Raw genomic sequence first — 55628 nt, forward strand, 5'->3', positions numbered from 1 at the left:
TCCGCCATCCCGAGGCGCGCTTCCACGCTCCCGTGGCGCAGCTGGCGCAGGCCTTCTTCGCGGTCGAGATGCAGGCCTTCGACATGGTGAATCTACAGAACTGAAACGAATTTGTAGTTGTGCTAAGGTTGAGCAAGTAGTATTAATCGTGCAATAGACAGTCTGAGGAGACCGGAATGTCCATCGATACCAAAGCTACACGCCGCACATTCTTTGCGGGCCTGGGCGCAGTGGCCGCCGCGGGTGTCGCCGCAAAGCTGGCCAGCAAACCTGCCGACGCTCCGGCCGAGGAAGCCAAACCCGCCGATCCGGGCGGTTCGGGCTACCGCCTCAGTGAACACATCAAAAAATACTACCGCACCGCCAAACTCTGAGCTGGGAGGGCACTCACATGCTGCTGACACGTAAAGGGCCTGCGGGCCCCCGTTCGTCCGGCCGTTTCGCCGCGAGCCTGAGCGACAGCCTGTCGCGCGCATTGCCGACGATGGACCGCCGCGCTTTCCTGAAACGATCCGGTATCGGCGTGGGCGCGGGCCTGGCGATATCGCAGGCGCCGCTGCTGCGCAAGGCCCGCGCGGCCGATGCCCCGGCGGACGGCGCGAAGGCGAAGCATGAGGTGAAGCGCACGGTATGCAGCCACTGTTCCGTGGGCTGCGCGGTGGACGCGATCGTGGAGAACGGCGTGTGGGTGCGGCAGGAGCCGGTGTTCGATTCGCCCATCAATCTTGGCGCCCACTGCGCGAAGGGTGCTGCGCTGCGCGAGCATGGCCATGGCGACTTCCGCCTGAAGTATCCGATGAAGCTGGTGAACGGCAAGTACCAGCGCATCAGCTGGGACACGGCCCTGCAGGAGATCTCGGAGCGCCTGCTCGCCACCCGCAAGCAGAGCGGGCCGGATTCCGTGTTCTGGGTGGGCTCCTCCAAGCACAATAACGAGCAGTCCGCGCTGCTGCGCAAGTTCGTTTCCTTCTTCGGCACCAACAACTGCGACCACCAGGCGCGCATCTGCCACTCCACCACGGTGGCCGGTGTGGCGAATACCTGGGGTTACGGCGCCATGACGAACAGCTACAACGACATGCAGTTCGCCAAGGCCGTCATGTACATCGGCTCGAACGCCGCCGAGGCGCACCCGGTCTCCATGCTGCACATGCTGCACGCGAAGGAAACAGGCACGAAAATGATCGTGGTCGATCCGCGCTTCACGCGTACGGCGGCGAAGGCGGACCAGTATGTGCGCATCCGTTCCGGTTCGGACATCCCCTACCTCTACGGCATGCTGTACCACATCTTCAAGAACGGCTGGGAGGACAAGAAGTACATCAACGACCGCGTCTTCGGCATGGACAAGGTGCGCGAAGAGGTCATGAAATGGACGCCGGACAAGGTGGAGGAAGCCTGCGGCGTGCCCGAGGCCGAGGTCTACCGCGCCGCCGAAACCATGGCGATGAACCGCCCCTCCTCGGTGGTGTGGTGCATGGGCCAGACCCAGCACACCATCGGCAACGCCATGGTGCGCGCCTCCTGCATCCTGCAGCTCGCGCTGGGCAATGTGGGCGTTTCCGGCGGCGGCACCAATATCTTCCGTGGCCACGACAATGTGCAGGGCGCCACCGACGTGGGCCCGAACCCGGATTCGCTGCCCGGCTACTACGGCCTGGCGCCGGGCGCCTGGAAGCACTGGTGCGCCGTCTGGGGCGTGGATTACGAATGGGTGAAGAGCCAGTTCGCCTCGCAGGCCATGATGGAAAAGTCCGGCACCACCGTGTCGCGCTGGATCGACGCCGTGCTGGAAAAGAATGAGCTCATCGACCAGGACAACAACGTGCGGGCCATGGTGTTCTGGGGCCACGCCCCGAACTCGCAGACGCGCGGCCTGGAAATGAAGAAGGCGCTCGACAAGCTCGATACCCTGGTCGTGATCGACCCCTATCCCTCGGCCACCGCCGCCATGGCGGCCATGAAGGTGGACGGACAGGAGATCAACCCGAACCGCGCCGTCTACCTGCTGCCAGCGGCCACGCAGTTCGAGACTTCCGGTTCCGTGACTGCCTCCAACCGTTCGCTCCAGTGGCGCGAAAAGGTGATCGAGCCGCTCTTCGAATCGCGCACCGACCACATGATCATGTACCAGCTGGCCGAAAAGCTGGGTTTCGGCAAGCAGCTGGTGGCGAAGATCAAGCTGGTGCCGGGCAAGGGCGGCATGATGGAGCCCGAGCCGGAGGACATGCTACGCGAGATCAACCGCGGCTGCTGGACCATCGGCTACACCGGCCAGTCGCCGGAGCGCCTGAAGGCGCACATGCGCAATATGCACATGTTCGACGTGAAGACCCTGCGCGCCAAAGGCGGCAAGGACCCGGTCACAGGGTACGACCTCACGGGCGACTATTTCGGGCTGCCATGGCCATGCTACGGCACGCCGGAACTGAAGCATCCCGGTTCGGCCAACCTGTACGACAACAGCCGCCACGTGATGGACGGCGGCGGCAACTTCCGCGCCAACTTCGGTGTGGAGAAGGACGGCATCAATCTCCTGGCCGAAGACGGCTCGCATTCCGTGGGCGCGGACATCACAACAGGCTACCCGGAGTTCGACCATGTGCTGCTGAAGAAGCTGGGCTGGTGGGACGACCTGACCGACGCCGAGAAGGCGGCAGCCGAAGGCAAGAACTGGAAGACCGATCTTTCGGGCGGCATCCAGCGGGTGTGCCTGAAGGTACACGGCGTGCATCCCTTCGGCAACGCGAAGGCGCGCGCCGTGGTGTGGAACTTCCCCGACCCCGTGCCGCTGCACCGCGAGCCTCTGTTCGGCACGCGCCCTGACCTGGTGGCCAAGTATCCCACCCACGACGACAAGAAGGCCTTCTGGCGCATGCCAACGCTGTACAAGACGCTGCAGCAGAAGAATGTCGAGGCGGGCCTGGACAAGAAGTTCCCCATCATCCTCACCTCCGGCCGCCTTGTGGAGTACGAGGGCGGCGGCGAGGAAACGCGCTCGAATCCCTGGCTGGCCGAACTGCAGCAGGAGAACTTCGTGGAGATCAATCCGAAGGCCGCCAACGACCGCGGCATCCGCAACGGCGAATACGTGATCGTGTCCACGCCCACCGGCGCCCGGCTCAAGGTGCGCGCCCTGGTGACGCAGCGCGTGGGGCCGGATACCGCCTTCATTCCCTTCCACTTCTCCGGCTGGTGGCAGGGCAAGGACATGCTGGAGTACTACCCCGAAGGCGCCGCGCCCATCGTGCGCGGCGAAGCCGTCAACACGGCCACCACCTACGGCTACGACTCCGTCACCATGATGCAGGAAACGAAAACGACGATCTGCAATATCGAACGCTTCACCGCCTGAAGGGGACGCCATGGCACGCATGAAATTCATCTGCGACACAGAGCGCTGCATCGAATGTAACAGCTGCGCCACCGCCTGCAAGAACGAGAACGAAGTTCCCTGGGGCGTGAACCGGCGGCGCGTGGTCACCATCAACGACGGCATGGTGGGCCAGGAGAAATCGGTCTCGGTGGCCTGCATGCACTGTTCGGACGCGCCCTGCATGGCCGTGTGCCCGGTGGACTGCTTCTACCGCACGGACGAAGGCGTGGTCCTGCACAACAAGGACACCTGCATCGGCTGCGGCTACTGCTCCTATGCCTGCCCCTTCGGTGCGCCGCAGTTCCCCTCCAACGGCACCTTCGGCCTGCGCGGCAAGATGGACAAGTGCACCTTCTGCGCCGGCGGTCCCGAGGAAAACGGCTCGCAGGCCGAGTTCGAGAAATATGGGCGCAACCGCCTGTCCGAAGGCAAGCTGCCTGCCTGCGCCGAAATGTGTTCGACCAAGGCGCTGCTGGGCGGCGATGGCGACGTGGTGGCGGATATCTTCCGCACCCGCGTCATCACGCGCGGCAAGGGCAGCGAAGTGTGGGGCTGGGGCACGGCCTACGGCAAGTCGCCGAACCCCGAGGCACGGGCGCCGGAAGGGAAGAAATCATGAGCCGCGTCGCGGCGATGGCCGCCTTGCTGGCGCTGGCCGCCTGCGGCGAGATCGACCAGTCCAAGACCGGCTCCAGCGTGGACCGCGCGGATGTTCCTGCCTACAAGGGCGCAGCCAATGCCAATGTGGCCAAGGGCTGGGCGCCGGGAGACCAGACGGCATGGAACAAGCAGATCCGCGAACGCGGGCAGCTGCAGAACGAATACAACCGCACCCGATAGGCAGGGAGGGGACATCATGAAACGATGGCTTGCCATGCTGGCGCTGGCGCTCGCCGCGGTGGGAACGGGCGGCAGCGCATGCGCACAGGACAAGGCGGCTCCGGCGGCCGAAGCGACAGCGAAGAGCGGCCCGATCACGAAGGAGCCCCAGCCCGACTACGGATCGCCCGCGCCGCAGAAGCCGCTGACGGGCGCGCCCGCGCAGCCGCAGCCTGTGGGCGACGCGCCGGCCGCGAAGCCGGGGCCGGGCGCGGAAGCGGGCAGCCCGATGGTGGCCGCCCCGCGCGTGGAGTCCGTCGATATCCTGAAGCAGAACCAGGCCGAGCGCACGCGCGACCAGCCCGGCAACCTTGCGCCCACCTGGCGCCAGGTGAAGCAGGGCACGCCCAACTACGCCAGCCTGCCTTACCGCGAGGCGAGTGTGCTGATCCAGCCCAAGGCGCAATTCCCGGGGCAGGACAGGGCAGTAACGGCGGGCGAAGCCTGGCGCCAGTACCGCAATGGACCCATGACGCAGATCGGCGGCTGGATCCTCATCGTGACCTTGCTGGTCCTGGCCGCCATGTACTTCCTCAAGGGGCCGATCATGCTCAAGCACCCGCGCACGGGCCGCCTGATCGAGCGCTTCACGCCCACGGAACGCGTGGTGCACTGGACGGTGGCCATCAGCTTCGTGATCCTCATGGTGTCCGGTTTGACCATGATGTTCGGGAAGCATGTGCTGATGCCGGTGTTTGGCCACGCGCTGTTCGGCTACCTGACCTATGCGCTGAAGACCCTGCACAACTTCGTGGGACCGCTGTTCGCCGTGTCGCTGATCGTCATGTTCATCACCTATGTGCGCGACAACTTCCCCATCGTGGCCGATATCAGGTGGCTGTTCACCCTGGGCGGCGCCATCGGCAAGGGCCATCCGCACGCGGGACGCTTCAACGCGGGCGAGAAGCTGTGGTTCTGGGGCGGGGTGACGGTGCTGGGCGCGATCGTGAGCGCCTCCGGCTTTGTGCTCGACCACATCGTGCCGGGCCTGGATTACACCCGCGCGCTGATGCAGACAACGAACATCATCCATATCGTGGCTGCCGTGCTGGTGATGGCGGCGGCGCTGGGCCATATCTATCTCGGTACAATAGGCATGGAAGGCGCCTACCGCGCCATGCGCGACGGCTATGTCGACGACGAATGGGCCGTCGAGCACCACGATCTGTGGTATGACGATATCCAGCACGGCAGGGTGCCGCGCGTGCGGACGCAGGAGGGCGCGGCCACTGTCGCCGCCACTGCGCCGAAAACCGTGTGAGGAGAGAGCGATGAAGAAAATATTGTGCGCAGCACTGGCGCTGGCCGCGGCAGCCGGTCTGGCTCACGCGAAGCTCCCGCCGCTGAGCGAGGAAGCGAAGGCCGCCGCCGCTGCCGCCAAGGACAAGCAGGCCTGGATCGACAAGGTCATGGCCTACAAGCTATGCCTTGCGCAGGACCGCGTGGCGGCCTTCTATTTCAGGCAGCATGCCGCCGCGCCCAAGCCTGCTGTGGCGGTGCCGGCGTGCGCCGACCCCGGACCGTATGTGGCGCAGCTGGCCGCTGCCAAGGAAGTGGGCATTGCCGACTCCAAGCCGAGCCCCGAGGCGGGCGCCCGCCAGCCGCCGCCGATCAAGAAATAAGATGCCTTACCGTCCCGAGCTTTCCAACGCCAGCGCCGTCCTCACACGCGAAGTGGAGGTGCTGGACGAGCGCGGCCGCGCCTCCATCATCTCGATTCCTGCCGAACGGCCGCTCACCGTCTATGTGGACAAGCGCGAACTCGTCACGCTCATGACCCTGGGCGCCGCGCCCGAGGCGCTTACCCTGGGCTATCTGCGCAACCAGCGCCTGGTGCGCTCGCTGGACGACATCGTGTCCGTGCACGTGGACTGGGAAGTCGACGCCGTTGCCGTGAAAACGCGCCATGGCATTGCCGATGTGGAGGAACGCACGGCGAAGAAGGTGGTCACCACGGGCTGCGGCCAGGGCTCCGTGTTCGGCGGCCTGATGGACGACATCTCGCAGATCAGCCTGCCCGCAGCCGCGCGCCTGCACCAGGGCACGCTGTACGGCATTGTCGATACCATCCGCACCCGCCAGTCCATCTACAAGCAGGCGGGATCGGTGCATGGCTGCGCCCTGTTCTCGGCGGCGGGCGAGCTGCTCTACTTCATCGAGGACGTGGGCCGCCACAATGCCGTGGACGCCATTGCAGGACTGATGTGGCTGGATGGGATGGGCGGCGCGGACAAGATCTTCTACACCACGGGACGGCTCACGTCCGAGATGGTGATCAAGGGCGCCCAGATGGGCATCCCCTTCCTGCTGTCCCGCTCCGGCACCACCCAGATGGGGCATATGGTGGCCGAACAGGTGGGCATGACCCTGCTGGCCCGCTGCACGGGCAAGCATTTCCTTCTGCTGACAGGCAAGGAAAGGCTGGTCTTCGAGCCCGGCCTGGCCGAAGTGCTGCGCTACGCCTGAAAAAAACCCGCCGTGAGGCGGGCTGGAATGTGGGGGTATGCCTGGTTAGCCCAGCTTGTTATTCGATTTGCGGCGGGCGGTAAAGGCCAGCAGGCCGACGCCGATGCCCAGCATCGCATAGGTAGCCGGTTCCGGAACAGCAACCACCTGCAGGTTCAGAGTGCCTGCATAGGCGCCGCCCATGTCCGGAATCGCGGTGTTACCAGTCACCATGAAACCGTAGTTGCCCGACATCAGGGCATCGTTTGGATAGAACTCGATGGCATCACCATTGCTGAAAGTGGTGCTCAGCATGGTATGGCTGCTGTCCGCTTCGACGCGGAAGAAGCTGATTTCCGTAATGGCATAGTTGGACAGGCGGGCCGAATCGATGAACGTTTTGCCCACAACAGCCGTGCCGCTGGCCCAGCCCATGCTTGCAGCGTCAACCGAGAACAGATATTCGTCCTCGAAATTGTCGCCCGGCGTGGCGTGAGTCATGCCGAAGACGGCATTGCCCATTGCATCAAACGACAAGGTCGTCTGTGCGCTGGCGCCCGTGCTGGCCAGCAGGCCGGCGGTGAGAAGGAGTGAACCGGCTACCTTGCTTAATAACATTTTCTTCATTTGAATACCCCTTGAACTCGTTTGTGTTACAGAAAGTAGTAGCAAGCGTTGGCACGCAACTGCAATCCGCTCTCTCCAAAGCGGTCTATTGGTAAATGCTTATTTGCAATTTTGCCAACGTTATTAATCTTATCTCGGCCGAAGGCAAAAATACTTCATTAATGAAGCGTATCGCTAGCGAAAAGCTACTCAGCAGACCCACCTGTTCAAAACGTCTCAAACGTCAAGCCGAATCTTTTTTGGCCTTTATTTCCGGCGCTCTACAATTGGCAAAAAATGGGGCAGATATAATCGCTCCATGGATATCAATTCGGACGACCTGAAGATCTTCGTTGCGGTAGTCGACAGCGGCACCTTGAGTGCAGCGTCGGTGCACCTGGGACAGACGACTTCGGGCGTCAGCCGCGCCCTGTCGCGGCTGGAGGAAAAACTGCAGGCAACCCTGCTGACGCGGACCACGCGCCGTATGGAGCTGACCGAGGAAGGACGGCTGTTCCTGGACAAGGCGCGCGCCATCCTGGCGTCGATGGAAGAGATGGAGGAATGCATCCGCATCCGGCGCCAGCAGCCTGCGGGCAGGCTGGCCGTGGATGCCGCCTCGCCCTTCATGCTGCATTGCGTGGTGCCGCACGTGGCCGAATTCCGCGCGCTGTTTCCCGAGATCCGCCTCGAGCTGCGCAGCAACGACCAGATCGCCGACCTGATCGAGCACCGCACCGATATCGCCATCCGCATCGGCGCGCTGAGCGACTCGACCTTGCACGCGCGGCCGCTCAGTTCCAGTCCCCTGCACATTCTGGCCAGTCCGGACTATATCGCCCGCCATGGCCTGCCCGCGGCGCCCGAAGACCTGGCGAACCATACGCTGCTTGGCTTCGTGCAGTACGAGCTGGGCAACCAATGGCCGCTGCGCCACGCGGGCGGCAACAGTTATGCGGTAACGCCGGCCCTGTCCGCATCGAGCGGCGAGACCTTGCGCCAGCTTGCACTGGAAGGCCAGGGCATTGTGTGCCTCGCCGATTTCATGACCCGCGGCGACATCGCCAGCAGCCGCCTGGTGCCGCTGCTGCAGGACTTCACTACGGGCTTCCGCCAGCCAATCCACGCCGTCTACTACCGCAACACGCAGCTTGCCCAGCGCATCAGCTGCTTCCTCGATTTCCTGCAACGAAAGCTGTAGGCGGCTTCCGACATCCACACCAGCCGTAGCGGCGGGCACTTTGTACGATACCGCACGGTGCTTGTCACAGTGCTGTCATACACTGGCCTTGCGTGATTGATGCGCAATGCAGCGAATCTAAGAAGAAGCGAAGCAGGTCCGCTCGTCCGCAGGCTAGTCCGGTCGCCTCAAGTACCGGCACCAGATTACGCGAGCCAGTACCGCGCGCTTTACGACACTGGCGAAGTTGGATTGCATTCGGAGGTCACCATGACGACACAGGCAAATCATCCATCCAAATACGTAGTGCGCGAGTACCTGGAACGCCGTTCCCAGGAAGTGAAGCCGCCGCCGACGCCCGAGGAGATCAGGCGCCAGCTTGGCTGGGGGCTCATGATGTTCGACCAGAAGATCAGCAACGGCAGGTCCTGAGAGGAGAAATCAAATGACCAAACGCATCGGCAACAAGGACGTGGCGCAGCACCGCAGCAAGGATGAGAAGAAACGCATCAAGGCCGCCAACAAGGCCATGGAAGCGGTGAAGCAGGCTGCGGCGCGGGCAAAATACCGCAACGAACAGAAAGGCCGCCCGGGCATCGCCGCCCAGGCTTGAACACGCTGCACCCGCCAGGAAGCTCATTCCTTTTGTGGAATGGGCTTTTTTGCTATTGACCGGCCGCTTCGCGCCGTTCGCTGAAATCCTCGCCATTCACCGCCTCCCAGCCGCCATTCACCGAAAACCGGTTTTCCGGCCCGCCGAAGCCGCGTATTGTCTCGACATGCATTCAATACGGGGAGCAGCACAATGAAAAACGGAGCACAAATGTTGCGCAAGCAGCTGATCTGGGGAGTCCTGATCGTCTGCGCAGGCGTCTTCTTCCTGCTGAATCGCGAGGACCTGCTGGACATGGCCCAGCTGTGGCGCTACTGGCCATTCATCGTCATCGCCTTCGGCATCAACAATCTTATTCCGCCCACAACGGGCAAGCAGGTCATGGACGGCGCCTGGCAGATTCTCTTCGCCTTGTGGTTCCTGGCCTCTTTCGAGAACTGGTGGGGCCTGACCTTCCGCAACAGCTGGCCGATCCTCATCATCGTGGCTGGCGCCGGCATGGTGCTGCAGCCGGTTGTGATCAAATACGTGGATTCGAACAAGGAGAAAGCAGAATGAGGACCCGTCGCGAACGAAGCCCGGCAGGGCAGATACTGGTAGGCCTGGCCGTCATCGGCATCGGCTTCGTCTTCCTGCTCGATAACCTGGGCTGGATTGACGTCGATGTCAGCTTCCAGTTCTGGCCCGTGATCCTGATGATGGCGGGCGTGCTGAAGATCATGCAGTCGCGCAGCACCAACGGCAGCATCCTTGGCGGCTTCCTGCTGCTGTTTGGCGCGCTGCTGCTCCTGAAGGGCATGGGCGTGCTGTATATCAGCTGGCGCGTGGTTGCGCCGCTGGCGATGATCGGCGTGGGCCTGATGGTGGTATTCCGTTCCAGCAAACGCGGACAGGGAATCGATGCCTCGGGCGTCAGCCTGGGCAAGGACGGCGAAGGCGATACCGTCAGCGCAATGGCTATCCTGGGCGCTTGCCAGCGCCGGTCAAGGACCGCAAACTTCCGCGGCGGCGAAGTGACAGCCATGATGGGCGGCTGCGAGATCGACCTGCGCGAATGCTCCATGTCGGGCGAGGCTGTGGTCAATGTCTTCGCCATGATGGGCGGTATCACGATCAAGGTGCCGATCGACTGGCAGGTGGAAATGGAAGGCGTGCCTATCCTGGGCGGCTTCGAGGACAAGACGGTGGTGGCGAAGGACGGCGGCAAGCGCCTGGTGGTGCGCGGCTACGCCATCATGGGCGGCCTGGAAATCCGCAACTGATGTGGCTTCTGCTCACAAGGCGGGGACTGTGGCTGTACCTTGCGGTATGGTCGCTGCTGGCGCCCGCGCTCGGCAAGATCGTGGCGCTGCTCGCGCCTTCGCCGGTGCCGAACGCCATGCTGTTCGCGGTGCCCGGCACCATGCTGTACGCGGTGGCGGCGGGCTTCTCCACCTATTATCTTTGCCGGGCCAACCCGCTGGGCGGCAGCAAGCATCCAGCCCTTGTGCTGCTCTCGCTGTGCGCATCGGCGGCGCTGATCAGCCTTCTGTGGATCGGCGCACTGCAGCTGTGGAACGGCCTCTGTCTCAGCTTCGGCCAAAGCTGGACCGGCATCGCCATCAGCCCCCAGCTGAGCGCGCTGCTGTTCACACTGGGCCTGCTGGTGTATGGATTGCTGGCGGCGATGAACTACCTGCTGGTGGAGTTTGCCCGTGCGCGAAATGCAGAAAAGCGCGAGCTGGAAATGAAACTCATGGCGCAGGACGCCGAGCTGCGTATGCTGCGCACTCAGATCGACCCGCACTTCCTGTTCAACAGCCTGAATTCCATCAGTGCGCTGACCTCGCAGAACCCCAAGGGCGCACGCGAAATGACGCTGCAGCTTGCGAGCTTCTTCCGCCAGAGCCTGGGCATGGAATCGCACCGCAAGGTCACGCTGGAGCAGGAAATGGCGCTCGTGCGGGCCTTCCTCGGCATCGAGAAGGTGCGCTTCGGCGAAAGGCTGGTGGCGGAGGAAGCCATCGAGAAGGGCGCGCTGGAATGCCTGGTGCCGCCCATGATCATCCAGCCGCTGGTGGAAAACGCCGTCAAGCACGGCATCAGCCAGCTGCCGGAAGGTGGACTGCTGATGGTGGCCGCGTGGCGGACGGGCAGTGTGCTGCGCATCGCCATCACGAACGCCATCGATCCGGACATGCAGGCGGCGGGCGGCACGGGCATAGGCCTCAAGAACGTGAGGCAAAGGCTGGCGGCCGCCTATGAAGAGCAGGCCGGAGTGCATTGGGAAAGGGAGGGCAGCCTGTTCAAGGTCGAACTGAAGCTGCCTGCCGAGACAGAACAAGGACAATAAATGCGGATCATCATCGTCGACGACGAAATGCTGGCGCGCGGCGTGGTGCGCGAATACCTCGAAGCCCATGGGGACGTCGAGATCGTGGCCGAATGCGCGAACGGCTTCGAAGCAGTGAAGGCGATCACCGAGCTGGAGCCGGACCTCGCCTTCCTCGATATCCAGATGCCCAAGCTGGATGGCTTCGAGGTGGCCGAGCTGGTAGGCGGGAAGACGCGCTTCATCTTCGCCACCGCCTTCGACCAGTACGCCATCAAGGCCTTCGAGTACCACGCCCTGGACTACCTGCTCAAGCCCTTCAGCCAGCAGCGCTTCGACCAGGCGCTGGCCCATGTGCGCGCGCAGCTGGGAGCAGGGTCTCCGGTGCAGCGCACGGAGATCGACGCCGTGGTGCGCGACGTGAAGGCAAAGCCGCTGGGGCGGGTGCTGATACGCGACGGCGCGAAGGTGCATGTCATCCCCAGCGAAAAGATCGACTACATCGAAGCGCAGGACGACTACGTGCAGGTCCACAGCGAAGGCAAGGCCTATCTGAAAAACCAGCGCCTGAGCGAGCTCGAAGAGCAGCTCGAAGCGGGCAAGTTCGTGCGCATCCACCGCTCCTACCTGGTCAACATCGAAAGCGTCAGCAGAATAGAGCAGGCCAGCAAGGACAGCCACGCCGCCGTGCTGAAGGACGGCGCACGCCTCCCCATCAGCCGCAGCGGCTACCAGAAAATCCGCACCCTCATCCAATAGCTCAGCTGCCGGGGAGGCGCCACCAGGATGGGAGGAGGGCGCGGATGTCGGGGCGCTGGAAGCGGTCGTCGATCAGGTGGACCGTGCCGCGGTCCGTTGTCGTGCGGATGACGCGGCCCGCTGCCTGCACTACCTTCTGCAGTCCGGGATAGAGATAGGTGTAGTCGTAGCCCGCCCCGAAAATGGCTTCCATGCGTTCGCGGATCTGCTCGTTTACCGGATTGAGCTGGGGCAGCCCCAAGGTCGCGATGAAGGCGCCGATCAGCCGGGCGCCGGGCAAGTCGATGCCTTCGCCGAATGAGCCGCCCAGCACCGCGAAGCCGATGCCTTCGCCGCCTTCCGTGAACCGCGCCAGGAAGGCGTCGCGCTCCGCTTCGTCCATGCGCCGGCTCTGCCGCCACACGGGAACGCCGGGATGCTGCTGCTCGAAGAGCGCCGCAGCCTTGTCCATGTAGTCGAAACTGCTGAAGAAGGCGAGGTAGTTGCCCGGCCTGCGTTCGTACTGTTCGCCCATCAGCCGCGCTATCGGCGCCAGCGAGCGTTCGCGGTGCTGGTAGCGGGTGGAGATGTGGCCTGCAATGTGCACGTCAAGCTGCCCGGCCTCGAAGGGCGACTCCACGTCGATCCAGGCCGTGTTCTCCGGCATGCCAAGCGTATCGCTGTAGTAGTTCCAGGGACTGAGCGTGGCCGAGAACAGGGCTGCCGCATGCGCGGCTTCGAAGCGTGGCTTGAGGAAGGGCGCGGGAACGATGTTGCGGATGCAGAGCACCGAGCTGGCGCGCGTGCCGCTGCCGCTTTTCGTGATGTCGAACAGGGAGTGCTGGCCGAAGCTTTCGGCCAGCCGCCCGAAGTGCAGGGCTTCGAAGTAGAAGTTCAGGACGTCCGCATCGAACCACTGCGGATACTCGGCCATGTAGTCGCCGATGTCCGTGGCCGCCGTCTGCAGGGCGCCCATGAATTTTTCCGGGAGCTCGGCGTAGCCCCGGTATTCCGCGTCCTGTTCCTTTTCCAGCGCATTCCACTGGCGGTGCACGCGGTCGAGCGTCTTGCGCAGCGCTTCGGGCGCGCTTTTACGCAGGATGCGCAGGCCGGTGTGTTCGAGTTCGGCGCTGTACATCTTGCGCGCGCGCGACACCATATTGTGCGCTTCGTCCACCAGCACGGCCGTCTTCCAGCCGTTCAGCTGCGTGAGGCTGAAGAGCATGGCGCTGATGTCGAAGTAGTAGTTGTAGTCGCCCACGATCACGTCCGCCCAGCGCGCGAGTTCGCTCTGCAGGTAGTAGGGGCAGACCTGGTGGCCCAGCGCGGTTTCGCGCACCGCTGCCCGGTCGAGCATGGACCGCTGCAGGGCTGCGCTGCGCGCCGCTGGCAGGCGGTCGTAGAAGCCCGCCGCCAAGGGGCAGGATTCGCCATGGCAGGCCTTGTCCGGATGTTCGCAGCTCTTGTCGCGCGCCGTGAGTTCGAGCACGCGCAGCGGCAGCAGCGGCGCGCTGCGCTGGATGGCTTCCGCCGCATCGAGGGCCATGCGGCGTCCCGAGGTCTTCGCCGCGAGGAAGAAGATCTTGTCCAGGCCATGCTCCGCACTTGCCTTCAGCAGTGGGAACAGGCTGCCGATGCTTTTGCCGATGCCCGTGGGCGCCTGGGCCAGCAGGGTACACCCGCGCGCGCTGGCCTTGTACATGGCTTCCGCCAGCTGCCGCTGGCCGGGACGGAAATCGGCATGCGGGAAGCGCATCGCCTTGAGCTCTTCGTTGCGCGCCTCACGGTGGGCGATCTCCTGTTCGGCCCAGGCAAGGAAACGCCCACACTGTTCTTCGTAGAAGGCGCGCAGCTCGCCAGCCTTGGCGTCCTCGGTGATGAACGTTTCTTTCTGGCTGCCGATGTCGAAGTAGACCAGGGCGAGCTTCACGCTTTCCAGGCCGCGCGCAGCGCACAGCAGGTGGCCGTAGACCTTGAGCTGGGCCCAGTGCAGGTGCCGGTGGTTGGCGGGCATCTTCGCGAGATCGCCGCGGTAGGTCTTGATCTCTTCCAGCTGATTGCGGCGCGGGTCGTATCCGTCCGCCCGTCCGCGCACGTGCAGGGGACCAAACTCACCATGGAGGCTGATCTCGCGCTCGTAGCCCTCGTCCCTGCGCGATGCAACGAGGGCATGGCCTGCAATGCCCTCCTGCGCTGTCGGCGAGGGCGTGAAGCGCAGATCGAGGTCGCCCGCCTTGGCGGTGAACTCGCACAGGGCGCGCACGGCGATGGTGTAGCTCATGCCCACTGCAGGTAGCACACGGAAATGGGCATCTCGTGCTGGGCGCAGTAATCGATCCAGCGCAGCTGGTTGTCCTGCAGCCGGTCGCCCGGGCCCTTCACTTCGATCATGTTGTAGCGCTGTTCGCCCGGCCAGAACTGGATCAGGTCAGGGAAGCCGCTGCGGTTGGCCTTCACGTCCGCCAGGATGCGCTCGAACCACTTCTTCATGTGCAGCGCCGGAATGCAGGACAGCGAGAGCTCCAGCAATGCTTCGTCCATCACGCCCCAGTACACGAATGGCGACTGGATACCCTGCTTGAGCGCGAGGTTGCGGCGTATCGTTTCGCGGTAGCGGCCATCCTCCAGCTGGGCGAAGCAGGCGGCGAACTGGCTGGCGCGGCGGCGGTGGAAATCGGCGCTGTGCAGGTCGGCCGGGCCGTGGTGATAGGGATGGAAGAAGGCGCCCGGCACGGCGGCAAACACGGCGTCCCAGCACAGCAGGCCGAAAAGGGAGTTGATCAGGGTGTTCTCGACATAGAACACGGGCGCCTCCTCGCGCCAGAGATGGTCGCGCACCACGCCTTCCACCCACCATTCGGTTTCGGGCATGGGCAGGCTGAGGTCCAGCCGCGCCACCGGCGTGGGCTTGCGGGCCGCCGCGCGCACGTGGCCCAGCTTGCGCCGCAGCCGGGGCTCCATGCGCAGCAGGTGCTGGCGTTCGGCCTCGCTTTCGGGCGCTTCCTGCGCCTTGCGCAGCCATTCGTAGGCGAGGCCGATCTGCTCGTCCTTCTCCAGCACGCGGATGGCGCGCGAGCGGGCGCCGGGATAGCAGCAGTCGCGGTAGACCTTGAAGGCGCCGTCCCAGTCGCGCAGTTTTTCCAGCTGCTGGCCCATCTGGAACAGGAGCTTGTGGCGCCGGCTGGCAAGCCACTCGTTGTCCGGACTGGGCGGCGGCAGGCTCGCGAGCACGGCCAGGGGATCCTCGCCCTCGTGGAAGCGCTCGCGGCAGGCGTGCAGTTCGAGATAATCGTCGATGTCCCGGCGGCTGCGGAAACCGCGCGCCGAGGGCGGGAACTCCACCTTCTCGTAGCGGTAGACGCCCAGGTCGGACAGCACGAATTCGGACCAATCCTGATGGTAGTTGCCGAAGAAGATAAGGCGCAGCCTGTCGCACAGGGCCTTGGCGCGCACGTGATAGACATGGTCGCCGGAATCGGCATACCAGGCGGAGAAGCGGTGGCTGCCTTCGTGCCGCTCGCGCAGGGCTTCCAGCTGTTCGGCCTTGCGCGCCGCCTTTTCGTGGGCCGCCAGCTGGAACAGCTTGCCGATTTCGGGCTTTTGCAGCAGGTCGAAGAGCTCGTCCAGCGTCAGGACGGGATCGTGCTCGATCCAGCCTTCCAGGGACAAGGGCTGGGCCGCGTCGTGGGTGCAGCCGATTTCGGCGTAGGTGAGCTTGCTGGCACGGAAGAGCACGCCCTTGCGCATCACCATGCGCACGAAGAGGGCGCGGGCGGGCTGGGGCAGCAGGGGGAAGCGCTCGATGAAGCCGCGTTCCTCCTCGTTGAGCAGATCGCTGTAGCGCTCGCCGATCCACTGGAGCACCTGGTGGAAGTTGTCCAGGTAATAAAACGCGTTTTCCAGTACTTTATTCATTGCGGGGCAGGCGGCGATACAAAAACTGTATTTTTATACAGTGTATCGCGTCTGCCCCGTCTTGCCCAGCAAATTTACGGGGCGGGCGGCGCCTGTCCGGCCATGGCGGCGGCCTTGGCCACCTGGGCCTCGAAGTTCGCCACGGCCTGGCGGGTGGCCGCAGTCACCTGTTCATAGCCCTTGTAGGCGTTGTCGATGGCCGTTTTCACGATCTGCACGGCGTTGTCCGAGCCGGGCGGCACGTGCTGGGTCACGTCGTAGATCAGGGCGCTGAGGTTGGATTTGGCCTCTTTCATGTGGGCATCGGCCGCGTCGTGGAACTCGCGCTGCAGGTCGGCGAGGATCTGGCCCAGCTGCTGGTTGTACTGCGCCGTGCCGCTCAGGTGGGGCTGCAGCTTGCTGGCCGCCGCTTCCATGGCCGCCTTGGGGCTGCCCGCCTGGCCCATCTCGCGGCCCGCGGCCAGGCTGTTCTCCATGCCGGAGCGGGCGGTCGCGATGTTCAGCGCCACCACCTGCTCCAGGCTCTGCACGGCCCGGTTGGTGAGGGTATTGAAGGTGTCGAGCTGGAACTCGAACAAGGTCTTGGTTGCGGCGGCGAACTGCTCGGGATTCTGGAACATATCTCCTCCTTGCGTTGTTGTTATCGGCCCAGGAGCCGGCGGGGTATCAACTCCGTGCAGCGGCTGTCCCGGAAGGGGCCGCTGAATTTCTCCCAGCCTTTCCCCAAGGGGTACTGGGAGCAGACCTTGCTGCCGTCCACCGTACTTTGCCATAGAAACCATGGCGCGGGGGCCGCGCTGGCGGCCACGGCGATCAGGCACAGGACAAGGATGGACAGTTTTTTCATCGTGGTGCGGTCCTCGGCAGGATGAGGGTGAAGCGGGCGCCCTTGCCGGGCTCGCTGGCCGCTTCGACCCGCCCGCCCAGCACACCCGTCACAATATTGTGCAGGATGTAAAGGCCAAGCCCGGAGCTGCCCGCGCCCAGCCTGGTGGTAAAGAAGGGATCATACACCCTGCCCAGATGCTCGGGCGGAATGCCGGCGCCGTTGTCTTCCACCCAGAGCGCCGCTTCGTCCTTGCCGTGTGGCGCGGCGCCGACGGTCACAATGCCGTGCTGCCGTCCGGCCAGGCCGTGCAGGATGCTGTTCTCGAACAGGCTCTCGAGGGCGTGGGCCAGCGGGGCGGGGTAGCTGTCCATGGCCAGGCCTGCCGTCAGCTCGCGCCGGATGACGGGGCGGGGCGGGGGCAGGGCGGCTTCCATGGAGGCGAGCTGCTGGGTCACCAGTTCGTCCAGCAGGAAGTGCTGGCGCTGGGCCGCGTCCGCGTCGGCGGCGATCTGGCGGAAGCTGTCGATCAGGCGTGCGGCGCGCTCCAGGTTGCGCAGCACCACGCTGTCCGCCTCCCGCGCCGCCGAGAGGTAGGCTTCCAGCTCCGAGCGGCGCAGCCCCGCCTCCAGCTGGCCGGACAGGGCTTCGCGCCGCTCCGCCATGGCGCCCGCCGCCACCAGGCTGTTGCCGATGGGCGTATTCAGCTCGTGGGCCACGCCCGCGACCAGGGCGCCGAGGGCGGACAGCTTGCCGCGCCTTACCAGCTCGTCCTGGGTCGCGCTCAGGTTCTCCAGGGTGGCGGACAGTTCCTCGCTGCCCAATTCCGCACGCTCCTTGGCCTGGCGCAGCTCCGTGGTACGGGCCTGCACCAGCTCCTCCAGGTGCAGGCGGTGGCGCTGCAGCTCAGCCTCGCGCTGGGCGCGTTCGATGGCGATGCCCGCCAGGTGGGTGGCCATGCCGGTCAGGCGTTCGTCCGCGGGGCGCGGCGTGCGCACCTCGCGGTAGTACATGGCGATGCAGCCCAGGACCGTGTCGGCATCGAGCATGATGGGCATGGCCCAGCAGGCGCGCAGGCCGTAGGCGAGGGCCATGGCGCGCTGCGCCTTCCAGGGAGAGTCGCGCTCGATGTCCGGCACCACCACCGGCGCGCGGCGGTGGACGGCGGCGCCGCAGGCGCCTTCCTCGGTGCCCACGGCCTGGCCTTCGAGGGTCAGTACATAGTCGCGCGGCAGGCTGGGCGCCGCGGCCGGGTGCAGGGTCTTTCCATCGGCGTCCAGCAGCATCACGGCGCACAGCAGGCCATCGGACTGGCTTTCCATCAGCCGCACCAGGCGGGCCAGGATGGAGGCCTGCGGCGCACCGCGCGCGATCATCTCCAGCAGCTGGTTCTGGCCGGTGCGCAGGGCTTCGGCCAGGCGTTCGCCCGTTACGTCCACGAGCCGCATGTGGAGCAGGCGCAGGCCGTTCTTTTCCAGCAGCACGGTACGCATCTCGCAGTCGATCCGGCGCCCGCCCGCGTGCTGGAAGGACATGGGGAAGACCCGGATTTCGCCCGCCATGACCTTGCCGATCAGCTCCTGCACGGCATCGGCGGAAGCCCTGCCGTCCGGCTGTATTGGCGGGCAAAGCTCGGTGAGGCGCATGCGCATCAGCTCCCCGGCACTGCGGCCGAACAGGCGTTCCGCGTTGCGGTTCACGTCGATGGGCAGGCCGCGGTCGGCGTCGAAGAGCATGATGGCGTCCGGGGAGCCTGCCAGGAGGGTGTGGTAATTGACTTCGAGGGCCGCCGCATCCCCGGCGCCGGGCAGCACGGGCCAGGCGTTGCAGGCTGTGAGTTCGACCATGATCTTTTCGGCCGCATCCTGGGGCGAGAAGGGCTTGCGCAGGTAGCCCGCGGCGCCGGCCTGCAGCGCAGTCGCCTGTTCTTCGTCCGAGGGGCGGGAAGACATTACCATCACCGGCACGGGCTTGTCCGGTCCGGCGTTGGCCAGGCGGGGAATCAGCTCCATGCTCGCGCTGCCCGCCAGGGCCGCATCCAGCAGCACCAGGGCCACATCGCTCCTGGCCACGGCGCCCAGGGCCTCGTCCCCGCGCGCCGTCAGCTGCACGGCGAAAGGCTGGGTCGCCAGAGCCGCGCCGAGGGCCGCCGGATCGAAGTCGGGTCCGCTGACGATCAGGATGGTCTGCATGGGCCCCAGTGTAGCCCAAAGCGGCTGCTCCGCGCGCATTCTACGGCTCAGCCCGTTGTCCAAAAGAAAAACGCCGCAAGCTCTTGCAAGCTTGCGGCGTTTTCCGCGTGTCCGGTAGAGTGGTGCCCACGGAGGGACTCGAACCCCCACACCTCGCGGCACATGGACCTGAACCATGCGCGTCTACCAATTCCGCCACGTGGGCACTGAGTACTCATTTGTGCGTCGAAAACAGCGCTGGTGCCCACGGAGGGACTCGAACCCCCACACCTCGCGGCACATGGACCTGAACCATGCGCGTCTACCAATTCCGCCACGTGGGCGCTGTTTTCTTGCCTCGATTGCTGTGTTCTGCAACCGAGGCACGCATCTTAAAGCAGGGAAGCGGATCGGTCAATGGTCAATTTGTGCTTTTGCGAAAGATTGCACTCTTTTGCGCCGCGCGGCCCAGGATCAGCAGGCCGGACGCCAGCATCGCCAGCATGGAGGGCTCGGGAATCGGCGGGGGCAACGACGAGGCGAGATCCCAGCCGATGGCGTCCAGTGCCGTGAGGTCGTTGAGCGCGATGACGCACAGCTCGCCTGGATCCTGCGTCGGGTCCATCAGGCCAAGGCCGAGATCGTCCTTCCAGTGGCTGGCCTGCTTATGGTCGCCGTAGATCCGGCCGGTGGCGAATTCCGGGCCAACAGTGACACCGCCATCGAGGGAGAAATATTTGACGCGTTCATCGGCGGTCCAGTCGATCACGTGCGAGGGGGTGCTCAGCGCCGAGTAGCGGAATAGGTCGAGACCGGTGACTTCGACAAAAAAATCATCGGGATTGGCGCCCCCGGCAGGGGGCTGCGGCGACAGGAGATCGAGGACGTCCACGCCACTGCGGAAGCCCAGGGCATGTCCGATTTCGTGCGCCGCCAAGCCGACCAGGTCGATCTTGCCGGGATCGATGCCATCGTTGGGGTTGAAGTCGTACTGGACGACACGCTCGTCGCTGTTGAACTGGATAAAGGCATCGCAGGGCCCGCTGCAGACATCCAGGGTGGCGGGCGCATTCGACAGGCCAATAGCCTTGGCCTCGGCATGGGCAATGCGCAGGAGGGCGTTGTTGTAGTTGTCGTTGTTGTCGAGATAGGGCATCGGGCTGCCGTCCCCGAAAGGGCTGTTACTGGTGCGGTTGATCAGCATGTTGACGTAGTCGCCGCGTGGCAGGTGGGCCACGGCCGTAGCGTCCGTGGCGGAGCTGGCATCCTTTATCAGCGCCTCACGGACATCGCTGTAGGCGTAGAGTTGATCGGAAATCTGGGTCCTGCCGATGCTGACCGGCCCAAGCGGACTCAAACCTAAGGTCAGGTAGACGGTCACGTCGTCCCGCAGCAGGGCGGACCAGCGGGCGCCTGCCGCGCGAAAGGCATCCTGGGCCTCCAGCGGGGTCTGGTCAAGGAAGGTGAAATTGAAAGTCGTCTCGGCGAAGCTGCTGCTGGCCGCGACGGCCAGCGCGGCAGCGGTGAACAGGCGTTTCATGGCGGATCTCCAGAGAGTCGTTGCCGAAAGGGGAATGGAAGGAAAGCGGCCCCGCCTTGCGGCATTGGGGCCGGGGTGCTCGACTAATTGCCGCTTTTCCGGAACGGAGCGCTGCCCCGCGCTGCGCGGCCGCCCAGCAGGAGCAGGCCGAAGATCATCATCATGAGCACGCTGGGCTCGGGGATCGGCACGAGGTTCCAGCCCATCGCGTCGATGGCCATGAGGTCGTTGGCGGTGATGTGCAGGAGCTCGCCCTGGCCAGCCGTGGGGTCCATGAGGCCGATATTCAGGCTGTCCTTCCAGTGGCTGGCCTGGTCGCCGTCGCCGAAGGTGAGGCCGGTGGCAAACTGCGGCCCCACGGTGGCGCCGCCATCCACGGAGAAGTATTTGCTGCGCGCGTCGGCCGTCCAGTCGATCACTCCCTGGGCCGTGCTCTGGGCCGAGTAGCGGAACATGTCCAGGCCCGACACATAGGTGAATTCGAAATCGGGGAAGGGGCCGCCATTGGGCGGGGCGTTGAAATCGAGCACGTCCACGCCGCTGATGAAGCCCAGGGTGTGGCCGATTTCATGCGCTGCCACGCCCACGAAGTCGAAGGCGTTGCCCGCGATGCCGTCGTTGGGGTTGAAGTCGAAGGTGAAGTTGCTGCTGAACTGGATGAAGCCGTCGCAGTTGCCGATGCAGCCCTGCACCGTCTGCGGCGCGACCGCCAGGCCCAGGGCCTTCGCTTCCGCCGTGGTGATCGACAGGGTGCTGTTGTTGGCATTGCCGTTGTTGTCGACATAGGGTGTGGCGCTGCCCGCGCCGTTCGGGTTGTTGCTGGTGCGGTTGATCAGCATGCCGAAGCTGTTGCCGCCGGGCAGATGGGCGACGGCCGAGGTGTCCAGGCCGGAGGTGATGTCGGCCGTGAGCGCCGTTCGGAAATTGGTGTAACTGTAAAATTGTTCGGCAGAGGCGGCCTGGCCCAGGATGCCCGGGCCGAGAGGATTGAAGCCCACCGTGAGATTGATGGTCACATTGTCCGTCAGCAGGGACGACCAGCGCGCGCCCGCGTCGATAAAGCCTTGCTGGGCCTGCGCGGAGGTGCCGGGGACGAAGGTGAAGTTGAAGGTGGGGTTGGCGAAGCTGCTGCTGGCCGCGGCGGCAAGCGCGGCGGCGGCGATCAGGCGTTTCATGGTCGGAGCTCCCAGGTTGTTGGTGCAGGGGGAGGGGACGCAAGAAGCGTGCTGAGCGTAGAGAGCAGGGGGCGGGGACATCCCCGCCGCAGGCGCCTGTCAGATTTGCCGACACAATGAAAAAACGCCGCAGGCCTTTCGGACTGCGGCGTTCTTTGCGGATTCTGTAGAGTGGTGCCCACGGAGGGACTCGAACCCCCACACCTCGCGGCACATGGACCTGAACCATGCGCGTCTACCAATTCCGCCACGTGGGCACGGATACTGCATGCAACATCTGCTATTATACGGCCTTGGAGAGTTTTGCGCCAGATGAACTTTCATTCCACGCTGCACATCCACTCACCGTCCCGCATTGCTGCGAGAGACCGAGATTATAGAGCAATCTTTTCGGATGTCAAATCCCCCGGCCGCACGCTTGCGTGTTGGGCAAAGAGCCCATGCTCCGGTACACTATGGCTGTCGGTACGAAGCCTTCCCTTAACAATAATAAGACCACAGAACTTTTGAACGCTACCCACACCATTCCCAGCCGCGAGGATATTCTCGGCATCTTCCGCAGCGCCAAGGCGCCGCTCGACCTGCGCGCCCTTGCCCTGGCCCTGAAAGTCAAACCCGATGCGCACGCCGTGCTCACGCGCCGCCTGAACGCCATGGAGCGCGACGGCCAGATCCGCTCGGACACCAACGGCTTCTACGTGCTGGCCGACCATTCCGAATTCATCGCCGGGCGCGTGAGCGCCCACCGCGACGGCTTCGGCTTCGTCATTCCCGACGAACCGGGCGACGATCTTTTCCTCTCCGAGCGCGAGATGCAGAAGGTGCTTCACGGCGACAAGGTGCTGGCGAAGATCGTCGGCCACGACCGCCGCGGACGCCCCGAAGGCACCATCGTCGAGGTGGTAGAACGGGGCAACACCCATATCATCGGCCGCCTGCTGAAGGACAACGGCGTCTGGATCGTGGCGCCCGAGGACAAGCGCATCGGCCAGGACATCCTGGTGAGCGGCGCCGTGGGCAAGGCCAAGAGCGGCCAGATCGTCAGCGTCGAACTCACGGAGCAGCCGGGCCGCTTCAAGCAGCCCGTGGGCCGCATCGTTGAAGTGCTGGGCGACATGGACGATCCCGGCATGGAGATCGAGATCGCCGTGCGCAAGTTCGGCGTGCCCCATGTGTTTTCCGATGCCGCCCTGAAGCAGGCCGCCAGACTGCCTGACGTGGTGCGCCAGTCCGACTGGGGCGATCGTGTCGACCTGCGCGACGTGCCGCTTGTGACCATCGACGGCGAGGACGCGCGCGACTTCGACGATGCCGTGTACTGCGAGCCGATCAAGGTGGGCCGCAGCAAGGCCTACCGCCTGATCGTGGCCATTGCGGACGTAAGCAACTACGTCAAGCCGAACGACGCCCTGGATGCGGATGCGCTGGAGCGCAGCACCTCGGTGTATTTCCCGCGCCGCGTGATTCCCATGCTGCCCGAGAAGCTGTCCAACGGCCTGTGCTCGCTGAACCCGCAGGTGGACCGCCTGACCCTCGTCTGCGACGCGGTGATCACGGCCAAGGGCGAGATCAAGGCCTACCAGTTCTATCCGGCCGTGATTCACTCGGCCGCGCGCCTGACCTACACGGAGGTGGCGGCCATCCTGGGCAACACGAAGGGCCCGGAGGCGGCGCGCCGCCCCGCCATCGTGCCGCACCTGCAGAACCTGTACGAGGTCTATCACGCCCTGCTCAAGGCGCGCCTTGAGCGCGGCGCCATCGACTTCGAAACGACGGAGACCTACATCGTCTGCAACCCGGCGGGCAAGATCGAGAAGATCATCCCGCGCACCCGCAACGACGCGCACAAGCTGATCGAGGAGTGCATGCTGGCGGCGAACGTGTGCGCGGCGGACCTGCTGCTGCGCCACAAGCACCCCGGCACCTACCGCATCCACGCCGGTCCCACCAAGGAGAAGCTCACCCAGGTGCGCGACTTCCTGAAGCAGGTGGGCCTGTCCCTGGGCGGCGGCGACAATCCGGTGGCGCGCGATTACGCGGAGCTGATGAAGAAGATCAAGGACCGCCCGGACGCGAACCTGCTCCAGACCATGCTGCTGCGCTCCATGCAGCAGGCGGTCTACAGCCCGGACAACATCGGCCACTTCGGCCTGGCCTATGAGGCCTACGCCCACTTCACGAGCCCGATCCGCCGCTATCCGGACCTGCTGACCCACCGCGCCATCAAGGCCATCCTCGCTGGCAAGAAGTACGAGCCGAAGGTGGAGGACAAGAGCGTCCTGAATACCACCATTTCGACGGCGATGCGCCGCCAGCAGCTGAAGGACAAGCAGGAAGGCAAGGAGCGCAAGCCGGCCGGCGACCTCACGGTGTGGGATGCGCTGGGCGTGCACTGCTCGGCCAACGAGCGCCGCGCCGACGAGGCATCGCGCGACGTCGAGGCATGGCTGAAGTGCTACTTCATGCAGGACAAGCTGGGCGAGGAGTTCACCGGCATCATCACCGGCGTGACCACCTTCGGCATCTTCGTGCAGCTGGACCAGCTCTTCGTGGAAGGCCTGGTGCACATCACGGACCTGGGCGGCGACTACTTCCAGTACGACGAAGCGCGCCATGAGCTGCGCGGCGAACGCACCGGCAAGCGCTACCAGCTCACCGGCCGCGTGACCGTGCAGGTGGTGCGCGTGGACCTGGAGTCGCGCAAGATCGACCTGCGCCTGGCCGACAGCGAAACCGCGCAGTTCTCCGCGCCGAAGAAGAACCGCAAGGCGCGCGACGACGACTTCGGCGACGAAGAAGACCTGCAGCCGCAAGGCCGCGCGCGCAAGGCCGCGAAGTCTGCCGGCCCCACCATCACGCCGCGCGCTTCCGGCAACGGCAAGACGGGCGTGGGCGCGGACGGCAACTACAGCTATCCCGGCGCGCGCGCCAAGGCGGCGCCCGCCAAGCGCAGCAAGGCCAAGACGGCTGCGGCGCCTGCCCGCGCGGCGAAGTCCGGCAGCAAGAGCAAGAAGAAACGATAATCCCGCGCGCCGCGGCTCGCCGCCGCGGCGCCATCCTCACGGGGCGCAAGACCCCGCATTTTCAGTAGATACGCTATGTCCAAGAACAGAATGATTTTCGGCTTCCACGCTGTCACCTCGCGCCTGCGCCACGAAGCCTCGTCGGTGGAAGAGATCTTCGTCGACGCCACCCGCGACGACCGCCGCATGAAGGACCTGATCGCCAATGCGAAAGCGGCCGGTGTGCGCGTGATGCCGGTCGATTCGGCCCGCCTCGACAAGATCGTGGGCACCCGCCGCCACCAGGGCGTGATCGCTTTCGCCTCCCAGCTGGCGCTGGCGCGCAACCTGGACGAGCTGCTGGATGCCATCGATGGCCCGCCGCTGCTGCTGGTGCTGGACGGGATCACCGATCCGCACAACCTCGGCGCCTGCCTGCGCGTGGCCGACGGCGCCGGTGCGCATGCCGTGATCGTGCCCAAGGACAGGGCGGTTGGCCTGAACGCGACGGCGGCCAAGGTGGCCTCGGGCGCGGCGGAGACCGTGCCCTATATCACCGTGACGAACCTGGCGCGCACCCTGCGCGAGCTGAAGGAGCGCGACATCTGGCTGATCGGCACCTCGGACGACGGCGACAAGGGCCTGTACGAAGGCGATTACCGTGGCCCGACGGCGATCGTGATGGGTTCGGAAGGCGAGGGCATGCGCCGCCTGACGCGCGAGACCTGCGACATGCTGGTCAGCATTCCGATGTTCGGTTCGGTGGAGAGCCTGAACGTATCGGTCGCCTCCGGCGTCTGCCTCTACGAAGCCCGCCGCCAGCGCCTGGCATCTGAATAGCAGGGGACAGACCCCGGACGGGGTCTGTCCCCGGTAACCCAGTCGATCACCGAACATAGTCCGCCAACTGTGTTCGGTGGCGGACTAAGGCACCGGGGACGGACCCCATCCGGGGGCTCGGCGCCCCCGTCCGTCCCCTCTGTTAAACTAAGTTCATGTTCCGCCACCTCCGCCAGGACATTCGCAGCATCATCGAGCGCGATCCCGCCGCCCGCAACGGCTGGGAGGTGCTGACCTGCTACCCCGGCCTGCAGGCCATCGTCATGCACCGCGCGGCGCACTGGTGCTGGACGCACGGCCTGAAGTGGCTGGGCCGCTTTCTCTCCTACCTCACGCGCTGGCTCACCGCCATCGAAATCCACCCTGGCGCCGTCATCGGGCGGCGCGTCTTCATCGACCACGGCTTCGGCGTGGTGATCGGTGAAACGGCCGTGGTGGGCGACGACTGCACCATCTACCAGGGCGTGACCCTCGGCGGCACCTCCCTGCACAGCGGAACGAAGCGCCACCCGACGCTGGAGCGCGGCGTGATCGTGGGCGCGGGCGCCAAGATCCTGGGCGCCTTCACGGTGGGCGAGTACGCAAAGGTCGGCTCGAACGCGGTCGTGGTCAAGCCCGTGCCTGCGGGCGCCACCGCAGTGGGCAACCCCGCCCACATCGTGCGGAAGGACCAGCAGGCCGGCACGGCCTCGCGCCTCTTTGCCGCCTACGGCGTCACCACCACGGGCGACGATCCGCTCTCGAAAGCCCTGCACAGCCTCATCGCCCATGCCGAGGCGCAGGAGCAGCAGATAGAACGCATTACGGCCGCGCTGAAGGCGGCGGGCCTGCCTTGCCAGGACTTGCAGCCTTGCGCTAAAGTCGATACGGCCGAATTGAACAAGCTGGTCGAATAAAGGACACACCATGAGCGACGACATCCTGGATCCGGTCGAGATCCGCGTGCTGGCCGTGCTGGCCGAGAAAGAAGCGCTCACGCCGGACAACTACCCCCTGTCCCTGAACGCGCTCACCAACGGCTGCAACCAGCTCTCCAGCCGCGACCCGGTGATGCAGCTCTCCGAAGAAACCGTGGCGGACACGCTGGAGCGCCTGGCGGCCCGCAAGCTGGTGAGCGCCATCACCCAGGCGGGCGCCCGCGTCACAAAATACGAACACCGCATGCGCATCAAGTGGACGCTGGAGCAGGACAAACTGGCCATCCTCACCGTGCTGATGCTGCGCGGCCTGCAGACGGCGGGCGAAATCCGCACCCGCACGGGCAGGCAGCACGAATTCAAGTCGGTGGCCGAGGTGGAAGCGGGCCTGCAATTCCTGATCGATAAATATCCGCCCCTGGTGGCGAAGCTGGCGCTGGCGCCCGGCACCAAGGAGCCGCGCTACGGCCATCTGCTGGGCGGGGAAGAGGTGCTGGCGCGCGAGGAGGCCGGCTACGCCAGCGCCGCGCCTTCCGCCTCACGCGGCGACCGGGTGAGCCAGCTGGAACAGGAAGTGCAGCAATTGCGCGAAGAAGTGGCGGCGCTCTCCGCCCAGTTCGAGCAGTTCAGGCGGCAATTCGAATAGTGTCTTTCGCCCCGCTGCTGGCCAGGCGCTGAAGCCGGGCCAGTCCCGTCTTCAGGTCGAAGTCCAGCCCTGCCAGCAGGGAGCTCACCAGGTCGAGCGCCAGCTTGAGGGCCACATTGGCCACCTCGCCGCAGCGGAAGGGCAGGATCAGCCGGTAGCGGTGCTCCGTACGGGGCACGCGGCCCACGAAACCCACCATCACTTCATCCCCCGTCAGGCGGTGCAGCTCGATCGCCACGCTCTGGATCAGGCGCGCCAGGCGCAGGTCCACCGAGCGCTCGTCCGCATCGTCCCCGATCACGCCGATCAGGCTGCGTCCCCGCCGCAGGCCGGGCAGGGTGCGTGCGAGGCCCGCGCTCAGGGTCTGGAGATCGTCTTCGGTATAGGGATGGCCCAGGTCCAGGATGCTCAGCAGGCACGGTTCGCTGCAGTAGCGGTTGGGGCCGGACAGGTAGCGCTGGTCGATGAGGTTCATGGCATGCATTCAGACAGTAGCGCGCCGGCGGGAAGCCGGCGCATCTGATTGCATTATGCAAAGTTTTTGCTCAGCCGGGCATCGGTGCCCGGCGGGTGCTGCTGTAAGACAATGCTTACAAAACCTGCAAGTCTCAGCCTTCTTCGCGCCAGCGGCGCAGCCACACGGCGCCGGCAATCATGGCCACGCCAGCCGCCGCGCCGATCCAGGCGTCGGCCGACAGGGCGGTTTGCCAGGACTGGGCATAGAAGGCGTTGAACATTGCTACCGGGCCTTCGTGGCGGCCCACCATGCCAGCCTGCTGCATGGCTTCGCGGGCCGACTCGCTGGCGGCGAACCAGGTGCCGGGCATGGTGCTGGTCAGCAGGCGGAACACCACGTGCTGGGCGAACCATTTGATGTCCACGCCCAGGCTGAAGACCTTTTCGGCCCAGCCCAGCAAGGCAGTCGCCAGCAGCGGCGCGCCCACGGCCCACAGGAAGACCTTGGAACGGGCCCAGCTCGACACCAGCAGCAGCCAGCCCACGGTAGGCAGGGCCCACAGCGCATACACAGGCAGCAGGGACAGCATGCGCACCGGGCTCAACCAGAAGGCGGGGCTGGCCAGCAGCGCGCCGATCAGGTTCGCGCCCTTCACCGCCAGGACCACGTAGATCATGAGCAGGATGGCGAGGGAGGTCACGTAGGCCGTGGCCAGCACCACCAGCGGCACCACCACCAGCGCCATGCCGGCCTTCGCCAGCACCGTGTTCAGGTCCGACACGGGCAGGGACTTCCAGAACAGCAGGCTGCGGTCCTTGCGCTCGTCGTACAGGGCGCCCAGGGCGTAGAAGAAGACGAAGAAGGCCATGCTGATATAGAGCGGCGCGGCGATCATGGGGAAGCCCGCGGCCGATACGTCCACCATCTGGCGGCTTTGCGCATCGGCGATGGTCACGGTCGTGGAGCTGAATTCACCGTCCGGGCCAGAAAGGTGCAGGCCCACGTCGTGGCCCTTGAGCATCATCGCCAGGCTGAAGACCACCATGGCGGCGCCGATGGCGAGCGGGGCCCACAGCAGCATGCCCTTGTGCTCCCAGAATTCGCGCTTGATCAGCCATTGCATCGTTTTCATTCGTAAGTTCCTTTCATGCTGGCGACGAACAGGTCCGCCACGCTTGGCGTGCGCAGTTCGCCCAGGGATTCGAGCTGCTGGCGGGAGACCCCGTCGAACAGCATCACCGGCTTGCCGAACACCGTGCGCTGGGCCATCGGCTGCAGGGCGTTGGCGGCGGCGGCCGCGTGCGGGTGCACCATCACTTCCGTATAGCGCTCGCCGATTTCATCCATCGACGCGGCCAGCGCGATTTTGCCGTCGCGAATGAAGAGCAGGTCCGTCAGGATATGCTCCACTTCCTCAATCTGGTGGGTGGTGATGACGATGGTCTTGTGCTCGTCGAAGTAGTCCTCCAGCAGGTTCTGGTAGAACTGCTTGCGGTAGAGGATATCCAGGCCGAGGGTTGGTTCGTCCAGCACCAGCAGCTTGGCGTCGATGGCCATGACGAGGGCCAGGTGCAGCTGCACGATCATGCCCTTGGACATGGACTTCACCTTCATGTCCGGCGAGAGCTTGGTGTGCTCGATATAGCGCCTGGCCTTCTCGCGGTCGAAACGCGGGTGCACGCCTGCCACGAAATCGATGGCGTCCTTCACCTTCAGCCAGCGGGGCAGGATGGCCACGTCGGCGATGAAGCAGACGTCGCGCATCAGCTCATCGCGCTGCTTGCGCGGGTCCATGCCCAGCACATTCAGCTCGCCTTCGAACTGGGTCAGGCCCAGGATGGCTTTCAGCGTCGTGGTCTTGCCGGAGCCGTTGGGGCCGATCAGGCCCACGATGCGGCCTGGCTGCACGTCGAAGCTGGCGTGATCGAGGGCGGTCTGCTTGCCATAGCGCTTGGTCAGGCCTTTGGCGGAGATCAGGGCGTTCATGCCGTGCCTCCCTTTTGTTCGGCCTGCATCAGCTGCTCCAGGCTCAGGCCCAGGCGGCGGATGCGCTCCATCATGGCGGGCCATTCCTCGCGCAGGAAGCGTTCGCGTTCGGATGCCAGCAGTTTGTCCACAGCGCCTTCAGTGACGTACATACCTAATCCCCTTCTTTTTTCTACCAAGGTTTCATCGACCAGTTCCTGATAAGCCTTCGAAACGGTGATTGGATTGAGCTGATAATCGGCGGCGACCTGCCGCACGGAGGGCAGGGCGTCGCCCGGCTTCAGCAAGCCGTCGAGCATCATGCCGATCACCCGCTCCTTGAGCTGGCGGTAAATCGGCGTGTTGTCATTCCACATACGTGGCTCCTCTCCAGTAGTGATGTGATGGACTGGTGTTGTAGTGAACTATAACACTAAAATTGAAAGGCGCAAGAACTTTTTTGCAGAGGCCGTTAGCGGAAGAGTTGCTGCAGGTCGAGGGCGTTGGCGGTGGCCGCGCCTGAGGCGGTATTGTCGAAAATGCACCAGGCGTCTTTTTGCAGGGCCATATAGGCGTGCACCTGTGCCAGCCTCTCCGGGCCGTAGGAGGTGTAGTAGATGCGCGGGCTGCCATGCAGGCGGATGTAGGCGGTTTCCGCCGTGGCCACATACGGCCCCGGTTCGCCTGCCGGGGGATCGGCAATCACCCGCGCCACGCCTGCTTCGCGCAACAGCGTGCTCGCCGCTTCGGTGAACCAGCTGCCGTGCCGCGCCTCGCAGGCGAGAAGGCAGGGAAAGTGCGAGCGCAGGGCGGCGAACAGGTCGCGCGCCGCTCCTGCGTCGAGGTCCAGCCTGGGCGGGAGCTGCACAAGGACGCAGCCCAGTTTCGGTCCAAGTGCCCCGGCCTCTCCGGCGAATTGCGCGAGCAGCGGCTCGATGCCGCGCAGTTTCGCATCATGCGTGATGGTGCGCGGCAGCTTCACGGCGAAGCGGAAGCCGTCCGGCACGCTGGCGGCCCAGCGTTCATACGTCGCTGGCTGGTGCGGGCGGTAGAAGGAGGAGTTTATCTCCACTGCATTGAAGACGCGGGCGTAGCGTTCCAGGTGGCTGCCTTCGCTGTCGAAGCGGGCCGACACATCGCGCGGAATCGTCCATCCCGCGCAGCCGATTCGTGTTCCGTGCATTCTGCGATTCCTTTATGATGCGGCAAACTCTACGGCAAGCGCCGCTTCGCCGTCGCCCAATTCACGGAAGCCGCCATGAACACCTTGATAGCCCGCTGCCTCGCCATCGCCATCTTCGCCATCCTCGCAGGCTGCGCCAGCTTCGGCGGCCCGCGCGACGTGGACATACCGCTGGAACGCCTGCAGCGCAGCCTCGATCGGCACTTCCCGGTGCAGCAGCGCGTGCTGGCCGTGTTCGATGTGCAGCTCTCCCAGCCGCGTATCGGCATCGAGAACATGAACGACCGCGTGCAGCTCGCGGCCCGCATGGACGTGACGCCGATCCTGGGGCGCCAGTCGTGGCAGGGGAATATCGCCCTGTCCGGCCGCCTGGTGGTGGACAATGCCCGCAACGCCGTCTTCCTGCATGACGCCCGCATCGACAACTTCACGCTGAACGACATGGATGCGCGCAACCGCGTGCAGCTGTCGGCCATCCAGGGCATCCTTGCCGACACGCTGGTGCGCGATGTGCCGCTCTATAACTTCCGTCCGGATGAACTGCGCTACATGGGAACACAATACTTGCCGACCTCGATCCGCACCACGCCGCAAGGCTTGCTGATTCACCTGGAGCCAGAGCGGCGCTGACACGTTGTGCCACGGCGGCGCTGCCCCTACAATGTGGGCTTCCGAACCGTGGAGAAAAGCATGCCCTTTCTAGGTATTGGCCTGCACATTCTGGTGGCGATCTTCTTCGCCATCCACGCCGTGCGCAGCCGCCAGCAGATGTACTGGCTCCTGATCCTGTTCTCCTTCCCTCTGCTGGGAAGCGTGGTCTACTTCTTTGCCGTCTTCCTGCCGAATTCGCGCCTGGAGCACGGCGCGCGCAAGGCCGTCGCCAGCGCGGCCAAGGCGCTCGACCCGACGCGCGAGCTGCGTGCCGCGCGCGAAGCCTTCGACTTCACACCCACCGCGCAGAACCAGATGCGCCTGGCCGCCGCGCTGCTCGAAGCGGGGCAGGCGCAGGAAGCGTCGAACGTCTACGAGGCCTGCCTGCAAGGCGCTTTCGCCAACGATCTCGATATTCGCCTGGGCGCCGCGCGCGCCAAGCTGGCGAGCGGGCAGGGCGCGGATGCCATCGCCCATCTCGATTTCATCCGCCGCAGCGACCGCAACTTCCGCCCTGAACAGGCCAGCGTGCTGCTGGCCCAGGCCTATGCCGCAGCGGGACGCAATGAAGAAGCGCGCGGTGAATTCGAATCGGCGGTGGAGCGCTTCGGCAGTTTCGAGGCGCGTGCGGAATACGCCATCTGGGCCGCGAACATGGGCGAGCGGCAGCTCGCGGACCGCCTGCGGAACGAATTGCAGTCCACCATGAACCACTGGAACAAGCATACACACAGCATGAACCTGCCGCTGGTGCGCCGACTGGAAGCAGCCTTCGCGAAACTCTGAGCGGCAGTCAGGCCAGCAGCTGCCGGTAGGCCTCAAGCCTTTCCTTCAAGCCCACCACGCCGCCGTTGATGCGGCGTGTGATCTCCGCAAAGTCTTCCACGTCGTCGTCCCCGGTTTCATCGTCGGCCAGCGCGTTCAGGCCACGGCAATCCCAGAACCACGCGGCGGACAGGGCGGCCGCTTCGCGCGACACCAGCAGCTCCGGCTGCGCCAGCAGATCCAGGCCCAAGGCGTCGCCAGCCTGGGCGTAATTGCTGCGGCCAGTGAGCTGGATCAGTCCCCGGCCGCGAAAGCGGTAGCCGTCGCCTGAGGCCGCGTCGCCGTTCCCCATGCGGTTCGCGTAGACGCAGTTGGCGAGCCGCTCGGCATCGCCGACGAAGGGCTGTGCGGTGGCTATGTCCGGAAAGCGCTTGGGCCAGATGGTCATCAGCCGTGCGGGTGTGCGATAGACGAGGTTCTCTTCCAGCCGCCGGAAGCCGCCGGACTCGTGCCCTGTTTGCGCGAGAAATGCTGCAACGCGCCGGGGAGTATTGATGCGGTAGCGTTCGAGCGCCGGCTGCAGCGCCAGCGCCCAATCCTCGGCATCGGGGCAGGCGGGAAATGCGTGCCTTAACTGGTCTGCAGTCAGCATGATGACCTCCGCAGCAAGCGCTCTATAGCTCAGCCTATGCCGCGGCAGCGCGAATTCAAGTAAGCTGATTCCTATTCTGTATAGGAGCGCTGCATGAGCCTGTCACGCCACCTTCTTGCCGAGGCCTACAACAATGCCTGGAGTAATCACCGCCTGCTGCGGGCCTGTTCGCAGCTGAGCCAGGACGACTTCGAGGCGCCGCGCACCGGTTTCTTTCCCAGCATCAAAGCGACCCTGAACCATATCCTCACGGTGGACTGGTTCTACATCGATGCCTTCGAGCGCGACTGGCGGGGCGAACCGCCGCACGCGGACCATGGAGTTTTCTTCCGCCCGCACGAACCGATGGCGAGCTGCGCCGAGCTGTGGCAGGCGCAAGCCGCATCCGACCGCAAGCTCATTACCTACTGCGCCGGGCTCAGCGATGATGTTCTGGAGCACGTGATGAGCGTCGGCCGCGATGGCCCGCCCCAGCGCGACACGCGGTGCCGCCTGCTGGCCCACGTCTTCCAGCACCAGATCCACCACCGCGGGCAGGTCCACAACATGCTCTCCGGCACGAACGTGCCGCCGCCCCAGCTCGACGAGTTCTACGCCCAGGGCGAAGCGCCCCTGCGCGCCCAGGACTTCGCCGAGCTCGGCTGGACAGAAGACATGATCTGGCGCTGACAGCGGCTCAGCCGATGGTGGCGCCGGTGAGGTCGTGGCGGGTGATGGCGCCGGCGTCGTCGATGGCGATCCAGCCGCCGCGCGGGGGAACTGCGTCCGGCTCCCAGTCGGGGAGGACGTAGCGGCGCTTGCCGTCCACCTCATGCAGGGCGGGGCGGTGGGTGTGGCCGTGGATCATGACCGTGGCGCCGGTCTGCGCGAAGACGTCCGCAATGGCCTGCGGCGTCACGTCCATGATTTCGTAGGATTTTTCGGTGTGCGCCTGCTTGCTGTTCTCGCGCAGGCCCGCAATGATCTGCTTGCGCTGCGCCAGCGGCATCGACAGGAACTGCTGCTGCCACGCGGGCTGGCGTACCTGCGCGCGGAAGGCCATGTATTTCACGTCGTCCGTGCATTGCGCGTCCCCGTGCAGCAGCACGATGCGCTGGCCTGCGGCTTCGATCACCCAGGTCTCGGGGAGCAGCGTGAGGCCTGCCGCGGCGGCAAATTCGGAACCCACCAGGAAGTCGCGGTTGCCCGCGATCCAGAACAGCTCCACGCCTGCATCGCTTACGCGGCGCAAGGCGGCAATCATCTGCTGGTGGAAGGGGGCGGAGATATCGTCGTCGCCCGCCCAGTACTCGAACAGGTCGCCGAGCAGATAGAGCTGCTTCGCAGCCAGCGCCTGTTCGTCCAGGAAGCGCAGGAAGGCTTCCGTGATCGCCGGGCGCTCCGGCTGCAAATGCAGGTCTGAGATGAAGAGGATCACAAACGCTTAAGCGGCTTCGATCTTCTCGATGATGATGTCTTCCGCCGGCACGTCGGCGAACATGCCGCTGCGGGTGGTCTTCACTTTCTTGATTTCGTCCACGACTTCGGTGCCTTCGGTGACTTTGCCGAACACCGCGTAGCCCCAGCCGTCCTGGCCCGGGTAGTCGAGGAAGGAGTTGTTCTTCACGTTGATGAAGAACTGGGCCGATGCCGAGTGCGGCGCCGAGGTGCGGGCCATGGCCAGGGTGTAGGGCTCGTTTTTCAGGCCGTTCTTCGCTTCGTTTTCCACGGTCTGGTCGGTGGGCTTCTGCTTCATACCCGGCTCGAAACCGCCGCCCTGGATCATGAAGCCGTCGATCACGCGGTGGAAGATGGTGTTGTCGTAGTGGCCGGCCTTCACGTAGTGCAGGAAGTTCTCGACGGTCTTTGGCGCCTTTTCCGCGTCCAGTTCGGCAACGATCTTGCCCTTGTTGGTAGTGATGGTGATAGTGGTCATGGTGAATCCTGTGCGGTTGATGAGAACAGGGCCGCGATATTACAGCAGCCGATGACAAAACGCTATTTTACTGTTTCGGCTCGATCTTCGTCTTCAGCACCGTAACGGACGTGATCGTGATGGGAATGACGGGAATATTGGCGAACATGGGCTTGTCGTCCACCAGCACGCCCTTGATCTTGTCCACCACTTCCTGGCCCTGGATCACCTTGCCGAACACGGTGTAGCCCACGCCGTCCGGCATGGGGTAGTTCAGGCCTTCGTTATTGGCCACGTTGATGAAGAACTGCGAAGTGGCCGAATCCGGATTGTCGGTGCGCGCCATGGCCACCGTGTACGGCTCGTTGCGCAGGCCGTTCTGCGACTCGCTCTTGACGGGCGGGCGGGTGGGCTTGCCCTTCAGGTCCTTGGTGTAGCCCCCGGTCTGGATCATGAAGCCGTCGATCACGCGGTGGAAGATGGTGCCCTTATAAAAGCCGCTTTTGACGTAGGCGAGGAAGTTGGCGACCGTTTTCGGCGCCTTCTCGTCGTCCAGCTCAAGAATAATCTCGCCTTCGGTGGTCTTGATGGACACCTGGGGCATATTCGCCGCCAGCGCCGCGCCGCTCAGAAGCATTGCGCCCAGAAAGGTCAAGCTTTTTTTAATCATATTCTCCGCTTTCCATAAAGTGTCCGCGCCATTTTATCAATGCTATACTTGGCAACGACGTTCCATTCTATCAAAGAAGAACTCCACCAAAGGGGCTGTCACTCCCAAGGCAAACAGCAGCAGCGCAGGCGCGGCACTTCCGAGTGCAAGGCGCCCGGCGGCCGTTTTGTGCCGGGAGGCTGGGGAAGGTTTCACAACACGAGTCCGATGAGTAATTTAAAGATTTACAACACGCTAGCACGCGACAAGCAGACCTTTACGCCGATGGAAGCGGGCAAAGTCCGCATGTACGTCTGCGGCATGACGATCTACGATTACTGCCACATCGGCCACGCCCGCATGATGATGGCCTTCGACGTCATCTACCGCTGGCTGACGGCGTCGGGCTACCAGGTGCAGTACGTGCGCAACATCACGGACATCGAAGACAAGATCATCAAACGCGCCGTGGAAAACGGCGAAACCATCCGCTCGCTCACCACGCGCTTCGCCCAATATATGGACGAAGACATCGGCGCGCTGGGCATCCTGCCGCCCACGGACGTGCCGCGCGCCACCGAATACGTGCCGCAGATGCTGTCCCTGATCGAGCAGCTGGAAGCGAAAGGCCTGGCCTACAAGGCCGACGACGGCGACGTTAACTACGCCGTGCGCAACTTCCCCGGCTACGGCAAGCTCTCGCGCCGTTCGCTGGACGACCTGCGCGCGGGCGAGCGCGTGGACGTCAACACCGGCAAGCGCGATCCGCTGGACTTCGTGCTGTGGAAGGCATCGAAGGAATCCGAGCCGGATGAGGCGAAATGGGATTCGAAATGGGGCTCGGGCCGTCCCGGCTGGCATATCGAGTGCTCCGCCATGTCCTGCGCGCTGCTGGGCGAGCAGTTCGATATTCACGGCGGCGGCCAGGACCTGGAGTTCCCGCACCACGAAAACGAGATCGCCCAGTCGGAAGGCGCCTTCGGCCATCCCATGGTGAACTACTGGGTGCACAACGGCTTCGTGCGCGTCGATAACGAGAAGATGTCCAAATCCCTCGGCAATTTCTTCACCATCCGCGACGTGCTGAAAAAGTACGATGCCGAAGTGCTGCGCTTCTTCATCCTGCGCGCCCACTACCGCAGCCCGCTGAATTATTCCGACGCCCACCTGGACGACGCGCGCGGCGCGCTGACCCGCCTCTACACGGCGCTGGACGGCGTGGCGGGCGACGGCAAGGACCTGGACTGGAACGAAGCCCACGCCAAACGCTTCGCCGAAGCGATGGACGACGACTTCAACACCCCCATCGCCCTGGCCGTGCTGTTCGACCTGGCGACGGAAGTCAACAAGACCAAGGCGCCCGAACTGGCGCGCCAGCTCAAGCGCCTGGCAGCCGTTATCGGCCTGCTCGAACGCGAGCCGCAGGCCTTCCTGCAGGCGGCCGTGGGCGAGGCCATGAGCGAGGACGCAATCGTTGCCGCGATTGCGGACCGCGCCGCCGCCAAGAAGGCGCGCGACTTCGCCAAGTCCGACAAGATCCGCGCCGACCTGCTGGCGGCGGGCATCGTCCTCGAAGACAAGCCTGACGGCACCACCAACTGGCGCCGCGCATAATGGTCCAATCCAGGGATAACACGGGCGAAACCCGTACGGTGGCCGTTCCGCCGTATTGGGAAGAGGCGAAACAGGAGCTCATGAAGCGCGACCGCATCATGAGCAAGCTGATTCCCAAGTTCGGCGACCTGCACCTGATAGGCCACGACGACCCGTTCACCACCCTGGCGCGCTCCATCGTCAACCAGCAGGTCACGCCCAAGGCCGCGAACGCGGCCTGGCAAAAGCTGCTCGAATGCTGTCCCAAGATCACGCCGGCCGCCGTGCAGAAGGCGGGGGCGGGGGAGCTGGCCGCCTGCGGCCTGTCCAAGCGCAAGACCGAATACATTCTCGACCTGGCCGACAACTTCAAGGCCAAAAAGGTCCACGTCGCCCAATGGCACAATATGGACGACGAAACGGTGATTGCGGAACTTGTGCAGATCCGCGGGATCACACGGTGGACGGCCGAAATGTTCCTGATCTTTAACCTGCTGCGGCCCAATGTGCTGCCGCTGGACGACCCGCGCCTGATCGCGGGCATCAGCCACAACTATTTCTCCGGCGAACCCGTTTCGCGCAGCGATGCGCGGGAAGTGTCGGCCAACTGGGAGCCATACCGGACAGTTGCAACATGGTATTTATGGCGTAGCCTGGACCCGGTTCCGGTAGAATAGCGAAAATTCGACCTTCGGCAGCCCAGCCATAAGCTGGCGGACCGAGGCGTCTCATACTCGGAGGTACAATGACCAAAACCACATTCCTCAATTTTGAACAGCCAATCGCAGAGCTGGATTCCAAGATTGAAGAGCTGCGCTTCGTGCAGGACGATTCCGCCGTCGACATCTCGGAAGAGATCGACCGCCTGGCCAAGAAGAGCCAGCAGCTGACCAAAGACATCTACGCCAAACTGACTCCCTGGCAAGTTGCCCAGATCGCCCGCCACCCGCAGCGTCCATACACCATGGACTATGTGAACGAAATCTTCACCGACTTCCACGAACTGCACGGCGACCGCACCTATGCGGACGACCAGTCCATCGTGGGCGGCCTGGCCCGCTTCAACGGCCAGCCCTGCATGGTCATCGGCCACCAGAAAGGCCGCGACACGAAAGAGCGCGCCATGCGCAACTTCGGCATGCCCAAGCCCGAAGGCTACCGCAAGGCCATGCGCCTGATGAAGCTGGCTGAAAAATTCAATCTGCCCATCTTCACCTTCGTGGACACCCCCGGCGCCTTCCCCGGCATCGATGCCGAAGAGCGCGGCCAGTCCGAAGCCATCGGCCACAACCTGTACGTGATGGCCGAGCTGAAAGTGCCCCTGATCGCCACCATCATCGGCGAAGGAGGCTCCGGCGGCGCGCTGGCGATTGCCGTGGGCGACGCCGTGCTGATGCTGCAATACGCCACCTATTCCGTGATTTCGCCCGAAGGCTGCGCCTCCATCCTGTGGAAGACCGCCGAGCGCGCGGCCGACGCGGCCGAGGCCCTGGGCCTGACGGCGCACCGCCTCAAGGCCATCGGCCTGATCGACAAGATCGTCAACGAGCCCCTGGGCGGCGCCCACCGCGACCCGAAAGAGATGGCCAAGCTGCTCAAGCGCGCGCTGGCCGACAGCCTGCGCCAGTTCCAGGGCATGAAGACCAAGGACCTGCTCGAAGCCCGCCACGAAAAGCTCATGGGCTACGGCAAATTCAAGGAAACCACCCCGCAGGAGTAATCCCGGGCAATATTTCTTAAATGGGGACAGACCCCTTTAAGAAATTCCAAGCTGATGAAGCATCCTTCGCTCCCTGACCTGCTGGCCCAGTCGCTCGCCGCGCTGCCAGCAGGCGCAGCGGAGCAGGGCATCGCCGTCGCCTACAGCGGCGGCCTCGATTCCTCCGTTCTGCTGCACCTGCTGCACATCGGCGGCGCCGCCAAACTTTACGCCTTCCACATCCACCACGGCCTGAGCCCTAATGCGGACGCCTGGGAAGCCCATTGCGCCGCCGAGTGCGCGCGCCTCGGCATCGCCTTCGCCGCGCGGCGCGTCGAGCTCAACGCCGACGGCTCGGGCACCGAAGCCTCCGCCCGCAAGGCCCGCTACGCCGCATTGGGCCAGCTCTGCCGCGAGCATGGCGTCAAGCTGCTGCTGACCGCCCACCATCTGGACGACCAGGCCGAAACCGTGCTACTGCAACTGCTGCGCGGGGCCGGTCCCGCCGGCCTCTCCGGCATGGACGCCTTCAACACCGCGCCCGAGCTGCTGCAGAACGAAGACCTGCTGCTGGCCCGCCCCCTGCTGCAGGCCGCGCGCGCCCAGCTGGAAGGCTTCGTGAAGGAGCAGGGCATCGGCCACATCGAGGACGAATCCAACGCCGACCCGCGCTACGCGCGCAACGCCCTGCGCCACGGTGTGATGCCGCTGCTGGCCCAATCCTTCCCCGGTTTCCAGGAACGCTTCGCGCGCAGTGCACGGCACGCGCAATCGGCCCAGCGCCTGCTCACCGACCTCGCGGCCGAGGACCTGCGCAAGGTCCTCGCCGAAGGCAGCATCGATCTGGCAGCCCTGGCGGCTGTCAGCGAAGACCGCCGCGCCAACCTCCTGCGCCACTGGTTTGCCGAGCGCCAGATCCGCATTCCCTCCGCCGCCTGGCTGGCCGAGATGATGGGGCAGGCCCTGACCGCCCGCGACGACGCCAACCTGCGCGTCACCCATCCCGACTGCGAAGTGCGGCGGCACCGCGGCCGCCTGCACCTGGTGCCGAAGCAGCGCACGCTGGCAGGCACGCGCGAGGACCAGTTCGACGACAAGCCCGGCCAGCACTTCCGCTGGTCCGGCGAGCCCTCGATCGCCTTCCCGGCCTACGGCGGCACGCTCCATTTCGAGCGAGCGGAGGAGGGCCTGGACGCCGGCTGGCTGCGCGACCAGCTCCTCACCATCGAATTCCGGCGCGGCGGCGAACGCCTCAAACCGGCCGCCAACCGGCCCACCCGCAACCTCAAGCACCACTACCAGTCGCTCGGTGTCCCGGCCTGGGAGCGCGAGCGTTCGCCCGTCGTCAGCATTCCGGGACAGCTCCTCTTCGCCGCGGGCATCGGCATGGATTGCCATAAATTGACCATAGGTCCCGGCGATCGTATCGTTTTTCGGTGGTCTGCCGAATAAAGCTCAGCTACCCCTGCAATTTGGCATGTAGATATGCCAAAGCTGTATATAGTTGTAACTTTTTCGACTTGTCCTTTTGCACTGCACCATGTAGAGTTAGTGGTTCTGTTTACCCTCAACCGAATTCAAGTTATGGCTTTAATCGTTCACAAATACGGCGGGACGTCGATGGGATCGACGGAACGCATCAAGAACGTCGCGCGCCGTGTCGCCAAGTGGCACGATGCGGGACACCAGGTGGTGGTGGTGCCGTCCGCCATGTCCGGCGAGACCAACCGTCTGATTGCGCTGGCCAAGGAAGTGCAGAACCCGCCCGACCCGCGCGAGCTGGACATGATTGCCTCTACTGGCGAGCAGGTGTCCGTGGGCCTGCTGTCGATGGCGCTGCAGGCGATCGGCAAACAGGCCGTGTCGTATGCGGGCTGGCAGGTAGGCATCAAGACCGACTCCGCCTTCACCAAGGCGCGCATCCAGTCGATTGACGACGCGCGCGTGCGCAAGGACCTGGACGACGGCAAGATCGTGGTCATCACCGGTTTCCAGGGCGTGGACGAGAACGACAACATTGCCACCCTGGGCCGCGGCGGCTCCGACACCTCGGCCGTGGCCATTGCCGCCGCCCTGAAAGCGGACGAATGCCTGATCTACACCGACGTGGACGGCGTCTACACCACCGACCCGCGCGTGGTTTCCGAAGCGCGCCGGCTGAAGGCGATCACGTTCGAAGAGATGCTGGAACTGGCCTCGCTCGGTTCCAAAGTGCTGCAGACCCGCTCCGTGGAATTTGCCGGCAACTACCGCGTCCCGACCCGCGTGCTGTCCTCGCTGACCGATCCGTTGATGGATCTGGCCGAGGAAGCCAGCTCGGGCACCCTGATTTCGTTTGAGGAAGACACCAATATGGAACAAGCAGTTATCTCCGGCATCGCCTTCAACCGTGACGAAGCCAAAATCTCCGTGATGGGCGTGCCGGACCGTCCGGGCGTGGCCTACCACATCCTGGGCCCGGTGGCCGATGCCAACATCGAAGTGGACATGATCATCCAGAACCAGAGCGTGGATGGCAAGACCGACTTCACCTTCACCGTTTCGCGCAACGACTACAACAAGGCGATTGAAGCGCTGAACGCGCAGAAGGAAGCGATCGGCTTCTCCAGCCTGATCGGCGACGCCAAGGTGTCGAAGATTTCGGTGGTGGGTGTGGGCATGCGTTCGCACGTGGGCGTGGCGTCGAAGATGTTCCAGACGCTGGCCGACGAGACCATCAACATCATGATGATATCGACCAGCGAGATCAAGATTTCCGTGCTGATTGACGAGAAATACATGGAACTGGCGGTGCGTGCGCTGCACAAAGCGTTCGAGTTGGAAAAAGAATAAATATTTCGGAAAAAACTGCCGATTGCCTTGACCAAAGTGGTTGGGGCCATTACTATGGCGGTCGTCCTGAACTGGCACAGCAATGTGGAAGAGAAGGGCGATAGTTGAGAGATCAGCTAGGAGACGTGGCCGAGTGGCCGAAGGCACTTCCCTGCTAAGGAAGCATACGGGCAAAACCTGTATCGTGGGTTCGAATCCCACCGTCTCCGCCAGGAACAAATAAAAAAGCCTCCCCTGCGGGAGGCTTTTTTATTTGTTCCGGACGGAGCCGGTGGGATTCGAAGACCGGGCCCTACCGGGCCCGGGCTCTCCGAATCGCCAGTTTGCTGCCGCTGCGCGGCAGCCCCGCGCGCCGAGGGCGCGCGACGCATGCACCGTCTAGAGCTGAGGCCGGCAGGGCGCGCTTCAATCCCCATCAACTCGGAATTGCATCGCAAGAAACGGGTTGGGCGGCTGTACCTGCGCCTATACGATTGCTCCAGTTTTTTCTGGAGGAGTTGTGATGCGATACCCAACCGTTTCAATACCGGCGCTGCGCGTTGTCCTGGCAGCGGGCCTGGCCTTGCCATGCATGCCGTGCCTGGCCGCCGGGTGGCAGCTGCACGGTCACCTGGGTGTCAGCCTGTCTTCGATTGGAGGCGCCGCCTCGATGGGCGACGACATGTTCGATGCCTCCGCACTCCGGCTCACGCTGGACGAAGCCTTGGCGGGAGGCGTCCGCTTGATCGCCAGGATGTCCGTTCAGGCCGATGTTTCGGACGGGGCGGCAGGGTTCACGGGCCTCGACCAGAGCATACTGGGCTTGCAATGGGAGCGCGGCGTGACCATAACCGTCGGGCGGCAGTACAGCAGCGCCATCGACAGCATTGCCGATTTCCTCGACGTGTTCGAAGTGGGCGGCTCGAGCGTACATGTCCTGCCACTGGCCCTCTTGGCCACTAACCGTTTCGACGGTTTCGCGGGCAAACAGAATGGCTCAGTGAAACTGCGCTGGCAGGCTACGCCCGAGTGGCATGTTAGCGTGAGCGCGGCCGACGCCAGCCACGGCGCGGGGCGCAGCGAGAGTGCTGCCGTGCAGTACCGCGCCGGCGCCTGTGCGGGGGCCGCGCTGACGCTGCGCAATCGAGGACCGTCGGGCGCGGGCAGGCAGGATGTCGCCGGCGCCGGCGGCCATTGCAAGCTGGGCGCCGTCCAGCTTTACGCCGCGCTGTACCGTATGCGCCTGGCACAGCCGGACGCAGGATGGCGGGAACGGCACGACATGGCGCATGCCGGTTTGCGGCTGCCTCTGGACGCGTCGAGCACCCTGGCCGCGGGGTATTACCTCGACCGCGGGGCGGAACTGAATGGGGTGGCCGGTCGCGCCGGGGCCAAGCAAACCTTCGCCGCCACGCTGACCCACAATCTCGGCCTGCGCGCCCGCCTCTATGTGGCGGCCTTTAGCAACGGCTACACCGGCGGTTACCGCGACGAAATCTGGAATATCCGCTTCCTGGGGCGGCTGGCCGGCGCCGCTCGCGTGCGCGGCGTGGCGCTGGGCGGCGGCCTGGACTTCTGAGTCCACCCGCACCTGCTTGCAATCCCGCCACATTTGTCACTCCCACCCTCGGGCTCTCCGGTCTTAGCATCCCAATGATACGAACGCTCCTGCGCGCAGTCCGTGCGCAGTGGGCGGGCACAACAGGGGTTTGGGATGAAACATGGAATCTTCGCACCGGTAGCAATGGCACTCGCGCCGCTCGCGCTGGCGGCCGTGGTATCCACCGATGAATTCGCCCAGGCTGCCAGCGTGGAGGCCAGGGGCCTGGATGCGCTGCGTTGCGAAGTGCTGGCTGCGAACGCCAGCAAGGTAACGAAGCAATGAAACAGGAGGGACTGGCATTCCTGGCATCCGACCTGACACTGCGCGACATCGAAGTCCGCGGCTCGGAAGGTCCGCTGGCGGCACGCCTGTTCACGGCAGGCAGCGTGCGCAAGCGCGACACGCTGATCGTGTTCTTCCATGGCGGAGGCTTTGTCGGCGGCTCGATTGACCAGGGCAACGCGTTCCTGGGCCAGCTCGTCAGCATCAACACGAATGCTGTGGGCCTCGCGCCCGCATATACGTTAGCCCCCAGCAAGCCCTTCCCGGTGGCCGTGGAAGATGCGCATGCCGTGCTGGGCTGGGCGAAGAAGAACAAGGCCAAGCTGAGCTGGAGCGGAAGCCGTCTGGTGGTGGCCGGTGTCGAGGCGGGCGCTAATCTGGCAGCGGTAGCAGCGCTGATGGCGCGCGACCGTGGCGGCCCGCCGCTTGCCGCCCAGGTGCTGATCACGCCAATGCTCGACCCCGGCCTTACCACCTCCTCGATGCGCAGCATGCCGAGCAGCCAGGGCAAGGCCGCTAGGGCCGAGCAATATGCCGCAGCCTACCGCAACTATCTGCCAAACGCAGCTGACCGTACCCATCCGTACGCCTCGCCGCTGCAAGCGAGCCGCCTGAAAAACCTGCCGCCAGCATTCATCGTCTCCGCCGAGGAAGACCCCCTGCGCGACGAAGCCGAACAATACGGCGCAAAGCTGATCGCCTGCGGCGTGACCACCACCGTCAAGCGCCTGCCGCCGGTGCCGCCGGGAGGTGACTGGCTCCGCATGCTGGCCATGGACGAAGCCACTCAACATCATTTTTTCTTAGCAGAGGAATAGAACATGAACAGATTCAAGGAACTCACAGGAAGGGGCCGGCCGCTGGCCGCAGCGCTGGCGGCGGCAGGTCTTGCAGCGGCTGCGCTGTCCGGATGCGACAGTGCCAAGGGCAAGGCCGCGGAAGCGCCCGCCGCAGGCGGGCCGCCAATCTCCGCTGCCACCGTCATCGAAAAGCAGGTCTCGGAAACGCAGGAATTCTCCGGCCGCCTGGAAGCCATCGACCGCGTCGAGATCCGCGCCCGCGTCAGCGGCTTCATCACGGCGGTGAACTTCAAGCCGGGCAGCGAAGTGAAGAAAGGCGATGTGCTGTTCGTGATCGACCAGCGTCCGTACGCCGCCGAAGCCGCGCGCGCGGAAGCTGCCGCCAACTCGGCCCGCGCCCGCGCCGACCTGGCCCGCCTGGAACTGGCGCGTGCCGAGCGCCTGCTGGCCGATAAAGCCATCGCCCAGCGCGAGTTCGACGAGCGCGCATCGGCCCAGAAGGAGCTCGACGCCAACGCCCGCGCAGCCCAGGCCCAGTATGAAGCCGCGAAACTGAACCTGGCTTACACCCAGGTGGTCTCGCCGATCAACGGCCGCGTATCGAAAGCCGAAATCACCGTCGGCAACCTGGTGGACGCTTCCGCCGTGCTGACCTCCGTGGTCTCCATGGACAGGATCTACGCCAGCTTCGACGGGGACGAGAGCACCTACCTGCGCGTGGGCTCCCAGGCCCACAAGGGCCAGCCGGTGGTGGTGAAGGTCGGCCTGGCCAATGAAGAAGGCTTCCCGCATGAGGGCAAGCTGGAATTCGTGGACAACCAGCTTGACCCGCAGACCGGCAGCGTGCGCATGCGCGCCACCTTCGCCAACGAAGACCGTGCGCTGGCGCCCGGCCTGTTCGCGAGGGTGCAGCTGGGCGGCGGCGCGGACCACAGCAACGCGATCCTCATCAGCGACCGCGCCGTTGGCACGGACCAGAACCGCAAGTTCGTGTTCGTGGTGGACAAGGACAGCAAGGCTGAATACCGCCCCGTGAAGCTCGGCCCGACGGTGGACGGCCTGCGCGTGGTACGCGAAGGCCTGAAGCCGGGCGAGAAGATCGTGGTCAACGGCCTGCAGCGCGTGCGTCCGGGTGCTCCGGTCACGGCGCACCCCGTCGCCATGGATGCCAAGGTTGCCGCCGCCGATACCGGCACGACGGCGACATCCAAACAATAAAGGAACAAGGCGATGAATTTTTCGCGCTTCTTTGTCGATAAACCGATCTTCGCGGCGGTTCTGTCGATTGTTATCTTCGTCGCGGGCTTGATATCGATCTTCAAGCTCCCGGTCTCGGAGTATCCCGACGTTGTGCCGCCGTCCGTGGTGGTGCGCGCCCAGTATCCGGGCGCCAATCCCACCGTGATCGCCCAGACCGTCGCTGCGCCGCTGGAAGAGCAGATCAACGGCATCGAGAACATGCTCTATATGTCCTCGCAAAATACTTCGGACGGTGCGCTGACCTTGACGGTGACCTTCGCCATCGGCACCAATGTGGAACAGGCGGAAACGGCGGTGCAGAACCGCGTGCAGCGCGCGCTGCCGCGCCTTCCGGAAGAGGTGCGCCAGATCGGTGTCACCACCGCCAAGAGCTCGCCGAACCTGACCATGGTGGTTCACCTGCGGTCGCCGAGCAAACGGTACGACGAACTCTATCTGCGCAACTACGCGGTGCTGAACATCAAGGACCAGCTGGCGCGCCTGCACGGCATGGGCGAGGTGCAGATGTTCGGTTCCGGGGACTACGCCATGCGCGTGTGGCTCGATCCGCAGAAGGTGGCGGCGCGCAACCTGACTGCGGGAGACGTGGTGCAGGCCATCCGCGAACAGAATGTGCAGGTGGCGGCGGGCGTGATCGGGCAGGGTCCGGCGAAGGACGCTGACTTCCAGCTCACCGTGAACACCCAAGGCCGCCTGCAGACGGTGGAGGAATTCGGCGACATCGTGGTCAAGACCAATGAAGACGGCGCAACCACGCTGCTGAAGGATGTGGCGCGGCTGGAGATGGGTTCCAACTCGTATGCGCTGCGCTCCCTGTTGAATGACGAATATGCCGTGTGTATTCCTATCTTCGAAGCGCCCAACGCCAACTCGCTTCAACTGTCGAGCGAGGTGCGCAAGCTGATGAAGGAGCTGTCCAGGGACTTCCCGGAAGGCTTGGAATACGAGATCGTCTACGACCCAACCCAGTTCGTGCGCCAGTCCATCGACTCCGTGATCCATACCCTGATCGAAGCCATTGCCCTCGTGGCGCTGGTGGTGATCGTGTTCCTGCAGACCTGGCGCGCCTCCATCATTCCGCTGCTGGCCGTGCCGGTGTCGGTGGTGGGTACTTTCGCCGTGATGATGGGCTTCGGCTTCTCCATCAATACGCTCTCCCTGTTCGGCCTTGTGCTGGCCATCGGTATCGTGGTGGACGACGCCATCGTGGTGGTGGAGAACGTTCAGCGCAACATCAGCAGCGGCCTGTCGCCGCGCGATGCCACCATCCAGGCCATGAAAGAGGTGAGCGGCCCGATCATCGCCATTGCCCTGGTGCTGTGCGCCGTGTTCGTGCCCATCGCCTTCGTGTCCGGCCTCACCGGCCAGTTCTACCGCCAGTTCGCGCTGACCATTGCCATATCCACGGTGATCTCGGCATTCAGCTCGCTGACCCTGGCGCCTGCGCTGTCGGCAACCCTGCTCAAGGCGCACTACGCGCCAAGGGATGCGCTGACCCGCGCAATGGACAAAGTCTTCGGCCGCTTCTTCGGTGTCTTCAACCGCTTCTTCGGCCGCGCATCGCATGGCTACGAGACGGGGGTGAAGGGCGTGCTGCGCCGCAAATCGGCATCTCTGATAGTTTATGCGCTGCTGGCGGTGGCCGGCCTGTTCATGTTCAAGGCCGTGCCGCCGGGCTTCGTGCCGACACAGGACAAGCAATACCTGATCGGCTTCGCCCAGCTGCCGGACGCCGCCTCGCTGGACCGTACGGACGCCGTGATCCGCAAGATGTCCGCCATCGCCAAGGGCATTCCTGGCGTGGAGTACACGGTAGCCTTCCCCGGCCTGTCGATCAACGGCTTTACCAATGCGCCGAATGCTGGCCTCTTCATCGTCGGCCTCGACGCGTTCGACAAGCGCAAGGACAAGAACCTCTCGGCCCAGGCGATAGCAGCTGAAGTGAACAAGCGCATGGGAGCCATTGAGGGCGCCTTTGTCATTCTCCTGTCGCCCCCGCCGGTGAATGGACTGGGGACGAGCGGCGGCTTCAAGCTCATGATCGAAGACCGGGCCAACCTCGGGCCGGACGAGTTGTACAAGGCCGTGCAGGCGGTGCAGGCGAAAGCCGCGCAGACGCCGGAGCTGGCGGGCGTGTTCTCCAGCTACCAGATCAACGTGCCGCAGCTGTTCGCCGACGTGGACCGCGTGAAGGCCAAGCAGATGGGCGTGCCGCTGTCGACCATCTACCAGACCTTGCAGATCAATCTGGGCTCGCTGTACGTGAACGACTTCAACCAGTTCGGCCGCACCTATCAGGTGCGCGTGCAGGCTGACGCGCAGTTCCGTTCGCACGCCGAGCAGATCTCGCAGCTCAAGGTGCGCAGCAACAAGGGCGAGATGATCCCGCTGTCGTCCCTGATGCGCGTGAAGGACAGCTATGGCCCGGACCGTGTTCAGCGCTACAACAACTACGTGGCGGCAGATATGAATGGCGGCCCGGCGCCTGGCGTGTCCTCGGGTCAGGCGCAGGCAGCCATGGAGAAAATCGCGAAGGAAACGCTGCCGAAGGGGATCACCTACGAATGGACGGAGCTGACCTATCAGGAGATCCTGGCGGGTAACACCATGGTCCTCGTGTTCCCGTTGTGCGTGCTGCTCGTGTTGCTGGTGCTGGCGGCGCAGTACGAAAGCTGGACACTGCCGCTGGCGGTGATCCTGATCGTTCCCATGTCCATCCTGTTCGCGCTGATCGGCGTGAAGCTGACCGGCGGCGACAACAACATCTTCACCCAGATTGCCCTGTTCGTGCTCGTTGGCCTGGCGTCGAAGAACGCGATCCTGATCGTGGAATTCGCACGCGAGCTGGAAGACCATGGCCGCAGCATTGTGGAAGCGGCGCTGGAAGCCTGCCGCCTGCGTTTGCGTCCGATCCTGATGACGTCCATCGCCTTCATCATGGGCGTGCTGCCACTGGTGTTCTCCAGCGGCGCGGGTTCCGAGATGCGCCATGCAATGGGCGTGGCGGTGTTCGCGGGCATGCTGGGCGTGACCTTCTTCGGCCTGTTCCTGACGCCCGTGTTCTACGTGCTGCTGCGCACCCTGGCCAAGAAGCTTGAGAAGAAATCCCCGGTTGCCGACAAGGCAGCCCCACAACTGGAAGGGACCCACTAATGAACCGCATGATCGCCATGGGAGTGGCGCCGCTGCTGGCAGTATTGCTGACAGCATGCGCCGCCCCTGAATTCAAACAGCCCGCCATCGAGGTCCCGGCTTCCTTCAAGGAGCCGCAGGCCGCGGTGAAGACGGCTGCCGACGGCACGCAGTGGAAGCAGGCGCAGCCCGCCGAACAGCAGCCGCGCGGCGAATGGTGGCTGGCCTTCAACGATCCGGCCCTCAATGAGCTGATCGCCGAAGCCACCCGCAACAATGCCAACCTGGCCGTGGCCGCAGCCCGCGTGAAGCAGGCCCGCGCCATCGCGGGCATCGCCGAAGCGGACCGCATTCCGCAGATCGGGGTGGGCGTCGGCGCCCAGCGCAGCCGTGCTTCGGCCCTGGAGCTGGGCCTGCCTCAAGGCACGCCGGTGGCGCCGCAGACCAGCTACTCGGCCAGCCTGACGGCCAGCTATGAAGTGGACCTGTTCGGCCGCGTGTCGTCCAACGTTGCCGCAGCGCGCGGCGACGCGGCGACGGTGGAAGCGAACTACCGCTCCGTGCTGCTCGCCCTGCAGGCCGACGTGGCCCAGACCTATTTCCGCCTGCGCGCCACGGACGCCGAACTGGCGACCGTGGAGCAGACGGTCCGTCTGCGCGAGGAAAGCGTGAAGGTCAACCAGCGCCGCTTCGACCTGGGCGACATCGGTGAATTCGACCTGTCCCGCGCGAAGACCGAGCTGTCCACCACCCACGCCGAAGCGATTGGCCTGCAACGCCAGCGCACCACGGCGGAGCATGCCCTGGCTGTCCTGCTGGGCAAGCCTGCGGCCAGCTTCACGGCCGGCGTGAGCCCGCTGCTCGATTCGGCGCTGATGCCGGTGGTTCCGGCAGGCCTGCCTTCGGCCCTGCTGGAGCGCCGTCCGGACATCGCCGCGGCACAGCGTGCGATGGAAGCCTCCAATGCCCGCATCGGCGTGGCCCGTGCGGCCATGTTCCCTGCGCTGAACATCAACGCGAACGGCGGCGGCGTGGCCGGAACGTTCAGCGATGTGTTCAAGTGGAGCAGCCGCTCCTGGGTGCTGGGCGCGCTGATGTCCGCCCCGCTGATCGATGGCGGCCGTAACAAGGCCAATATCGCGCGCAGCGAAGCGGCGCTGGACGAGTCGGTGGCTTCCTACCGCCAGAGCGTGCTGGTGGCGTTCGCGGAAGTGGAAGACAGCCTGGCGGGCCTGCGCATCCTGTCCGGCCAGACGGCGCAGATCGATGCCGCCGTGGTTTCGGCCCGCCGTTCGGCCGACCTGGCGCAGAAGCTGTACGACGCTGGCCGTTCGAGCTATCTCGAACTGCTGGACGCGCAGCGCAACCTGGCGGCGGTGGAGCGCAGCGCAGTCCAGCTGCGCGGCAACCGCGCGGTGACGACCGTGGCCCTGATCCGCGCCCTGGGCGGGGGCTGGGACAGCGGCCACCCCGGGCAGGGAAGAGGGAGGCCGATCAAATCCAGCTAATCCAAGCGTTAAATTCTTTCGTTTGTCAGCGGCGGCGCGGCCAACCTATGATGGCCGCATGAACGCAAATCTGAAACGTACAGCGGTCGTTACCGGCGCGGCGCAGGGCATAGGCAAAGCCATCGCGGCGCGGCTGCTGCAGGAAGGGCATCGGGTAGGACTGATCGACATCGACGGCCCGGCACTCGAAGCCAGCTGCGCCGAACTCGGGGCAGGAGGGCAATGCATCGGGGTGCAGGCAGACGTTGGCAGCCCACCGGCCCTGAAGAGTGCCATTCTTTCGGCGGCAGACCGGCTCGGCGCACCGCACATCCTGGTGAACAATGCCGGTTTCGCCCGCGACGGTGCACTTGAGTCGATGAAGCTGGATGACTGGGACAGCATCCACCACGTCCATCTGCGTGCCGCATTCCTGGCGGCGCAGACCGTGCTTCCCTTCATGGAGAGTGCAGGGTGGGGCCGCATCATCAACATCTCCAGCATTTCCGGGGGCGGCCATGCCGACCGCGCCAATTACTGCGCCGCCAAGGCAGGGCTGGACGGGCTGACGCGCGCGCTCGCGCTCGAGCTGGGGCCGCGCGGCATTACCGTGAACGCCGTGGCGCCGGGCATGATCGTCACGCGCATGACATCCGCGACGGCGAACCGGCTTGGCCGCACGCTCGACGACCACATAGCACGGGCGGCAGACAATATTCCTGTGCGCCGCACCGGCCGCCCCGAGGACGTTGCCCATGCCATGGCATTCTTCGCCAGCGAAGCGGCCGGTTTCGTAAGCGGCCAAGTGCTCTACGTGGCAGGTGGGCCGGTATGAGCAAGCACACCCTCCGCCCCGTGCGCCCGTCGGACGCAGCGGCCATGCTGCGCATTCTCGAAGCCGCCGCCGCGGAAGGCGACAGCCTGCCCTTCGAGCGCGTGGATGCCGCCCTCATCGACCAGCAGTGGCTGAAGGCGCCCAACTGCTGGCTTGCCGAGACCTGCGGCCGCATCGAGGGCATGTACCGCATGGGCCCCAACATGCCCGGACGGGGAGGGCACGTTGCCAGCGCCACCTATATTGTTGCTGCTGCTGCGCGCGGACAGGGGCTCGGACGGCGCCTGGTCGAGCACTCGCTGGAACTTGCGCGCGGCCAGGGCTATGCCGGGATGCAGTTCAACTTTGTAGCGGCCACCAACACGGCCGCGCTGCGCCTCTACGAGAGCCTGGAATTCCGCGTGGTGGGCAGCCTGCCCGGCGCTTTCCGCCATGCTTCGCTCGGCCTGGTCGATGCGCTGGTTCTGTTTCGTAGCCTGTAGGGGAGGAGCAAGCTAGAATTGGGAAAACAGCGCAGATCCCGATATGGCCGAAGACTCCCGCAGCAATCCGCCCCTGACCGCAGCACGCACATTCGAAGCCGCCGCCCGCCACCGCAGTTTCCAGCGCGCGGCGGCGGAGCTCAATGTGACGCCTGCCGCCGTCAGCCACCAGGTCAAGCGCCTGGAAGAGTACCTGGGCGTCACCCTGTTCAAGCGCAGCAACCGGCTGGTTGAGCCCACGGAGGAAGGGGTGCTGCTCGCGCAGCGCCTGGGAGAGCATTTCGTGGCGCTCGAGGCGCTTCTGCCGCCCAACCGGAAGGCCGCACCGCGGCCGCTTCGCGTCACCGTGATGCCCTCGCTCGCCGCCAAATGGCTGGCGCCGCGCATGGCCGATTTCCATGCACGCTTCCCCGAGGTCGCGACAGAAATCAGCGATGACGACGCCTCTACCGATTTCACCGACAACCGGTTCGACATAGCGCTGCGCTATGGCGACGGGAATTATCCCAAGGTGCAGCTACATTCCTGGATGGAGGCGCCGGTGGTCGCCGTGTGCAGCCCCGAATTGCTGCGGAGCGCGGAAGCGCCGCGGGACCTTCTGACGCAGACGCTCATCCACGATTCGACGCCGCAGCTGCCTGGCGCACCGCCGGGGTGGCCCGAATGGTTCGCGACAGCCGCAGTACAGGGTACGAACACCGGCCAAAGCCTGCGCTTCTCCAGCGTCTACATCGCGCTCGAGGCGGCGCGCGCGGGCCGCGGCTTCGCGGTAGCGCCGCTTCCGCTCGTGATCGACGACCTGAAAAGCGGAACGCTGGCCATGCCGTTCGACCTGCAGGTAGCCAATCCCTGCAGGTTCTGGATCGTCCAGCCGCTTTCGCCTCGTTCCGTTCCTGGCGTAGAGGTGTTCATCGCGTGGCTGAAGGAGCAGGCCGTGTCTTAGGCAGCGTCACTCTTCGTTGGCAACCCGCCTGAACTCGGTCGCTGTGGCGATCTGCCGGGGTGCCGGGGCAGGGCCGTGCTTCTTCGCGAACGGCATCACGTTCGCATGGTGCTGTGACGATGCCAAACCATCCAGTTTGAAGATGCTCACCACCTTGGCCAGGCTGCCCGCCTGCTCCTGCAGCGACTGCGTTGCCGCCGCCGCTTCCTCCACCAGAGCGGCGTTCTGCTGGGTGACATCGTCCATCTGCGTGATCGCCTGATTCACCTGCTCGATCCCCGCGCTCTGTTCCTGACTGGCAGCCGTGATCTCGCCCATGATGTCGGTGACTCGGCGGATGCTTTCCACGATCTCCTCCATCGTCGTTCCCGCCTGGTCCACCAGTTTGCTGCCAACGTCCACCTTCTCGACCGAATCGCTGATCAGCGACTTGATCTCCTTCGCCGCGGCGGCCGAGCGCTGGGCAAGGTTGCGCACTTCGGTGGCGACGACGGCGAAGCCGCGTCCCTGCTCGCCCGCACGCGCCGCTTCCACGGCTGCATTCAGGGCGAGGATATTGGTCTGGAAGGCGATGCCGTCGATCACGCCGATAATGTCCACGATCTTCTTCGCCGACTCGTTGATGGAGCCCATGGTGTCGACCACTTGGGACACCACGGCGCCGCCTTTTACCGCCACCTCCGAGGCCGACTGGGCGAGCACGTTCGCCTGGCGCGCGTTGTCGGCGTTCTGCTTGACGGTGCTGGTCAACTCTTCCATCGAGGATGCGGTTTCCTCCAGCGAGCTGGCCTGCTCCTCGGTGCGCGAGGAGAGGTCCAGATTGCCCGTCGAGATCTGGCTGGACGCGGTGGCGATGGTGTCTGTGCCGACCCGTACTTCGCCCACAATGCGCACCAGGCTCTCGTTCATTTCCTTGAGCGCCTGCAGCAGCTGGCCCGTTTCATCGGCGGAGCGTACGGTGATGCGGCTGGTCAGGTCGCCCGCAGCCACGGTGCGCGCCAGCTGCACCGCTTCTTCCAGCGGACGCGTGATGCTGTGCGTGATCCACCAGGCGAAACCCGCTGCGATCAGGAGCGCGGCCACACCCAGGCCAACCATCAGAATCTGGGCCGAGGCGATCATCTCGCGGCCCTCGGCGCCGCTGTTCACGACGATATCCTTCTGCAGGTCTACCAGGGATTTGATCTGCTCCTGCAGCGCGTCCAGCGAGGCCAGGGTTTCGCCATGCATCGTGGCCACAGCTTCGTCGCGCTGGCCGCCTTCGAGCAGCTTGGCCACCTTGCCGAAGGAGGCAACATAGGCGGCGCGGGATTCCTTGATCCTGGCCAGCAGTTCCTTGCCGCGTGCGGACGCCACCAGCCCATCCAGCGTTCCGAGCGCGTCGTTGATGGTCTTCTTGTTGGCATCGATACGCTGATAGATGTTGTCGACCTTCGCTTTGTCGCTGGTGATGAACAGCTCCATGGTCCTGCGCGCATTGGCGCGGGTGGTGACATTGATCGTATTCGCCGCGTCAGCCTTTACCCAATCCTGTTCGATGATTTTGTCGTTGATTTTTCCGATACCCATCAGGCGGGTGACACCCACGCCCGTTAATATCGCCATGAGCAACATAACCAGGCCGAACCCCACTGCCAGGCGCATTCCTATCTTCATGTTCGAGATATTCATCCACGTATCCTTTTCATAAACACGGCCGAAGCGCCGATTATCTGGGCAATAGCGTCTCGGCCGTGAGATAACAATCGATTGCATTGACAGGCGTCAGCGATGCTCGATCTGGTGATGTGAATGCTTGCCAGACCGGATTCTTTAAGCCGCGGCGATTATGAGAAGGCCTGCCGCCATTACGCTGATGTCCTTGGGAACATTATCCTTTCGGTAGGAAATTTTTTTTGCCAGGACGTAAAAAGACAAGGCCCAGCAACAATTTTTTTGTCGTCCTGAACAGAAAATCGTTTGCGCAATCGATCAGCTTTTCCGCCGCCTTCTCGGCCATTTTTTGCCTGCTCAACCCTCCTAGCACCTGGACCCGGGGCCCTGGTACAGAAAAATTGTGGACCTTCTGTCGCCATTTGTAAGAGTGTTTTGGAGATTTGTCTTTTTGAGGGCGTGCGCCGAAGTCATACACGAAAATGCACCGAAGTCGGGCAGCCGCCTGAATTTGTCCACGCATCTTCAGAAAGACTTCGTCAATTGGAACCTGTCAGCTCTGCAGTCGAACCTCGTGAAACGCAGCACCAGCTTACCGAAGCCGGCCGCCGCCTGGTCCTTCATACCTGGAACGCGACGTCGGCGGAGCTGCCGCGCGCGCCCGGCATCCATCGCCTCTTCGAGGCGCAGGTGCGGCGGGCGCCAGAGTCGATCGCCATCCACGGCGATACCGCGCAATTCAGCTACCGGGAACTGAACGCCGCGGCCAACGGCCTGGCCGCCATCCTGCAGAAAACGGTGCGCCCGGGCGGCCACGTGGCGCTGCTGCTGGAGCGTTCCGCTGAGCTGATCATTGCCGAACTGGCCGTGCTGAAATGCGGGGCCGTCTATGTGCCCCTCGATCCTGCAACCCCCGCCGAACGGCTGGCCTTTCTGCTGGCCGACAGCGGCGCTTGCGCGCTGATTGTGGACAGCAGTGTGGAGGCGCCGCTGCCCGAAGGTGCCGCGCGCATCGACATCGACCGCCTCGCCTGGACGCCGCAGGAGGAGAACCTGGCGGTGGACGCATCGGACGACACGCCGGCATATGTGATGTACACCTCCGGTTCCACCGGCCAGGCAAAGGGCGTGGTGGTACAGCACGGCGCCATCGTCCGGCTGGTGTTCGAGAACGGCTACACCCATTTTTCGCCAACGGATCGCGTGGGTTTCGCTGCCAATCCGGCTTTCGATGCCACGACGATGGAAGTGTGGGCGCCCCTGCTGACGGGAGGCAGCGTGGTCGTCATTCCGCGCGAAACCTTCCTCGACGATCAGTTGTTCGCCAAGGCCCTGGCGCGCCACCAGGTGAGCGTGCTGTTCATCACGACTGCGGTGTTCAATCACTATGCAGCCTGCATGCCCGAGGTGCTGGGCCGCCTGCGCGTACTCCTGACAGGCGGGGAACGCGCCGATCCGCAGGCCTTCGCGGCAGTGCTGGCGGCGAGTCCGGCGCTGGAACTGGTGCATTGCTACGGGCCGACGGAAACCACAACCTTCGCCATCGCGCACCGCGTCACCGCCATCGCCCCCGGGGCCACCAGCGTTCCGCTGGGGCGGCCAATCGGCAACACCACAGTCTATGTGCTCGACTCCGGCGGCCAGCCGGTGCC

The 55628-nt window shown here is 64.6% G+C and carries 55 protein-coding genes and 4 tRNA genes (2 of these 59 running past the window's edge); 38 read left to right on the forward strand and 21 right to left on the reverse strand.

The features are described from left to right. From LSQ66_RS06460 to LSQ66_RS06495, 8 genes are all read left to right on the forward strand, one after another. Positions 1-104: the 3' end of a TorD/DmsD family molecular chaperone gene (locus LSQ66_RS06460; protein ID WP_231768971.1), read on the forward strand. Its footprint begins 517 nt before the window's first position; only the last 104 of its 621 coding nucleotides appear in the window; the start codon falls outside the window, past its left edge; it ends in the stop codon at positions 102-104. 72 nt (positions 105-176) lie between these two features. Beyond that, positions 177-374 carry a hypothetical protein gene (locus LSQ66_RS06465; protein ID WP_231768972.1) on the forward strand — a complete coding sequence of 66 codons (198 nt, stop codon included), beginning with the start codon at positions 177-179 and terminating at the stop codon, positions 372-374. Between the two features lie 17 nt (positions 375-391). Continuing rightward, positions 392-3355 carry a formate dehydrogenase subunit alpha gene (locus LSQ66_RS06470; RefSeq protein WP_231768973.1) on the forward strand — a complete coding sequence of 988 codons (2964 nt, stop codon included), beginning with the start codon at positions 392-394 and terminating at the stop codon, positions 3353-3355. A 10-nt stretch (positions 3356-3365) separates the two neighbouring features. Beyond that, a complete protein-coding gene (gene fdh3B / locus LSQ66_RS06475; protein WP_231768974.1) occupies positions 3366-3995 on the forward strand; it encodes a formate dehydrogenase FDH3 subunit beta in 630 nt (209 codons plus the stop codon). After that, a complete protein-coding gene (locus LSQ66_RS06480; protein ID WP_231768975.1) occupies positions 3992-4216 on the forward strand; it encodes a hypothetical protein in 225 nt (74 codons plus the stop codon). The genes fdh3B and LSQ66_RS06480 overlap by 4 nt, the downstream gene beginning before the upstream one ends. Before the next feature lie 16 nt (positions 4217-4232). Further along, a complete protein-coding gene (locus LSQ66_RS06485) occupies positions 4233-5516 on the forward strand; it encodes a formate dehydrogenase subunit gamma (RefSeq protein WP_231768976.1) in 1284 nt (427 codons plus the stop codon). A gap of 10 nt (positions 5517-5526) precedes the next feature. Next, a complete protein-coding gene (locus tag LSQ66_RS06490; RefSeq protein WP_231768977.1) occupies positions 5527-5877 on the forward strand; it encodes a hypothetical protein in 351 nt (116 codons plus the stop codon). A gap of 1 nt (position 5878) precedes the next feature. Further along, entirely contained in the window at positions 5879-6721 is an 843-nt protein-coding gene (locus LSQ66_RS06495; RefSeq protein ID WP_231768978.1) for a formate dehydrogenase accessory sulfurtransferase FdhD, read from the forward strand. A gap of 45 nt (positions 6722-6766) precedes the next feature. Here the strand turns inward: LSQ66_RS06495 and LSQ66_RS06500 are convergent, their stop codons facing one another. Next, a complete protein-coding gene (locus tag LSQ66_RS06500) occupies positions 6767-7327 on the reverse strand; it encodes an FxDxF family PEP-CTERM protein (RefSeq protein WP_231768979.1) in 561 nt (186 codons plus the stop codon). A gap of 298 nt (positions 7328-7625) precedes the next feature. Between LSQ66_RS06500 and LSQ66_RS06505 the strand changes: the two genes are divergently transcribed. From LSQ66_RS06505 to LSQ66_RS06535, 7 genes are all read left to right on the forward strand, one after another. Then, positions 7626-8507, forward strand: a complete 882-nt coding sequence (locus LSQ66_RS06505; protein WP_231768980.1) for a LysR family transcriptional regulator — start codon at positions 7626-7628, stop codon at positions 8505-8507. Between the two features lie 249 nt (positions 8508-8756). Continuing rightward, positions 8757-8918: a hypothetical protein gene (locus LSQ66_RS06510; RefSeq protein WP_231768981.1), complete on the forward strand. Its 162-nt coding sequence runs from the start codon at positions 8757-8759 to the stop codon at positions 8916-8918. 13 nt (positions 8919-8931) lie between these two features. After that, positions 8932-9099, forward strand: coding sequence for a hypothetical protein (locus LSQ66_RS06515; protein WP_231768982.1), 168 nt, complete (start codon positions 8932-8934; stop codon positions 9097-9099). Positions 9100-9309: 210 nt separating this feature from the next. Further along, positions 9310-9657: a LiaI-LiaF-like domain-containing protein gene (locus tag LSQ66_RS06520; protein WP_231768983.1), complete on the forward strand. Its 348-nt coding sequence runs from the start codon at positions 9310-9312 to the stop codon at positions 9655-9657. After that, positions 9654-10361, forward strand: a complete 708-nt coding sequence (locus LSQ66_RS06525; RefSeq protein ID WP_231768984.1) for a LiaF transmembrane domain-containing protein — start codon at positions 9654-9656, stop codon at positions 10359-10361. The genes LSQ66_RS06520 and LSQ66_RS06525 overlap by 4 nt, the downstream gene beginning before the upstream one ends. Continuing rightward, complete coding sequence (locus tag LSQ66_RS06530) at positions 10361-11431, forward strand: sensor histidine kinase (RefSeq protein ID WP_231768985.1); 1071 nt, start codon at positions 10361-10363, stop codon at positions 11429-11431. The genes LSQ66_RS06525 and LSQ66_RS06530 overlap by 1 nt, the downstream gene beginning before the upstream one ends. After that, positions 11432-12169 carry a LytR/AlgR family response regulator transcription factor gene (locus LSQ66_RS06535; RefSeq protein ID WP_231768986.1) on the forward strand — a complete coding sequence of 246 codons (738 nt, stop codon included), beginning with the start codon at positions 11432-11434 and terminating at the stop codon, positions 12167-12169. It begins immediately after the preceding gene. A 1-nt stretch (position 12170) separates the two neighbouring features. Here LSQ66_RS06535 and LSQ66_RS06540 read toward each other — a convergent pair whose 3' ends face one another. From LSQ66_RS06540 to LSQ66_RS06585, 10 genes are all read right to left on the reverse strand, one after another. Further along, on the reverse strand, positions 12171-14429 hold the full coding sequence (locus LSQ66_RS06540) for a helicase C-terminal domain-containing protein (RefSeq protein WP_231768987.1): 2259 nt from the start codon (positions 14427-14429) through the stop codon (positions 12171-12173). Beyond that, positions 14426-16063 carry a VRR-NUC domain-containing protein gene (locus LSQ66_RS06545; RefSeq protein ID WP_231768988.1) on the reverse strand — a complete coding sequence of 546 codons (1638 nt, stop codon included), beginning with the start codon at positions 16061-16063 and terminating at the stop codon, positions 14426-14428. Before LSQ66_RS06545 ends, LSQ66_RS06540 begins: the two co-directional genes overlap by 4 nt. A 74-nt stretch (positions 16064-16137) precedes the next feature. Beyond that, complete coding sequence (locus LSQ66_RS06550) at positions 16138-16683, reverse strand: phasin family protein (protein ID WP_231768989.1); 546 nt, start codon at positions 16681-16683, stop codon at positions 16138-16140. Between the two features lie 20 nt (positions 16684-16703). Beyond that, the gene (locus LSQ66_RS06555; protein WP_231768990.1) at positions 16704-16910 is read right to left on the reverse strand and encodes a hypothetical protein; all 207 of its coding nucleotides are present in this window, start codon (positions 16908-16910) and stop codon (positions 16704-16706) included. Beyond that, positions 16907-19081, reverse strand: a complete 2175-nt coding sequence (locus tag LSQ66_RS06560; RefSeq protein ID WP_231768991.1) for an ATP-binding protein — start codon at positions 19079-19081, stop codon at positions 16907-16909. Before LSQ66_RS06560 ends, LSQ66_RS06555 begins: the two co-directional genes overlap by 4 nt. A gap of 120 nt (positions 19082-19201) precedes the next feature. Then, positions 19202-19286 (reverse strand) — tRNA-Leu (locus LSQ66_RS06565). 33 nt (positions 19287-19319) lie between these two features. Further along, positions 19320-19404: transfer RNA gene (locus LSQ66_RS06570), tRNA-Leu, on the reverse strand. A gap of 77 nt (positions 19405-19481) precedes the next feature. After that, positions 19482-20600, reverse strand: a complete 1119-nt coding sequence (locus LSQ66_RS06575; RefSeq protein ID WP_231768992.1) for an NF038122 family metalloprotease — start codon at positions 20598-20600, stop codon at positions 19482-19484. Between the two features lie 83 nt (positions 20601-20683). Beyond that, the gene (locus LSQ66_RS06580) at positions 20684-21775 is read right to left on the reverse strand and encodes an NF038122 family metalloprotease (protein WP_231768993.1); all 1092 of its coding nucleotides are present in this window, start codon (positions 21773-21775) and stop codon (positions 20684-20686) included. Positions 21776-21947: 172 nt separating this feature from the next. Next, positions 21948-22032, reverse strand: a tRNA-Leu gene (locus tag LSQ66_RS06585). A gap of 198 nt (positions 22033-22230) precedes the next feature. Here LSQ66_RS06585 and rnr point away from each other — a divergent pair. The 4 genes from rnr (at position 22231) to LSQ66_RS06605 (ending at position 27180) form a co-directional block, all read left to right on the forward strand. Beyond that, positions 22231-24798 (forward strand): ribonuclease R, encoded by a 2568-nt coding sequence (rnr, locus tag LSQ66_RS06590; protein ID WP_231770065.1) that lies wholly within the window; start codon positions 22231-22233, stop codon positions 24796-24798. A 90-nt stretch (positions 24799-24888) separates the two neighbouring features. Then, positions 24889-25617 (forward strand): 23S rRNA (guanosine(2251)-2'-O)-methyltransferase RlmB, encoded by a 729-nt coding sequence (gene rlmB, locus LSQ66_RS06595; RefSeq protein ID WP_231770066.1) that lies wholly within the window; start codon positions 24889-24891, stop codon positions 25615-25617. A 155-nt stretch (positions 25618-25772) separates the two neighbouring features. After that, positions 25773-26513 (forward strand): serine O-acetyltransferase, encoded by a 741-nt coding sequence (gene cysE, locus LSQ66_RS06600; protein WP_231768994.1) that lies wholly within the window; start codon positions 25773-25775, stop codon positions 26511-26513. Positions 26514-26523: 10 nt separating this feature from the next. Beyond that, the gene (locus tag LSQ66_RS06605; RefSeq protein WP_231768995.1) at positions 26524-27180 is read left to right on the forward strand and encodes a YceH family protein; all 657 of its coding nucleotides are present in this window, start codon (positions 26524-26526) and stop codon (positions 27178-27180) included. Here the strand turns inward: LSQ66_RS06605 and LSQ66_RS06610 are convergent. From LSQ66_RS06610 to LSQ66_RS06630, 5 genes are all read right to left on the reverse strand, one after another. Next, a complete protein-coding gene (locus LSQ66_RS06610) occupies positions 27161-27655 on the reverse strand; it encodes a cyanophycin synthetase family protein (RefSeq protein ID WP_231768996.1) in 495 nt (164 codons plus the stop codon). The two genes, LSQ66_RS06605 and LSQ66_RS06610, sit on opposite strands and share 20 nt — an antisense overlap. Before the next feature lie 133 nt (positions 27656-27788). Continuing rightward, on the reverse strand, positions 27789-28769 hold the full coding sequence (locus LSQ66_RS06615) for a hypothetical protein (protein ID WP_231768997.1): 981 nt from the start codon (positions 28767-28769) through the stop codon (positions 27789-27791). Beyond that, the gene (locus LSQ66_RS06620; RefSeq protein ID WP_231768998.1) at positions 28766-29623 is read right to left on the reverse strand and encodes an ABC transporter ATP-binding protein; all 858 of its coding nucleotides are present in this window, start codon (positions 29621-29623) and stop codon (positions 28766-28768) included. Before LSQ66_RS06620 ends, LSQ66_RS06615 begins: the two co-directional genes overlap by 4 nt. Further along, positions 29620-29979, reverse strand: a complete 360-nt coding sequence (locus tag LSQ66_RS06625; RefSeq protein ID WP_231768999.1) for a GntR family transcriptional regulator — start codon at positions 29977-29979, stop codon at positions 29620-29622. Before LSQ66_RS06625 ends, LSQ66_RS06620 begins: the two co-directional genes overlap by 4 nt. Positions 29980-30074: 95 nt before the next feature. Continuing rightward, positions 30075-30785, reverse strand: a complete 711-nt coding sequence (locus tag LSQ66_RS06630; RefSeq protein ID WP_231769000.1) for a DUF72 domain-containing protein — start codon at positions 30783-30785, stop codon at positions 30075-30077. 75 nt (positions 30786-30860) lie between these two features. Here LSQ66_RS06630 and LSQ66_RS06635 point away from each other — a divergent pair, with 75 nt between their 5' ends. Together LSQ66_RS06635 and LSQ66_RS06640 are read left to right on the forward strand one after the other, a co-directional pair. Further along, positions 30861-31415 (forward strand): DUF1439 domain-containing protein, encoded by a 555-nt coding sequence (locus LSQ66_RS06635; RefSeq protein ID WP_231769001.1) that lies wholly within the window; start codon positions 30861-30863, stop codon positions 31413-31415. 60 nt (positions 31416-31475) lie between these two features. After that, entirely contained in the window at positions 31476-32222 is a 747-nt protein-coding gene (locus LSQ66_RS06640) for a tetratricopeptide repeat protein (RefSeq protein ID WP_231769002.1), read from the forward strand. Positions 32223-32229: 7 nt separating this feature from the next. Here the strand turns inward: LSQ66_RS06640 and LSQ66_RS06645 are convergent, their stop codons facing one another. Next, on the reverse strand, positions 32230-32853 hold the full coding sequence (locus LSQ66_RS06645; RefSeq protein WP_231769003.1) for a glycoside hydrolase family 19 protein: 624 nt from the start codon (positions 32851-32853) through the stop codon (positions 32230-32232). 93 nt (positions 32854-32946) lie between these two features. Between LSQ66_RS06645 and LSQ66_RS06650 the strand changes: the two genes are divergently transcribed. Next, positions 32947-33522 carry a DinB family protein gene (locus LSQ66_RS06650; protein WP_231769004.1) on the forward strand — a complete coding sequence of 192 codons (576 nt, stop codon included), beginning with the start codon at positions 32947-32949 and terminating at the stop codon, positions 33520-33522. A 7-nt stretch (positions 33523-33529) separates the two neighbouring features. Here the strand turns inward: LSQ66_RS06650 and LSQ66_RS06655 are convergent, their stop codons facing one another. From LSQ66_RS06655 to LSQ66_RS06665, 3 genes are all read right to left on the reverse strand, one after another. Continuing rightward, a complete protein-coding gene (locus LSQ66_RS06655) occupies positions 33530-34270 on the reverse strand; it encodes a UDP-2,3-diacylglucosamine diphosphatase (RefSeq protein ID WP_231769005.1) in 741 nt (246 codons plus the stop codon). Positions 34271-34276: 6 nt separating this feature from the next. Continuing rightward, positions 34277-34768 (reverse strand): peptidylprolyl isomerase, encoded by a 492-nt coding sequence (locus LSQ66_RS06660; RefSeq protein ID WP_231769006.1) that lies wholly within the window; start codon positions 34766-34768, stop codon positions 34277-34279. A 67-nt stretch (positions 34769-34835) separates the two neighbouring features. Next, a complete protein-coding gene (locus LSQ66_RS06665; RefSeq protein ID WP_231769007.1) occupies positions 34836-35417 on the reverse strand; it encodes a peptidylprolyl isomerase in 582 nt (193 codons plus the stop codon). Between the two features lie 207 nt (positions 35418-35624). Here LSQ66_RS06665 and cysS point away from each other — a divergent pair, with 207 nt between their 5' ends. The 15 genes from cysS to LSQ66_RS06740 all read left to right on the forward strand — a co-directional run bounded on the left by cysS (position 35625) and on the right by LSQ66_RS06740 (position 52323). Continuing rightward, the gene (gene cysS, locus LSQ66_RS06670; protein WP_231769008.1) at positions 35625-37010 is read left to right on the forward strand and encodes a cysteine--tRNA ligase; all 1386 of its coding nucleotides are present in this window, start codon (positions 35625-35627) and stop codon (positions 37008-37010) included. Further along, positions 37010-37666 carry a DNA-3-methyladenine glycosylase family protein gene (locus LSQ66_RS06675; RefSeq protein WP_231769009.1) on the forward strand — a complete coding sequence of 219 codons (657 nt, stop codon included), beginning with the start codon at positions 37010-37012 and terminating at the stop codon, positions 37664-37666. The genes cysS and LSQ66_RS06675 overlap by 1 nt, the downstream gene beginning before the upstream one ends. A gap of 68 nt (positions 37667-37734) precedes the next feature. Further along, complete coding sequence (locus tag LSQ66_RS06680; protein WP_231769010.1) at positions 37735-38709, forward strand: acetyl-CoA carboxylase carboxyltransferase subunit alpha; 975 nt, start codon at positions 37735-37737, stop codon at positions 38707-38709. 54 nt (positions 38710-38763) lie between these two features. After that, entirely contained in the window at positions 38764-40140 is a 1377-nt protein-coding gene (gene tilS / locus LSQ66_RS06685; protein WP_231769011.1) for a tRNA lysidine(34) synthetase TilS, read from the forward strand. Positions 40141-40272: 132 nt separating this feature from the next. Beyond that, complete coding sequence (locus LSQ66_RS06690) at positions 40273-41520, forward strand: aspartate kinase (RefSeq protein ID WP_231769012.1); 1248 nt, start codon at positions 40273-40275, stop codon at positions 41518-41520. Between the two features lie 119 nt (positions 41521-41639). Next, positions 41640-41732, forward strand: a tRNA-Ser gene (locus LSQ66_RS06695). Between the two features lie 290 nt (positions 41733-42022). Further along, positions 42023-43078 (forward strand): porin, encoded by a 1056-nt coding sequence (locus tag LSQ66_RS06700; RefSeq protein WP_231769013.1) that lies wholly within the window; start codon positions 42023-42025, stop codon positions 43076-43078. Positions 43079-43213: 135 nt separating this feature from the next. Next, positions 43214-43384, forward strand: coding sequence for a hypothetical protein (locus tag LSQ66_RS06705; RefSeq protein WP_231769014.1), 171 nt, complete (start codon positions 43214-43216; stop codon positions 43382-43384). After that, on the forward strand, positions 43381-44202 hold the full coding sequence (locus tag LSQ66_RS06710) for an alpha/beta hydrolase (protein WP_231769015.1): 822 nt from the start codon (positions 43381-43383) through the stop codon (positions 44200-44202). The genes LSQ66_RS06705 and LSQ66_RS06710 overlap by 4 nt, the downstream gene beginning before the upstream one ends. Positions 44203-44205: 3 nt before the next feature. Further along, positions 44206-45402 carry an efflux RND transporter periplasmic adaptor subunit gene (locus LSQ66_RS06715; RefSeq protein ID WP_231769016.1) on the forward strand — a complete coding sequence of 399 codons (1197 nt, stop codon included), beginning with the start codon at positions 44206-44208 and terminating at the stop codon, positions 45400-45402. Positions 45403-45414: 12 nt separating this feature from the next. Beyond that, entirely contained in the window at positions 45415-48597 is a 3183-nt protein-coding gene (locus tag LSQ66_RS06720; RefSeq protein ID WP_231769017.1) for an efflux RND transporter permease subunit, read from the forward strand. Further along, positions 48597-50084: an efflux transporter outer membrane subunit gene (locus LSQ66_RS06725; protein WP_231769018.1), complete on the forward strand. Its 1488-nt coding sequence runs from the start codon at positions 48597-48599 to the stop codon at positions 50082-50084. Before LSQ66_RS06720 ends, LSQ66_RS06725 begins: the two co-directional genes overlap by 1 nt. A gap of 58 nt (positions 50085-50142) precedes the next feature. Next, positions 50143-50898 carry an SDR family oxidoreductase gene (locus tag LSQ66_RS06730; RefSeq protein ID WP_231769019.1) on the forward strand — a complete coding sequence of 252 codons (756 nt, stop codon included), beginning with the start codon at positions 50143-50145 and terminating at the stop codon, positions 50896-50898. Next, positions 50895-51380: a GNAT family N-acetyltransferase gene (locus LSQ66_RS06735; protein WP_231769020.1), complete on the forward strand. Its 486-nt coding sequence runs from the start codon at positions 50895-50897 to the stop codon at positions 51378-51380. The genes LSQ66_RS06730 and LSQ66_RS06735 overlap by 4 nt, the downstream gene beginning before the upstream one ends. A 43-nt stretch (positions 51381-51423) precedes the next feature. Then, on the forward strand, positions 51424-52323 hold the full coding sequence (locus LSQ66_RS06740; RefSeq protein WP_231769021.1) for a LysR substrate-binding domain-containing protein: 900 nt from the start codon (positions 51424-51426) through the stop codon (positions 52321-52323). Positions 52324-52329: 6 nt separating this feature from the next. On the opposite strand, the gene LSQ66_RS06745 is transcribed toward LSQ66_RS06740, so the two are convergent. Then, positions 52330-53994, reverse strand: a complete 1665-nt coding sequence (locus tag LSQ66_RS06745; protein ID WP_231769022.1) for a methyl-accepting chemotaxis protein — start codon at positions 53992-53994, stop codon at positions 52330-52332. 525 nt (positions 53995-54519) lie between these two features. Between LSQ66_RS06745 and LSQ66_RS06750 the strand changes: the two genes are divergently transcribed. Continuing rightward, positions 54520-55628, forward strand: the 5' portion of a protein-coding gene (locus tag LSQ66_RS06750; protein ID WP_231769023.1) for a non-ribosomal peptide synthetase. It continues 10258 nt past the right edge of the window; the window shows 1109 of its 11367 coding nt (coding positions 1-1109); its start codon is at positions 54520-54522; its stop codon lies beyond the right edge, outside the window.

It is taken from the genome of Massilia endophytica (assembly GCF_021165955.1).
In the GTDB taxonomy this organism is placed as follows: domain Bacteria; phylum Pseudomonadota; class Gammaproteobacteria; order Burkholderiales; family Burkholderiaceae_D; genus Rugamonas; species Rugamonas endophytica.

Coding starts and splice junctions, on each gene's coding strand:
- LSQ66_RS06465 (WP_231768972.1), top strand. CDS start 177: ATGTCCATCGATACCAAAGCTACACGCCGCACATTCTTTGCGGGCCTG.
- LSQ66_RS06470 (WP_231768973.1), top strand. CDS start 392: ATGCTGCTGACACGTAAAGGGCCTGCGGGCCCCCGTTCGTCCGGCCGT.
- fdh3B (WP_231768974.1), top strand. CDS start 3,366: ATGGCACGCATGAAATTCATCTGCGACACAGAGCGCTGCATCGAATGT.
- LSQ66_RS06480 (WP_231768975.1), top strand. CDS start 3,992: ATGAGCCGCGTCGCGGCGATGGCCGCCTTGCTGGCGCTGGCCGCCTGC.
- LSQ66_RS06485 (WP_231768976.1), top strand. CDS start 4,233: ATGAAACGATGGCTTGCCATGCTGGCGCTGGCGCTCGCCGCGGTGGGA.
- LSQ66_RS06490 (WP_231768977.1), top strand. CDS start 5,527: ATGAAGAAAATATTGTGCGCAGCACTGGCGCTGGCCGCGGCAGCCGGT.
- LSQ66_RS06495 (WP_231768978.1), top strand. CDS start 5,879: ATGCCTTACCGTCCCGAGCTTTCCAACGCCAGCGCCGTCCTCACACGC.
- LSQ66_RS06500 (WP_231768979.1), bottom strand. CDS start 7,327: ATGAAGAAAATGTTATTAAGCAAGGTAGCCGGTTCACTCCTTCTCACC.
- LSQ66_RS06505 (WP_231768980.1), top strand. CDS start 7,626: ATGGATATCAATTCGGACGACCTGAAGATCTTCGTTGCGGTAGTCGAC.
- LSQ66_RS06510 (WP_231768981.1), top strand. CDS start 8,757: ATGACGACACAGGCAAATCATCCATCCAAATACGTAGTGCGCGAGTAC.
- LSQ66_RS06515 (WP_231768982.1), top strand. CDS start 8,932: ATGACCAAACGCATCGGCAACAAGGACGTGGCGCAGCACCGCAGCAAG.
- LSQ66_RS06520 (WP_231768983.1), top strand. CDS start 9,310: ATGTTGCGCAAGCAGCTGATCTGGGGAGTCCTGATCGTCTGCGCAGGC.
- LSQ66_RS06525 (WP_231768984.1), top strand. CDS start 9,654: ATGAGGACCCGTCGCGAACGAAGCCCGGCAGGGCAGATACTGGTAGGC.
- LSQ66_RS06530 (WP_231768985.1), top strand. CDS start 10,361: ATGTGGCTTCTGCTCACAAGGCGGGGACTGTGGCTGTACCTTGCGGTA.
- LSQ66_RS06535 (WP_231768986.1), top strand. CDS start 11,432: ATGCGGATCATCATCGTCGACGACGAAATGCTGGCGCGCGGCGTGGTG.
- LSQ66_RS06540 (WP_231768987.1), bottom strand. CDS start 14,429: ATGAGCTACACCATCGCCGTGCGCGCCCTGTGCGAGTTCACCGCCAAG.
- LSQ66_RS06545 (WP_231768988.1), bottom strand. CDS start 16,063: ATGAATAAAGTACTGGAAAACGCGTTTTATTACCTGGACAACTTCCAC.
- LSQ66_RS06550 (WP_231768989.1), bottom strand. CDS start 16,683: ATGTTCCAGAATCCCGAGCAGTTCGCCGCCGCAACCAAGACCTTGTTC.
- LSQ66_RS06555 (WP_231768990.1), bottom strand. CDS start 16,910: ATGAAAAAACTGTCCATCCTTGTCCTGTGCCTGATCGCCGTGGCCGCC.
- LSQ66_RS06560 (WP_231768991.1), bottom strand. CDS start 19,081: ATGCAGACCATCCTGATCGTCAGCGGACCCGACTTCGATCCGGCGGCC.
- LSQ66_RS06575 (WP_231768992.1), bottom strand. CDS start 20,600: ATGAAACGCCTGTTCACCGCTGCCGCGCTGGCCGTCGCGGCCAGCAGC.
- LSQ66_RS06580 (WP_231768993.1), bottom strand. CDS start 21,775: ATGAAACGCCTGATCGCCGCCGCCGCGCTTGCCGCCGCGGCCAGCAGC.
- rnr (WP_231770065.1), top strand. CDS start 22,231: ATGGCTGTCGGTACGAAGCCTTCCCTTAACAATAATAAGACCACAGAA.
- rlmB (WP_231770066.1), top strand. CDS start 24,889: ATGATTTTCGGCTTCCACGCTGTCACCTCGCGCCTGCGCCACGAAGCC.
- cysE (WP_231768994.1), top strand. CDS start 25,773: ATGTTCCGCCACCTCCGCCAGGACATTCGCAGCATCATCGAGCGCGAT.
- LSQ66_RS06605 (WP_231768995.1), top strand. CDS start 26,524: ATGAGCGACGACATCCTGGATCCGGTCGAGATCCGCGTGCTGGCCGTG.
- LSQ66_RS06610 (WP_231768996.1), bottom strand. CDS start 27,655: ATGAACCTCATCGACCAGCGCTACCTGTCCGGCCCCAACCGCTACTGC.
- LSQ66_RS06615 (WP_231768997.1), bottom strand. CDS start 28,769: ATGAAAACGATGCAATGGCTGATCAAGCGCGAATTCTGGGAGCACAAG.
- LSQ66_RS06620 (WP_231768998.1), bottom strand. CDS start 29,623: ATGAACGCCCTGATCTCCGCCAAAGGCCTGACCAAGCGCTATGGCAAG.
- LSQ66_RS06625 (WP_231768999.1), bottom strand. CDS start 29,979: ATGTGGAATGACAACACGCCGATTTACCGCCAGCTCAAGGAGCGGGTG.
- LSQ66_RS06630 (WP_231769000.1), bottom strand. CDS start 30,785: ATGCACGGAACACGAATCGGCTGCGCGGGATGGACGATTCCGCGCGAT.
- LSQ66_RS06635 (WP_231769001.1), top strand. CDS start 30,861: ATGAACACCTTGATAGCCCGCTGCCTCGCCATCGCCATCTTCGCCATC.
- LSQ66_RS06640 (WP_231769002.1), top strand. CDS start 31,476: ATGCCCTTTCTAGGTATTGGCCTGCACATTCTGGTGGCGATCTTCTTC.
- LSQ66_RS06645 (WP_231769003.1), bottom strand. CDS start 32,853: ATGCTGACTGCAGACCAGTTAAGGCACGCATTTCCCGCCTGCCCCGAT.
- LSQ66_RS06650 (WP_231769004.1), top strand. CDS start 32,947: ATGAGCCTGTCACGCCACCTTCTTGCCGAGGCCTACAACAATGCCTGG.
- LSQ66_RS06660 (WP_231769006.1), bottom strand. CDS start 34,768: ATGACCACTATCACCATCACTACCAACAAGGGCAAGATCGTTGCCGAA.
- LSQ66_RS06665 (WP_231769007.1), bottom strand. CDS start 35,417: ATGATTAAAAAAAGCTTGACCTTTCTGGGCGCAATGCTTCTGAGCGGC.
- cysS (WP_231769008.1), top strand. CDS start 35,625: ATGAGTAATTTAAAGATTTACAACACGCTAGCACGCGACAAGCAGACC.
- LSQ66_RS06675 (WP_231769009.1), top strand. CDS start 37,010: ATGGTCCAATCCAGGGATAACACGGGCGAAACCCGTACGGTGGCCGTT.
- LSQ66_RS06680 (WP_231769010.1), top strand. CDS start 37,735: ATGACCAAAACCACATTCCTCAATTTTGAACAGCCAATCGCAGAGCTG.
- tilS (WP_231769011.1), top strand. CDS start 38,764: ATGAAGCATCCTTCGCTCCCTGACCTGCTGGCCCAGTCGCTCGCCGCG.
- LSQ66_RS06690 (WP_231769012.1), top strand. CDS start 40,273: ATGGCTTTAATCGTTCACAAATACGGCGGGACGTCGATGGGATCGACG.
- LSQ66_RS06700 (WP_231769013.1), top strand. CDS start 42,023: ATGCGATACCCAACCGTTTCAATACCGGCGCTGCGCGTTGTCCTGGCA.
- LSQ66_RS06705 (WP_231769014.1), top strand. CDS start 43,214: ATGAAACATGGAATCTTCGCACCGGTAGCAATGGCACTCGCGCCGCTC.
- LSQ66_RS06710 (WP_231769015.1), top strand. CDS start 43,381: ATGAAACAGGAGGGACTGGCATTCCTGGCATCCGACCTGACACTGCGC.
- LSQ66_RS06715 (WP_231769016.1), top strand. CDS start 44,206: ATGAACAGATTCAAGGAACTCACAGGAAGGGGCCGGCCGCTGGCCGCA.
- LSQ66_RS06720 (WP_231769017.1), top strand. CDS start 45,415: ATGAATTTTTCGCGCTTCTTTGTCGATAAACCGATCTTCGCGGCGGTT.
- LSQ66_RS06725 (WP_231769018.1), top strand. CDS start 48,597: ATGAACCGCATGATCGCCATGGGAGTGGCGCCGCTGCTGGCAGTATTG.
- LSQ66_RS06730 (WP_231769019.1), top strand. CDS start 50,143: ATGAACGCAAATCTGAAACGTACAGCGGTCGTTACCGGCGCGGCGCAG.
- LSQ66_RS06735 (WP_231769020.1), top strand. CDS start 50,895: ATGAGCAAGCACACCCTCCGCCCCGTGCGCCCGTCGGACGCAGCGGCC.
- LSQ66_RS06740 (WP_231769021.1), top strand. CDS start 51,424: ATGGCCGAAGACTCCCGCAGCAATCCGCCCCTGACCGCAGCACGCACA.
- LSQ66_RS06745 (WP_231769022.1), bottom strand. CDS start 53,994: ATGAATATCTCGAACATGAAGATAGGAATGCGCCTGGCAGTGGGGTTC.